Genomic DNA, 56865 nt, shown 5'->3' with positions numbered 1-56865 from the left:
CACCCCAGTTGACGGCGTACGACGGTCAGACGGCGTCGTGCTCCGTGAGCTCGGGCAGCCGTCCGGTGGCAACTGAGGCGTGAAGCAGGGGCACACACCGCGTGTGCGGGTCCGGCCCCTTTCCTTTTTCCTTCAGGAGAGTGCGCCATCGACGCGTCCACCAGCCCTCCGCCCACCGAACGCCCGGCCGCGTGTGCCGTCGAACTCGTCGGCATCACCAAGCGTTTCCCGGGCGTCGTGGCCAACCACGACATCCACCTCAGCGTCCGCAAGGGCACCGTCCACGCCCTCGTCGGCGAGAACGGCGCCGGCAAGTCGACGCTGATGAAGATCCTGTACGGCATGCAGAAGCCCGACGAGGGCACCATCGCCGTCGACGGGGAGAAGGTCTCCTTCGCCAGCCCCGCGGACGCCATCAGCCGCGGCATCGGCATGGTCCACCAGCACTTCATGCTGGCCGACCAGCTGACCGTCCTGGAGAACATCGTGCTCGGCAGCGAGAAGCTGTACGGCATCGGTTCCGGGGCCCGCCGCAAGATCGCCGAGATCTCCGACCGCTACGGCCTCGGCGTGCGCCCCGACGCCTTCGTCGAGGACCTCGGCGTCGCCGACCGCCAGCGCGTGGAGATCCTCAAGGTCCTCTACCGCGGCGCGACCACGCTGATCCTCGACGAGCCCACGGCCGTGCTCGTGCCCCAGGAGGTCGACGCGCTCTTCGACAACCTGCGCGAGCTCAAGTCCGAGGGCCTGTCCGTCATCTTCATCTCGCACAAGCTCGGCGAGGTCCTCTCCGTCGCCGACGACATCACCGTCATCCGGCGCGGTACGACGGTGGGCACGGCCGTCCCGTCCGAGACCACCCCGCGCCAGCTCGCCGAGCTGATGGTGGGCAGCGAGCTGCCGACACCGGAGACCGCGGAGTCCACGGTCACCGACCGGCCGATGATCCAGGTCGAGGGCCTGAAGCTGCTCGCCGACGGCGAGTCGGGCCGCGCCCTCCTCGACGACATCTCCTTCACCATCCACGAGGGCGAAGTGCTCGGCCTCGCGGGCGTGGAGGGCAACGGCCAGACCGAGCTCATCGACGCCCTCATCGGCCTCAAGCACGCCGACTCCGGCGTCATCCGCATGGCGGGCGAGAACATCACCGACTGGGCGACCCGCAGGCGGCGCGAGGGCGGCGTCGGCTACATCCCCGAGGACCGCCACCGCCACGGCCTGCTCCTGGACGCCCCGCTCTGGGAGAACCGCATCCTCGGCCACGTCACCGAGAAGCCCAACAGCCGCGGCTTCTGGCTGGACACCAGGGGCGCGCAGGCCGACACCCGGCGCATCGTCGAGGAGTACGACGTCCGTACGCCCGGCATCGACGTCACCGCGGCCTCGCTCTCCGGCGGCAACCAGCAGAAGCTGATCGTCGGCCGCGAGATGAGCCACAAGCCGCGCTTCCTCATCGCCGCGCACCCCACCCGCGGTGTGGACGTCGGCGCGCAGGCGCAGATCTGGGACCAGATCCGCGAGGCGCGCCGCGAGGGCCTCGCGGTGCTCCTCATCTCCGCCGACCTGGACGAGCTGATCGGCCTGTCCGACACCCTCCGCGTGATCTACCGGGGCCGTCTGGTCGCGGACGCCGACCCGGCGACGGTCACCCCGGAGGAGCTGGGCTCGGCGATGACGGGCGCGGCCTCCGGACACCTGGAGCACGCCGAGGACGACGCCGAGGACACCGCCGCGGCCGCGGACGCCGGGTCCGGCGCCGCCGACGTACAAGAAGAAGCCGCCCCGGAGGACGAGGCCCGATGAAGAAGTTCGACAAGGAGCGGGTGCTCCTCGCGGTGGCCGGTCCGGTCATCGCGCTCATCGCGGCCGTCGCCCTGACGTCGGTCGTGCTGCTCGCCTCGGGGAAGAACCCGATCGAGCCGTACAGCCTGATGTTCGAGCAGGCCGGGTTCTCCGACGTCCAGGTCCTGATCATCAACCAGGCCGGGATGTACTACCTGGCGGCCCTCGCGGTGGCCATCGGCTTCCGCATGAACCTGTTCAACATCGGTGTGGACGGCCAGTACCGGCTCGCCGCGATGGTCACGGCCGTCGTCGGCGCGCACGTCTCGCTGCCGTCCGGCCTGCAGATCCCGCTGCTCATCCTGGTCGCGATGCTGACCGGCGCGTTCTGGGCGGGCATCGCGGGCATCCTGAAGACCACCCGGGGCGTCAGCGAGGTGGTCGCCACGATCATGCTCAACGCCATCGCGACGAGCGTCATCGGCTACCTCACCCTCACCGAGAACTTCGGCGTCCCGGTGGGCAACAACCAGACCACCGGTGTCATGCACAAGTCCGGCTGGTTCCCCGGCATCTCCATGGGCGCCTCCGGCGAGATCTACGGCTTCGTGGTCATCGCGGCCCTCGGCGGCGTCCTGTACTGGCTCGTCCTCAACCGCACCCGCTTCGGCTTCGACCTGCGCGCCACCGGCGCCTCGCAGTCGGCGGCCGCCGCCTCCGGTGTGAACGCCAAGCGCATGATCCTCACCGCCATGGTGATCTCGGGCGCGGTCGCGGGCCTCGCGGGCATGCCGATCCTCCTCGGCGACGTCCACACGTACAGCCTGAGCTTCCCCACCGGCCTCGGCTTCACCGGCATCACCATCGCCCTGCTCGGCCGCAACAACCCGGTCGGCATCGCGTTCGCCGCGCTGCTCATCGCCTTCCTCGACAAGGCGTCGCCCGCTCTCGACTACGCCCAGCCGGTGGCGTACGACAAGGAGATCGCGGTGATCATGCAGGGCCTCATCGTGATCGCGGTCGTCGTCTCCTACGAGGCGGTACGCCGCTGGGGCCTGCGCCGCCAGCAGCAGCGCGTCGGTGAGGAACTGGCCGCCGCGGCCCGTGCCGCCGGTGCCGACAACGGCAACTCCGGCAACAACGACTCCGTGAAGGAGGTGGCTGCCCGATGAGCACGGCAACCGTCACCAAGGCCGCGCCCGCGACTCCCAAGCCGGGCCGCCGCCGCATCTCGCTCCCCGTCCTGCTCCTGATCATCGCGGGCGTCCTGGTCCTGACCTCGGTGGTCCGGCTCATCACCGACGCCCACGGCATCACCTCCACCGGCCAGATGTCCGGCGCCCTGCGCCTGGCCGTGCCGATCGGCCTCGCGGGCCTCGGCGGCCTGTGGGCCGAGCGCGCGGGCGTCGTCAACATCGGCCTTGAGGGCATGCTGATCCTCGGCACCTGGTTCGGCGCCTGGGCGGGCTACCAGTGGGGCCCGTGGGTCGGCATCGTCTTCGGTGTGCTCGGCGGGGCGCTCGGCGGTCTGCTGCACGCGATCGTCACGGTCACCTTCAACGTCAACCACATCGTCTCCGGTGTGGCCCTGAACATCCTCGCCCTCGGCACCACCCGCTACCTCTCCACCTTCGCCTTCGAGGGCGAGGAGGGCGGTACGTCGAAGCAGTCGCCGGGCGTGGAATCCCTCGGCAAGTTCTCGGTGCCGGGGCTCTCGGACTGGCTGCAGGACCTCAACCAGAAACACTGGTTCCTGGTGTCCGACATCGCGGGCCTGCTCGGCGGTCTGATCACCGACGTGTCGCCGCTGACCCTCATCGCCGTCGCGATGGTGCCGCTGAGCTGGTTCATCCTCTGGCGCACGGCGTTCGGCCTGCGGCTGCGCTCCTGCGGTGAGAACCCGATCGCGGCGGAGTCCCTCGGCGTCAACGTCTACAAGTACAAGTACCTGGCCGTCATCATCTCCGGCGGCCTCGCCGGCCTCGGCGGCGCGTTCCTGTCCCTGGTCGCCTCCAACATCTACCTGGAGGGCCAGACCGGCCAGCGCGGCTACATCGGCCTCGCCGCCATGATCTTCGGCAACTGGATGCCGGGCGGCCTCGCGCTCGGTGCCGGTCTGTTCGGTTACACCGACAGCCTGAAGCTGCGGGGCGGCGGCACGAATGTCCACGCCCTGCTGCTTCTGATCGCCATCCTTCTTCTCATCGGCGCGGCCTACCTGATCTGGCGCAAGCGCTACGTCCCCGCGGTGATCACCGCGGCGGCCTCGGCGCTGATGTTCCTCTGGTACGGCCTCACCGACGAGGTGCCGAACCAGGTCGTCACCGCCACGCCGTACGTCGTCACGCTGCTGGTGCTCTCGCTCTCCGCCCAGCGGCTGCGGATGCCGAAGGCGGACGGGATGCCGTACCGGAAGGGACAAGGGAAATGACGCACTCTGCCGAGGGGCGAGGACAGTGACCGCCACCGCGGACGCCGACTGGGACGCGCTCCGGGAGGCGGCGCGGGACGCCATGTCCCGTGCGTACGCTCCCTACTCGGGATTCCCCGTCGGCGCCGCGGCCCTGGCCGACGACGGCCGCACCGTCACCGGCTGCAACGTCGAGAACGCCTCGTACGGCCTCGGCCTGTGCGCCGAGTGCGGCCTGATCTCCCAGCTCCAACTGACCGGCGGCGGCCGCCTCACGCACTTCACCTGCGTGGACGGCAAGGGCGACATCCTGATGCCGTGCGGCCGGTGCCGTCAGCTCCTGTACGAGTTCGGCGGTGCGGGGCTGCTTCTGGAGACGTCGTCCGGGGTGCGGTCGCTCGGTGACATGCTGCCGGACGCGTTCGGTCCGGAACACCTGAACTGACCTCTGAACTGGGCAAGGCCCCCGCCGAGTTGGCGGGGGCCTTGCCGCATGCTGGCTCTATGCGCGTAGAGTCGGCTCGACGCACGCCGGTCACTGACGACCGTCACCGCTGGAAGGGATTTGCTGCCATGGACGTAATCTCCGTCATTCGTACGAAGCGGGACCGGGGCGAGCTGAGCGACGAGCAGATCGACTGGGTGATCGACGCGTACACGCGCGGTGCCGTCGCCGACGAGCAGATGTCGGCCCTGGCCATGGCGATCCTCCTGAACGGCATGAACCGCCGTGAGATCGCCCGCTGGACGGCGGCGATGATCGCGTCCGGCGAGCGGATGGACTTCTCCTCCCTCGCCCGCCCCACCGCCGACAAGCACTCCACGGGCGGCGTGGGCGACAAGATCACGCTCCCGCTGGCCCCGCTGGTCGCGGCCTGCGGAGCGGCCGTGCCCCAGCTCTCCGGGCGCGGCCTCGGCCACACCGGCGGCACCCTCGACAAGCTGGAGTCGATCCCCGGCTGGCGCGCCCTCCTCTCCAACGAGGAGATGCTGAACGTACTGAACGACGCGGGGTCGGTGATCTGCGCGGCGGGCGACGGCCTGGCGCCCGCCGACAAGAAGCTGTACGCGCTCCGCGACGTGACCGGCACCGTCGAGGCGATCCCGCTCATCGCCTCCTCCATCATGTCCAAGAAGATCGCCGAGGGCACGGGTTCGCTGGTCCTGGACGTGAAGGTGGGCACCGGCGCGTTCATGAAGACCCTGGACGACGCCCGCGAGCTGGCCTCCACGATGGTCGGCCTCGGCACCGACCACGGCGTCCGCACGGTCGCCCTCCTGACGGACATGTCGACGCCCCTCGGCCTGACCGCGGGCAACGCCCTCGAAGTCCGCGAGTCCGTCGAGGTCCTCGCGGGCGGCGGCCCCTCCGACGTCGTCGACCTGACCCTCGCCCTGGCCCGCGAGATGCTCGTCGCGGCCGGGCTGCCCGACGCCGACCCCGCGAAGGCCCTCGCCGACGGCTCCGCCATGGACGTCTGGCGCCGGATGATCGCGGCCCAGGGCGGCGACCCGGACGCGGCCCTCCCGGTCGCCCGCGAGACGCACGTCGTCACGGCTCCCGCGTCCGGCGTCCTGACCCGCCTCGACGCGTACGACATCGGCGTCGCGGCCTGGCGCCTGGGCGCGGGCCGGGCCCGCAAGGAGGACGTCGTCCAGGCGGGCGCGGGCGTCGAACTCCACGCCAAGCCGGGCGACTCCGTGGTGGCGGGCCAGCCCCTCCTCACCCTCCACACGGACACGCCGGAGCGCTTTGAGTACGCCCTGGAGTCCCTGGAGGGGGCGTACGACGTGGCACCGGCCGGGACGGAGTTCTCGGCGCGGCCGATCGTGCTGGAGCGGGTCTCGGCCTGACACCGGGGCTCCGCCCGGGGGGTGTCCGAGGCCGGCTGGGAGCGTCGGGTTCTTTGATCCCGCACACACGAACACGGCCCGGCAGCGTCGCTTCCGGGCCGTGTTCGTCACCTGAGTGGGTGGATGCGGGGTGTGAGGGCGTGGGGGGTGTGGTTAGCGTCGTGGGAGTGGGTCCGCCTGTGTGGGTCGGGTCACTGACTTCCTCTCTGACTTCCTCGGTGCGGTCTGTCTCTCTGGCGATCTGTGTCGGTCCTTCCCGGCCCTTGAGGGTGCGTTCTCATGGTCTTCGGTCCGGCTGGGTGGCTGCTGGGGACGGACCGCGGAGATGCGGTGATCTTGATGTTCCGGACCATTCCTGTGGGGGTTGCCCTGGCCGCGGTGGCCGTGGCGGGGGCTGTTCCCCCGGCCCTGGCGGCCGGGGGAGCGCACCGGTCCGCCGCTCATGCCGCTTCGGTGCGGGCGGTGGAGGCCGTGGCGTGTACTGATGCGCAGGAGGACAGCGCCGACGCCGACACGGCCGGGCGTGACGCCGCGTTCAAGCAGTGCCACGCGGCCCGCGCCGCCAGCGCTGCCGCCCGCGCCGCCGGCGCCGCGGGCAAGATCCGCGAGTTCGAAGGCAAGTACGGCTCGGGCGGCGTCGTCAGCACTGGCGCCCCGGACGAAGCGGCCACCAAAGCTGCCGATGCCGCGGCCCACGCTGCCGAAGCCCTCGACTCCAAGACTGCCGCGACGCGGGCCGCCACCGCCGCCGCCCTCGCCCAGAGCAACGCTGACGATCTCGCCGCCCTCACGGCCAGGGTCGCCGCCAGCAGTGCCACCGTCGCCGAGAACGCCAAGCGAGAGGCCGACGACGCCGAAGCCACGGCCGCCGACGACGCCGCCAGCCTTCGCACCAACGCCGATGCCGCTGCCGCCAGGGCCGCTGAACTCGACAAGATCGCCAAGGCGGCTGCTGTCGCCGCGGCTCCGGCCGCTCCCGCCGCGGACGCGGCCAAGGCTGTAGCGGATGCCGAGGGGCTGGACGTGGCAAAGAACAAGGCAGCTGATGCCGCCGAACGCAAGGCAGTAGAGGCCCTGAATCCCTCTCAGGCCGGGAAGGCTGTTCGGAAATAGCTCATCATGGTGTGGCCGGGGTGCTGCACGCCCGCGTACGGCAGGCCCTCCGCCGGCCGTCGTGCACGCAAGCGCTACTCCGGCAACAACCGCCCCCTCCTCCCCAGCAGGAACTTCTTGAACGCCGCCACCGGCGCCGTGTCCGGATGCCCCTCCAGCCACGCCACCCCGATCTCCCGCACGGCCCGCTGCCCGGTGACGGTCAGTTCGACGACCCCGGGGCGGGCCACGGCGGGCGGTGGGAGCAGGGCCACGCCGAGCCCCGCCGCGACCAGGCCCCGCAGTGTCTCCGCCTCCTCGCCCTCGAAGGCGATGCGGGGGCGGAAGCCGGCCTCGGCGCACAGGTCGTCGGTGATGCGGCGCAGGCCGTAGCCGGGTTCGAGGGTCACGAAGGCCTCGTCGGAGGCCTCGGCGAGGCGGACGCGTTTGCGGGTGGCGAGGCGGTGGTCGTCGGGGACGACGAGGCGGAGGCGCTGTTCGTCGAGGCGGCGGGCGACGAGGCCGGGGGCGTCGGGGACGGGGGACGTCAGGCACAGGTCGAGTTCCCCGGCGCGCAGGCGGTCCAGCATGGCCTCGCCGTAGTTCTGGACGAGGGAGAAGCGGATGCGGGGGTGGTCCGCGCGGAAGGCGCGGATCAGGCCGGGGACGGTCTCGGAGCCCATGGTGTGGAGGAAGCCGAACGCCACCTTGCCGGAGGCGGGGTCGGCGTCCGCGCGGACCGATTCGACGGCCTTGCCCACCTCCGCGAGCGCCCGCTCGGCGGAGGCCAGGAACGTACGGCCCGCGGGCGTCAGCGACACCGTACGACCGTGCCGGGCGAACAACTCGACGCCCAGGTCCTGTTCGAGTCGCACCAGGGCGCGCGAGAGCGTCGACTGGGGCACCTCCAGCTCCCGCGCGGCCCGCGTGACGTGCTCGGTCCGGGCGACCCCGGCGAAGTACGCGAGCCGCGGAGCGAGCAGCCGCACGATGTGAGCTGTGTCCTCTGTGTCACTGTTCTGCGACAGGCGGACGCCTGACCTCTGCTGATGCTGCATGGGAACGATTATGGCGATTCCATGCATTGGACGCATGAGAATCGTGGTCGTACGTTCGTGGCATGCCTCCTGCCAGTAGCGGGGCGTCCGTCCTCCACGCGGTCGCCCTCACCCCGTCGTCCCCCGCTTCCCCTTCCCCCGCCGCCACGTCGACCAAGCCGATCGAATCGGCCGGGCCGACCGAATCCACGAACGACCACGACACGCGCATGGCACCGGGAGGCCCGGGCTTTCGCCGCATGAGCTTCGCCCTTTTCCTGGCGGGCGTCGCCACCTTCGCGCTCCTGTACTCCACCCAGGCCCTGCTCCCGCTGATCTCCGCCGACCTCGGCGTGAGCGCGTCCACGGCGAGTTGGACGGTCTCGGCGGCGACCGGCGCGCTCGCCCTGTTCGTGCTTCCGCTGAGCGCCCTGTCGGAGCGGTTCGGACGGCGCACGCTGATGACGGTCTCGCTGACGGTGGCCGTCGCCGTGGGCCTGCTGGTCCCGTTCGCGCCGAACATCGGCGTACTGATCGCGCTGCGCGCCGTGCAGGGCGCCGCGCTCGCCGGACTCCCGGCGTCCGCGATGGCGTACCTCGCCGAAGAGGTCCGCCCCAAGGCTCTCGTCGCCGCGATCGGCATGTTCGTCGCGGGCAACTCCATCGGCGGCATGAGCGGCCGCATCGTCACGGGCTGGGCCGCGCAGGCCTGGGGCTGGCGCTGGGCGCTCGCCGTGGTCGGCCTGCTCGCGGTGGCCGGCGCGCTCGCCTTCCGCGCCCTGCTGCCCGCCCCGCGCCACTTCACGCCGGGCACACTCAGCCCCAAGTCGCTGGCCCGCACGGTCCGTTCGCACCTGTCGAACCCGCTCCTGTGCCGCCTGTACGCGATCGGCGCGCTGTTCATGACCGTCTTCGGCGCGGTCTACACGGTGATCGGCTACCGCCTCACCGAGGGCCCGTTCTCGCTCCCGCAGGGCGTCATCGGCTCGATCTTCCTCGTCTACCTCGTCGGTACGGCGTCGTCGGCGGCGGCCGGGAAGCTGGTGGCGCGGCTCGGCAGGCGCGGCGCCCTGTACCTGGCCGTGAGCACCACCGCGGGCGGCCTGCTCCTGTCCCTGTCGACCTCGCTCGTCCTCGTCCTGCTCGGCCTGGTCCTGATCACGGCGGGCTTCTTCGCGGGCCACGCGGTCGCGTCCTCGTCGGTGAGCCGCACGGCCACCACGGGCCGCGCACAGGCCTCCGCGCTGTACCAGTCCGCGTACTACGTGGGCTCCAGCGCGGGCGGCACCCTCGGCGCCATGGCCTTCCACGCGGGCGGCTGGGGCGGCACGGTCAGCCTCGGCATCCTCGCCGTGCTCGGCGTCGTGTCGATCACGCTGTACGGGAGCCGGGTGGCGCGCGTGGAGCGGGTGACGGCGGCCCGCACCGCCTGACCTCCGGCTTCGGCACCCGGGTCAAAGGCGCACCACCGGTCCACCGGTGGTGCGCCTTTACCGTGGACGACCCCTTTGAGCTGCCGGTTTCGCCGCTCCGGAGGCCATTGTCAGTGGGCTGCGGTAGCTTCCGAGGTGCTGGGACCTCAGCGGAGCTGGGACTTCAGCGCCGACGAGCAGTCGCAGGCAGTGCAGGCAGCAGCAGGCAGAGGCACAGGGGTGGGTGGGATGAGCAACAGCACCGGGGCGACCACGGAACTGGACGCCGGACTGGAGAAGCACCGCGTCGAGCTGACGGGGTACTGCTATCGCATGCTGGGCTCGGCCTTCGAGGCCGAGGACGCCGTGCAGGACACGATGGTCCGCGCCTGGCGCAGCTTCGACAAGTTCGAGGGCCGCTCCAGCCTCCGCTCCTGGCTGTACCGCATCGCGACGAACGTCTGCCTGGACATGCTGAACGCGGGCAACCGCCGTGCCCGCCCCGTGGACCTCACCGCCTCCACACCCCTGGCCCAGGCGGCCCTGACCCCCCGCGCGGACAACGTCTGGCTCGAGCCGATACCGGACGGCCGGGTCCTGCCCACCATCGGCGACCCCGCCGAGGCCGCCGTCGCCAAGGAGTCGGTGCGCCTCGCCTTCATCGCCGCCCTGCAGCAACTGCCCGCCAAGCAGCGGGCGGTGCTGATCCTGCGCGAGGTCCTGGCGTGGAAGGCCAGCGAGGTCGCCGAGCTGCTCGGCACGACGGTCGCGTCCGTCAACAGCGCCCTCCAGCGCGCCCGCGCCACCCTCGCCGACCGCCCGGCCGACGACACGGCGACGTCCGACCCGCTGGACGACGAGCAGCAGAAGCTCCTCGACCGCTACGTCACGGCCTTCGAGGGGTACGACATGGCGGCGCTCACCGCCCTCCTCGCCGAGGACGCGGTCATGACGATGCCCCCGTTCGACCTGTGGCTGCGCGGCCCGCAGGACATCACGGGCTTCATGGCGACCATGGGCGCCCAGTGCGAGGGCTCCCGGCTGCTGCCCGTCGCGGTCAACGGCACCCCCGGCTTCGCGCAGTACAAGCCGGACCCCGACAAGGGCGGGTACATGCCCTGGGCGATCCAGGTCATCGAGATCTCAGCGGGCCGCGTCGCCGGATTCCACTGCTTCCTCGACACCCAGCGGTGGTTCCCGCTCTTCGGGGTCCCCCTCCACCTCGACGCATAGCTCCGTGAGGCCGACGAGCCGGAGCAGCGCCCACAGGGCCGGGGTGGGGCCGCGCAGTCGCAGCCCCGTCCCCGCCCTGCGGGCGGCCAGTCTGAGCCGCGCCACCGCCTCCACGGTCACGAGGTCGGCGGTGGTCACGGCGCCGACGTCGCAGATCACCTCGACGGCACCGGACGCGAGCACGACGGCGCGCAGGTCGGCGACCAGCCGCGGTATGTCGTCCTGACGGACGGGCCCGCTCATGACCAGCAGGTTCGGCGAATGTGCTTGAGTGACTGCCACGTTAGGGGGACCGCCCGCGCCCTCGGAACTCATCGGCAGTCCCCGGACTCTTCCCGCGCCCGCCGATCCTCGGCCCCGCCCCAGCCGCACCGCGGCCCCGAGCGTACGAGGCGACCGCCCAGTCATCCGCCACCAGAAAGCATCTGCGATGTCCTCGAACCGCGGATCCCCACGAAGGCCGACCTGCTGAGGGGAATGGGGCGCCCCGCATGCTGAAGCGCGAGCCCATGCGCGCGGCCTCAAAGCCCCGAACACCCCCGCAAGGGGTGACGAAGCCGCCTGGGCCACATGTCAGCCCGTCCGGCGTTCGAGGACGAGGCGCGAACGTTCGAGGACGAGGCGCGAAGCGCCGACTCTGCGGCGCCCCGTCCCGCCCGAAGGGAACACCCGCCCCCGGGGTCCAGGGGCGAAGCCCATGGTTTCGGGAAGGGGCGGGATCGGGGACAGCTCAGCGCAGCGTCTTCCCGAACCCCGAAGCCAACGGCATCCGTAACCCCAAAGGCGGCGGCGCAGCCAACGCGTCCTCGACCGGCCGGGCGTACCGATGCCCGAACAGCGCCCCCTGCACGAAATTCGAGGCCAGCGCCCGCACCTCGGCGTGATGCTGACTGAGCCGATGCCCGTCCGAGTGCACCTCGAACCGGCACACGTCCCGGTTCGCCTTCTTGGCCCGCTCGGCGAGCCGGAACGACAACTCGGGGTCGGTCCGCTCGTCATTCGTGCCGTGCACGATCATCACGTGCCGCCCGACGAGCTGCTTCACCGGCTCAGGCGGCGCGGCCACATCGTCCTCGGGCAGCCAAGGAGCCAGCGCCAGAACGGAGTTGACGGCGGAGTGCGCGGCGGCCCGCAGCGCCGCCCGGCCGCCCATGTCGACGCCGACGAGACACACGGGCACATCGCCGTAGCGGCGTACGACCTCGTCGGCCGCCCAGTCGGCGTCCCGCGCGAGCTGCGCCTCCGCGCCGTTCCAGCCGGCGACCCGATAGTGCACGACGTGCGCGGCGAGCCCGTCGGCCTGCCCGGCCCGGGCGAGGTGCCGCCCGAGGGAACGTATCGCCGCGGCGGCGAAAGGGGAGGGCTTGCGGGTGGACGTCTCGTGGCCACCCGGCAGCAGCAGCGCCACCGCGCTCACCGTCGAGGGGCGCGCGGCGACCGCACGCCCGAGTCTGGCCGTGCGCACGGGACGGGACGTCGCTTGCTGTGCCATGGCAGAACAGTGTCAGAAGTCATGGTGTATGCCACCTGTCCGCAGGGTCACTGTTACATATCGACCCGGTGAGTTCTACGCGCGTAGGAGTTAGAGTGCGGAAATGACGAGCCAGACCAGCAAGATCAGCGCAGCCGGCGGCCGACCGGGCCGTGCGGGCCACTCCGGCACCCCCGACTCGGAGCAGATCCGCCGCGCCCCGAAGGTCCTCCTCCACGACCACCTCGACGGCGGCCTGCGCCCCGGCACCATCGTCGAGCTGGCCCGCGAGAACGGGTACGAGGGCCTGCCCGAGACCGACCCCGACAAGCTCGGCGTCTGGTTCCGCGAGGCGGCCGACTCCGGCTCCCTGGAGCGGTACTTGGAGACGTTCGCGCACACCTGTGCCGTCATGCAGACCCGCGACGCGCTGTTCCGCGTCGCCGCCGAGTGCGCCGAGGACCTGGCCGAGGACGGCGTCGTCTACGCCGAGATCCGCTACGCCCCCGAGCAGCACCTGGAAGCGGGCCTGACCCTCGAAGAGGTCGTCGAGGCCGTGAACGAGGGCTTCCGCGAGGGCGAGCGCCGGGCGAAGGCCAACGGCCACCGCATCCGCGTCGGCGCGCTCCTCACCGCGATGCGGCACGCCGCCCGCGCCCTGGAGATCGCCGAACTCGCCAACCGCTACCGCGACCTCGGCGTCGTCGGCTTCGACATCGCGGGCGCCGAGGCGGGCTTCCCTCCCACCCGCCACCTGGACGCCTTCGAATACCTGAAGCGGGAGAACAACCACTTCACCATCCACGCCGGCGAGGCCTTCGGCCTGCCGTCGATCTGGCAGGCCCTGCAGTGGTGCGGCGCCGACCGGCTCGGCCACGGCGTGCGCATCATCGACGACATCAAGGTCGCCGACGACGGCACGGTCCAGCTCGGCCGCCTCGCCTCCTACGTCCGCGACAAGCGCATCCCGCTGGAGCTGTGCCCGAGCTCGAACCTGCAGACCGGCGCCGCGACCTCGTACGCCGAGCACCCCATCGGCCTGCTCCGCAAGCTGCACTTCCGGGCGACCGTCAACACCGACAACCGCCTGATGTCCGGCACCAGCATGAGCCGCGAGTTCGAGCACCTGGTCGGCACCTTCGGGTACACGCTCGACGACATGCAGTGGTTCACCGTCAATGCGATGAAGTCGGCGTTCATTCCTTTCGATGAACGGCTCGCCATGATCAATGACGTCATCAAGCCCGGCTACGCCGAGCTGAAGTCCGAGTGGCTCTTCCGCCAGACGGTCTCGACCAGCGGGTCCGTCGACAGCTAAACGGATCTTGTACGTCAACACGGCGGCCGGGAGCAGTAACTCCCGGCCGCTTTCGACTGTTTGCGGGCTGTACCAGCGGGTGCTTACCGTCGAGCCCCGCTCAACGCCCCCGTCATCAAGGACGCATTCAACATGAAGCAGTCTGCCGTCAAGACCCTCGGTGTCGCCGCCCTCGGTGCCGCCTTCGCCGCCACGGGCGCCGGTGCCGCGAGCGCCGCGGCCGGGCCGGACGCCGTGGGCGCCCTGAGCACGGTCGCCTCGACGCTGCCCCTGGAGGAGACCGCCCAGAGCCTGCCCGACGGGGCCCCCGAGGCCCTGGCCGCCGGCCACAGCGCGCTCCAGAGCGGCCTGAAGTCCGCCAAGCCCACCACCGACAAGCTCCTCCCGCTCGGCGGCGACGACCAGGGCGAGGACGGCGCCGCCGACCGGGCCATGAGCACCAAGCCCGCGCCGAAGCCCGCCGACCCGGTCAAGGGCCTGCTCGGCGGTGTCCCCGTCGCCCAGGGCCTGGGCACCAACGCCCTTCCCACCGACGCGGTGACCGGCGCGCTGCCGACCGGCGCCCTGCCCACCAACGCGCTGCCCCTGGGCGCGCTGCCCACCCAGGGCCTCCCGGTCCAGGGCCTGCCGCTCGGCTGACCCGAGCCGCCCGGCACACGCACGACGGGGCGTACCCTTGTGGGGGTGCGCCCCGTCGTCGTACCCGGACTGATCCGTCGGCGTACCGGACCGGAGCCGTCGTCACCAGGCCGTCTTCGCCTTGTTCTCAGTCGGGAGAACGATCCACATGGCGATGTAGAGCAGGAACTGCGGGCCGGGCAGCAGGCAGGAGAGCACGAACGCGACGCGCACGGTCGTGGCGGACCAGCCGAAGCGGCGGGCGATGGCAGCGCACACGCCGCCGATCATGCGGCCGTCGGTGGGGCGGGCAAGGGCGGACATGGGGGCTCCTCGTGGACCGTGGTCGGGTCTGGGACGGGAGGCTTCGGCTTGTCGTCGCCTCGGTATACCCAAGGTAGGTCCGCGAAACGGGCAAAGCGTCAGGCTACGGAGCGATCCCGACCCTGGGAATCTTCGGGGTCGCCCCCTGCGGGGCCTCCTCCCTGAGGCGGGCCGTACGGGGCCGCGCGGAGGAGCGGCGACGGCGAAGCCGGGCCCGCCCCGCGGGAACCACGGCGACATGGGCGAGCGCCACGCCCAGCGTGTTCAAAAGCAGCGAGTCGACGTCGACGACCTGACCGGGCACCCCGGTCTGCAGCAGCTCGATGCCCAGGGACAGCAGCGCCCCCGCCGCGACCGTGCGGGCGAGGGACGCCAGACGCGAGACGTCGAGCCGCCCCCCGACCAGTGGAAGCAGCACCCCGAGCGGCGCCAGAAGAAGCAGCGCCCCGCCGATCTGCCGGGCCGCCTGCTCCGGGCCGCGCTCCAGGTCCGCCTTGATGCCGGCCAGCGGCTCCAGGTTCGCCGCACTCACCCAGGGCACGTCCAGTGGGCGCAGCGTGATCCACGCGACGACCAGGAGATGCGCGGCGAGGAGAACCCCTCCCGCCGCGCGAAAGCGAATGGCGGCACCGCGCCCGCCCGAGCCTTGACGCACGCACCCCAAGACGCCGGTGGCGGCGGGATCGGTTCCGCTGCCGCTCGGACTCCTGCGTGCGAGGCCGGGAAGGCCCCGGCCCCCGGGCCCTCAGGAATCCAGCGACTGCGACGGCGGCGACACCGTGCCGGGGCGGGCCCGCACGGCCTGTGTGCACTCGTAGCGCTCCAGGCCGGTCCCGGCGGGTCCGCCCAGGACGACGGAGCCGTCGCCGTCCGACGCCGCGCTGTCCGCGTACGTGCACACGATCTGTGCGAGCGCGTGCGACGACAGGCTCTGCGGGCGGGTGCTCAGCCGCAGCGCCTCCTCCGGGTCGTCCCGCTGGGGGCCGGTGACGGTCATGCCGCGGCGCACGTCCGTGGCGTACCCGGCCTGCTTGGCGGCCTGGGACGGCGGCACCGACAACTCGTCGAGGAGCGCCTGCGCGATCCGCACCCGGTCCGTGGACGCCTTCTCCGTGGGGATCCGCACCGTCCGGTCGACGATCACCAGCTGCGACGCGCACACCAGGAAGATCTGCACGGGCACACCGGTGGACTCGGCGCGCGAGGAGATGTCCGGGCCCGACGCCACGCACGGCACCCGCGAGGGCGCCGCCCCGAAGTCGGTCGGCACCTCCGTGGAGCGGATGCCGCAGCCGGCCAGTGCGGCGGTGAGCACGGCGGCGGCGAGGGCGGCGCTCAGCCGTCGCCTGGTCATGTCGCTTCCTTGCCTTCCTCGGGGCGCTCCTCGCCCCGTTCCCCGTCGGCGTCCGCCCCGGTCTCCTGGTCGGGACCGGGCTCCGCCGTCAGCGGCGAGGCGTCCCGGGGCAGCCGCAGCGTGAACACCGCGCCCCCGGCGGGCGAGTTGGCCGCGGTGATCTCGCCGCCGTGGATGTGCGCGTTCTCCAGGGCGATGGAGAGCCCGAGCCCGCTGCCCTCCGACCGCGGCCGGGACGCGCTTGCCTTGTAGAACCGGTCGAAGACGTGCGGCAGCACGTCCTCGGGGATGCCCGGACCCCCGTCGCGCACGGAGATCACGAGGCTGTCGCCGTCCAGGCGCACCGACACCTTCACCGGGGAGCCGCCGTGCTTGAGGGCGTTGCCGATGAGGTTGGCGAGGATCACGTCGAGGCGGCGCGGGTCCAGGCGGGCGTGGATGCCGCGCTCGGCGTCCAGGTCGACGGCGTCGAGCCAGGCGCGGGCGTCGATGCACGCGGTGATCTGGTCGGCGAGGTCGACGTCGTCGAGGACGAGGCGGGCGGTGCCCGCGTCGAAGCGGGTGACCTCCATCAGGTTCTCGACCAGGTCGTTCAGGCGCCGGGTCTCGCTGACGACGAGGCGGACGGCGGGCTCGATCATGGGGTCGACGGAGCCGGTCTCGGCGTCCAGTTCCTCCTCCAGGACCTCCGTGACGGCGGTGATCGCGGTCAGCGGGGTGCGCAGCTCGTGCGACATGTCCGCCACGAAGCGGCGGCTCGCCTCGTCGCGGGCGCTCATGTCCGCGACCTTCTTCTCCAGGTTCTCCGCGGTGCGGTTGAACGTACGCGACAGATCCGCCAGCTCGTCCGTGCCCGACACCCGCAGACGCGTGTCCAGCTTGCCCTCGCCGAGCCTGCGCGCGGCCACGCCCAGGCGGTGCACGGGTTTCAGGACGGTCGTCGCGGCGGCCTGCGCGAGCAGCGCCGAGCCGACCAGGGCGAGGGCCGTGGCGATGGCCAGGGACCAGCCGAGCGAGCTGAGGTCCTTGGCCTCCGGCTCGAGCGACTTGAGCATGTAGCCCGTCGGCCCGCCGCCGATCACCTTGGCCCCGCCCACCAGGTACGGCGTGCCGTGGTCCACGGTCCGCTGCCAGTACAGGTGGTACGGGCTCTTGTTGCCGGAGGAGACCGACTGCTCCTTCTTGACCGCGTCCCGCAGCGCCTTCGGCACCTTGGCGAGCGTGAAGGCGTCCAGGTCGGAGTAGCCGTACACCTGGTCGCCGCTGGCGTTCTCGCTGATCAGCAGCACGCTGTAGCGCTGGCTGCTGTTCGCCATCTGCCCGGCGGCGGCCTGCAGCTCGTCCTGCGTGGGGTTCAGCGGCAGCGCGCCCGCGCGGGTCTGCAACTGCTGCCGGAAGTCCTTCAGGGCCGCGTCCTGCGCACGCGTCAGGACGGCCTCGCGGTTCAGCCAGTACGCGATGCCGGACGCGGACACGGCGGCGGTCAGCGCCACCAGCGCGAACACCACGACCAGGCGCAGCCGCAGACTGGTGAAGCGCAGGCCGGACAGGATCTTCTTGCGGGCCGCGGGCAGCCCGCGGAGCTTGTCGTGCGGTTTGGTCACTGAGGCGTGTCCAGCCGGTATCCCACGCCGCGCACCGTACGGATCAGCGTCGGCGAGGACGGCACGTCCTCCACCTTCGCGCGCAGCCGCTGCACACAGGCGTCGACGAGCCGCGAGTCGCCGAGGTAGTCGTGCTCCCACACCAGGCGGAGCAGTTGCTGGCGCGACAGCGCCTGCCCGGGCCTGCGGCTCAGCTCCAGGAGCAGCCGCAGCTCCGTCGGCGTCAGCTGCAGGTCCTCGCCGTTCTTCGTCACCGTCATCGCCGCGCGGTCGATCACGAGCGAACCGAACGTCGCCGCGTCGTTGGCCTCGCGCTCGCCGCGCCGGAGCACCGCGCGGATACGAGCGTCGAGCACCCGCCCCTGCACGGGTTTGACCACATAGTCGTCGGCCCCGGACTCCAGGCCCACGACCACGTCGATGTCGTCGTTGCGCGCGGTCAGCAGGATGATCGGCAGCTGGTCGGTGCGCCGGATGCGACGGCACACCTCGAAGCCGTCGATGCCCGGCAGCATCACATCCAGCACGATCAGGTCCGGACGCTGCTCGCTGAGCAGCTTCAGACCGTCCTCGCCGGTGGCAGCGGTGGCCACCCGGTGGCCCTGGCGCGTCAGCGAAAGCTCCAGGGCCGTCCGGATGGCGTCGTCGTCCTCGATCAGCAACAGGGAAGGCACAAACGTCATTCTGTCCCATGGTGCGGGCCCAGTTCGACTGTTGGCGGGGGTCTCACACCGCACCCACACGAGTGAGCCGCGCCCTTTCGGTGCCACGAGGCCTGTTGCAGGCCTGTGACAGTCGGGGGACACCGCCATGAAGTGGGCCGGGCAGAGTTTTGGTCACACGGAAATCCCAGACTCCACGACGGGGGGCGCGAGATGAACACGCTGCACAGCACCAGCTCAAGCGCAGTTGTCACGCGTCTGCACGACGTCCACCGGAGTTCTGAGAAGCACGAGAAGTCCGGTGCCGTGAGCGGGCGGGGGTGCGCTCGCGGCACCGGGCGTCAGCACACCACGTACATGACGGTGGTTGACGCACTCAAGGGCGGCGGTGACGGGGGAGCTCACGGGGGAGCCGCGTACAGGGAGGTCTCGGGGGAGCGGACGCAGTCCCGGACGGGCAGCGAGGACGCCGAAGCGGCGTTCACCGCCTACGTCCAGGAGCGCCGCGCCTCCCTGTACGCAACCGCCTACCACCTGACCGGTGACCGGTTCGAGGCCGAGGATCTGCTGCAGAGCGCCCTCTTCTCCACGTACCGCGCCTGGGACAGGATCAGCGACAAGGCCGCCGTCGGTGGCTATCTGCGGCGCACCATGACGAACCTGCACATCAGCGCCTGGCGTCGCCGCAAGCTCAACGAGTACCCGACCGAGGAACTGCCGGAGACGGTGGGCGACACGGACGCGATGCGCGGCACCGAGCTGCGCGCCGTGCTGTGGCAGGCCCTGGCCCGGCTGCCCGAACTCCAGCGCACCATGCTGGTCCTTCGTTACTACGAGGGCCGTACGGACCCGGAGATCGCGGACATCCTCGACATCAGCGTGGGCACGGTGAAGTCCAGCATCTGGCGGTCGCTCCGCCGGCTGCGCGAGGACGAGGTCCTCAGCTTCGGCCGTGACCAGGAGGAGTCCTTCGGCGAACTGGTCGCCTGAGGACGGGGGGACACGGGGGAAGAAGGAACGGGGGCCGTCGCTTCGGGGGAAGCGGCGGAAGCGGTGAAGGGGGACCCACCCGGGGGAACTGGGGGGTGGTGGGAACCCATGGGGGAAACGGGGGTCCACGGGGGACACGGGGACCAACGGGGGAAACAGACAGCGGGACCGGAAGGCCGGGGGGTCTTTCCGGGCCCGCTGTCTGGCGTTCGCCTCAGGCCGTTCGGGCGTGGGCCGCAAGCTCCTCGGCGTCGGCCTCAGGCCGCCGCGCGGGCCTTGACACAGCGGCCCGCCGCCGCGGCCGCGAGGCGACCGAGGGCCTCCTCCTTGCCGCAGGCGTGCGCGCCGAGCGCCGTCTGGCGGGCCACGATGGAGCGCTCCGCGCGCATCAGGCGCCAGCCGCGGCGCAGCAGGAACGGCACGGACTTGCGGCCCTCGCGCAGATCGCGCAGGAGGCGGCGCCGGAACGTCGTCGAGGGGCGGCCGCGCAGACAGATCGCGTCCGCGAGGACCCCCAGCTCACGGCAGCGGTCCACGATGTCGGCGGCGAAGATGCCCTCCGCGATGAACAGCGGCGTGCGCTCGATGTCGAGCGCCTCCTCGCCGACCCGCGAGCTGGTCGAGATGTCGTAGACCGGGACCCGGGTGCGGCCGGTCCGGCACAGCTCGCCGATCGCGGCGAGGGCGACGTCGGCGTCCCAGGACAGCGGGGAGTCCCAGTCGATGTCCGAAGTGCCGGCGACCTGAGGCAGCGACGGGTCGGTGCCTTCCTTGTAGAAGTCGTCGAGGCACAGCACGGGCAGTCCCGTGCGGGACGCGAACGACGACTTGCCCGAGCCGGAGGGGCCGGCGAGCAGCACGACTCGGGTGGGTATCGGGGGATGGGAACCCAATGCTGTGAACCTTCTCACCAGTGGTCTTGCCGACGGGGCGGCTGTGGCTGCCCCTTTCGGCCCTGCTGACCCCCGTGGTCCCGGGCGTCCCCGCTCCGGTCTCGGGTGCGCGCGCACCCGTGGGTACGCGCGCCTGAGGCCGGGTCGGTGCCGGGGGCTCGGGGTCCGGCGGGCCGTTGCTGCGGGCACGGCTCGTCGGCGGTGGTCCGGGCCATTATCAACCGGTGTGCGCCGGGTGCCCAGACCCGGGGCGGCGGCAATGCGCGGGCGCCCCGGACCGGCTTGCGGAAACGCTGTTTCTGTGTGCCGGGGCGGGCCAGGTGATGAAAGGCGACCTCGGGGGCGGCGGCGCTCGGGCCGTTCAGGATCGGCTGCGGACGGCCGCGCAGGTGCTGGTCGAAGAACGCGCCTACATAAGCGCCGGTGATCGCCGCCGCGCGGTGGCCGGGCAGGCCGTCCGGGTCGTCCTCGCCCAACTGTCCGGCCAGCGGCGCCAGGTCGGTGAAGGCGAAGTGGTCCGCCCCCGCCACCCGCAGCCAGCGCTTCCAGCCGCTGAGCCGGTCCCAGGCGGCCTCCCACGTCCTGTCCCGGCCGCTGTGGTCCTCAGCCGTCCCCACAAGCAGCATCGGGCGGCCGGACAGGTCCGACGCGGGGCCGACGTCGACGGCGGGCCCGTCCATGTTCGCCGCGGCCCGCACCCGGGCGTCGCCCGCCGTGGCCGCCGCCGCGCCCGCGCCGCCGAGCGAGTGCCCGGCCATGCCGACGCGCTTCTTGTCGATCAGGTCCGCGTGCCGCCACACCGGCCGGGCGCCGGTCAGCCGGTCCAGGACGAAGCGCAGGTCCTTGGCGCGGCCTCGCGCCGCGGGCCCGACGGCGTTCTCGTCGACCCGGCCGCAGGCCGCGCACGGCAGGATGCCCCGGCCGGGGAACTCCACGCCCACGGCCTCGTAGGCGTGGTCGACGACCGCGACGACGTACCCCCGGCTCGTCAGTTCCTCGGCCAGGCCCGTGAGGGTGGTGCCGGGCACGGAGAAGCCCGGTGACAGGACCACGAGCGGGTACGGGCCGGGTGCGGGGCGCGCGCCGACGCGGGTGTGGGTGCGGGTGCCGCTCAGGACCTCGGGCGGGACGCCCTCGATGCCCCGGTCCTCCAGGAAGAGCCGGGCGCCCTTGACGCTCATGTACGGCGCCGGGGTGCCGGTGCCCTTCCGCGCGGGGTAGTACAGCGACACCATCAGCTCCCGGTCGCCGGACCTCGGCACCCACGGGTCGCGGCGGCTGTGGTCCGTCAGGTGCAGGGAGGCGCGGCCGACGGCGCGGGGGCCGGTCGGCTCCGGCAGGCGCAGTCGGGGGCTCGGGGCCTCGGGCCGGGTGGACGCGGGCCCGGCGTTCGCGGTGCTGTCCCGGGCGGCCGCGGACGCGGGGGCCGCTTCGGCACCGGTGGCGAGGGCCGTGGCCCCGCCGGTGAGGGCGCAGGTGAGCAGGGCGGCGACGGCCTTGTGGCGGCGCGACTTCATGGGTGTGGGCTCCTCGGTCTCACGGCCGCACCCGTTCGCTGCGGGCGGCCTCGGCGACTTCAAGCTAGGAGCGGGGGGTGGTGCGGCGAGTCCCGCTGGGGAGCCGACTCCGGGGGTGGCTCCGGGGAGCCAGTCCGTCCGAGGAGTCAGTCGGCCCGGGGCGGCCGCCCGTCCTGGCCCTGGCTGCCGCCCGGCACGACGAGGCCGCTCTCGTACGCGAAGACCGCGGCCTGGGTGCGGTCGCGCAACTGGAGTTTGTGCAGGATGCGGCCCACATGGGTCTTGACCGTCTCCTCGGCGACGGTGAGCGCCGCGGCGATCTCCGTGTTGGACAGGCCTTGCGCGATCCGGGCGAGCACCTCCGTCTCCCGGCCGGTCAGCCCCTCGACCCGGGTGCCGGAGGCCCGCACCGGACCGGTGCCGAGGCGGGCGAACTCCGCGATGAGGCGCCGGGTGAGGTCCGGCGAGAGCAACGCGTCGCCGCCCGCCACCACGCGGACGGCCTCGGCGAGTTCGACGCCCGACGCGTCCTTGAGCAGAAAGCCCGCGGCGCCCGCGCGCAGCGCCTCGTACACGTACTCGTCGAGGTTGAAGGTGGTCAGGACCAGGACCTTCGGGTGGGTGTCGGGGTGCGCGGTGATGCGGCGCGTCGCGTCGATGCCGTCGACGCCGGGCATGCGGATGTCCATCACGATCACGTCCGGCCGCAGGTCCGCCGCGAGTCGTACGGCCTCCGCCCCGTCCCGTGCCGTCCCGGCGACCTCGATGTCCGGCTGGGCTCCGAGCAGGACCGAGAACGCGTCCCGGACCATCGCCTGATCGTCGGCGATCACCACGCGGATCGTCATGCGGGGGAGTCCTTGTCGGTGCGGGGGGAGGTGGTGGGGGCAAAGGTCGTGGCGGGTGGCGGGGTGGTGTGGGTCGGGAGGGTCGCGGTCACTTCGTACCCGCCCTCCGGCGCGGGGCCCGCGGCGAAGTCGCCGCCGAGCATCGCGACGCGCTCCCGCATGCCCGTGAGGCCGTGCCCCGCGCCCGGCGAGGGCGGGGCGGTCCCGGCGGCCGGGCCGTTGGTGACGCGCAGGGTCAACGTGCGGAGACCGTAGCCGAGTTCCACGGTCGTGGGGGCGCCGGGGGCGTGGCGCAGGGTGTTGCTGAGCGCCTCCTGGACGATGCGGTACGCCGACAGCTCCACGCCCGGCGGGAGCGCGCGGCGGGTTCCCGTCACGCTTGCCGACACCGGCAGGCCGGTGGCCCGCACCTGGGACAGGAGGGCGTCGAGCTGGTCGAGGGAGGGCTGCGGGGTGATGTCGGCCGGGGTGCCGTCGGCGGACTCGGCGCGCAGCAGGCCGAGCAGCCGGCGCAGTTCGGCCAGGCCCTCCAGGGCGTTGGCGCGGATCGACGCCAGCTCCGTGACCAGTTCGCGCGGCGGGTCCGGGACGCGGTAGGGGGCGGCGTCGGCCTGGATGGAGATCAGCGACATGTGGTGGGCCACCACGTCGTGCAGCTCACGGGCGATGCGGGCGCGCTCCTCGAGGACCGTGCGGCGCGCCCGCTCCGCCGCCGTCGCCTCGATCTGTTCGGCGAGGCGGGCGCGGTCCTCGCGGCGGCCCCGGCGGATCGCTCCCGCGAGCAGGGCGGTCGCGTACAGCGCGGTGCCGGTCGCGACCGTCGGCCAGGAGCCGACGCCCGCGCCCAGCGGCTTCAGGGCCGCTCCCAGGGCCGCGCTCAGGGCTGTCGCCGTCGCCGCCGGGAGCAGGGGGACGCGCAGGGCGAGCAGGAACAGGGTGCCGGCGTGGACCACCCAGGCCCACAACTCGTTGTCGTGCGTGGGCGGGTGGCCGAGGGAGATCGCCGCGAAGCAGGTGAGGGACAGCCAGTACGCCAGGGTCGGCCTGCGCAGGGCCAGCAGCAGGGTGGCCGCGTGGGCTGCCGCCAGGAGGCGGGCCGGCAGGTCGGCGCCCGTCGCGGCGAGCGCTGTGGCCGCGAGGGCGGTCAGGGTGTGGGGGAGGAAGCGGAGGGGGCGGGGCCAGGTGAGTGGGGGGAGGGGGGCCGGGGTGGGGGTGAGGAGGGGCTTGAGGGGGGCGAGAGGGGTGAGGGGGGTGGTGGTGAGGTCGCTCGTGGGAGGGGTGGCGGGCACGGTGAGGGTCCTTCGGGCGGGCGTGGTGGGTGCCGGTGGGCCCGGTGGTGGTGACGCTATGCGACCGCGGGGGTGGTGTGCGTCCCGCTCAGGGGCGGTTCCGGGGGGTAGCTCTCCAGGGGGATGAGGGCGGCGGGGCGGGCTGTCGGCGGGGGTTCGGGGCTTTGTGGGGTGGGGGCGGTCTTTGATATGCGGGGGGCGGTTCAACTACTCTTCGTGCACGCTCGATTACTTACGTATGTTCCGTAGAGGTGGTCCTCATGGCTCGAAACCCTGCACGTGACTCGGCGCGGCACTCGGCGTCGAAGACTTCTCCCGCCGCCCGGGCGCTGCTGCGCGCGGGGCTCGGCGTCTCCGTGGCGGGGGCGGCGTTGGGGCTCGGGGGTGGCGTCGCCAGTGCGGCGCCCGCGGTGGTGCCTGCGGCGGGGCTGGCCACGCCGGTGGGGGACGTCGACCCCGACAAGGCTGGGAACGCGCTCGCCGACGGGTTGCATCGGGCTACCGCTGGGGGGTTGGGGGCCGCGAAGAACCTTCGGCTCAATCCGTTGGCCGGGACGGGGGTTGATCCGCTCGACAACGCGGTGGGGACTCAGGTGGCCGACTTCAAGCCGGTGTCCACGGCTATGGCTACGAGGCCGTTGACCGAGGGCGGGTCGTTGGCGGAGATGCCGGTTGTGGGGGCGGTCGCTGGCGTGTTGCCTGGCTAGGGCCCTGCGGGGCTTTCCCCAGCCCCGCCCCTTCCCGAAACCGGGGCTGCGCCCCTGGGCCCCGGGGGTGGGTGTCCCGTTGCCGTGGGACGGGGGCGCCGTCGATCGGCCTGCGGCCTCGTCCTCAAGCGCCGGACGGGCTGGGATGGCCTGGGCGTCCCGTGCGGGTGGGACAGACCCCCGCCGAATCGGCGCTTCGCGCCTCGTCCTCAAGCGCCGGACGGGCTGAGAACTTCGCCGAGGCGGGCTGGAAGAGGCGGGCTGAAAGATGCCGCGGTGCGCTGCCCGAAACGCCCTCAGCCCGCCCTGGACGGCGGGCGGGCTGAGGGGTGATTCGGGGGTGGGTCAGTACGCCGAGCCCGAGGCGCCCAGGGAACCCGTGGGGTGCCAGACCGTTTTGGTTTCCAGGAACGTGGTCAGGCGGTGGGTGCCGGGGGTGGTGGTGAAGTCGGCGTCGGTTTCCACAGCCTGTGGGCGCAGTACGCGCTTCAGGTTGTCCGCCGCCGCGATCTCCAGGTCCTTCGCCAGGTCGGCGTCCGCGCCGGCCAGGTCCAGGCCGTTCACGTCCTGGTGGGCGGCGAGGGGGAGGGCCAGCTCCGCCGTCTTGCCGCTGAGGATGTTGACGACGCCGCCCGGCAGGTCCGACGTGGCCAGGACCTCGCCGAGGGAGAGGGCGGGGAGCGGGGACTTCGCGGAGGCGATGACGACCGCCGTGTTGCCCGCCGCGATCACGGGGGCCAGCACCGACACCAGGCCCAGGAACGAGGACTCCTGGGGGGCGACGACGGTGACCACGCCGGTCGGCTCGGGCGTGGAGAGGTTGAAGAAGGGGCCCGCGACCGGGTTCGCCCCGCCCACGACCTGCGCGATCTTGTCCGTCCAGCCCGCGTACCAGACCCAGCGGTCGATGGTCGCGTCCACGACGGCGGCGGCCTTGGACTTGGACAGGCCCTCCGCCTCGGCGACCTCGCGCACGAACTGCTCGCGGCGGCCCTCCAGCATCTCGGCCACGCGGTAGAGGATCTGGCCGCGGTTGTACGCGGTCGCGCCCGACCAGCCGCCGAACGCCTTGCGCGCGGCCACGACCGCGTCACGGGCGTCCTTGCGGGAGGACTGCGGGGCGTTGGCCAGCCACTTGCCCTTTGAGTCCGTCACCTCGTACACCCGGCCGCTCTCGGAACGCGGGAACTTGCCGCCCACGTACAGCTTGTAGGTCTTGAAGACAGTCAAGCGCTCGGACTTGTCAGACATCGAGGTACGCCTCCAGGCCGTGGCGACCGCCCTCGCGGCCGAAGCCCGACTCCTTGTAGCCGCCGAAGGGCGAGGTCGGGTCGAACTTGTTGAACGTGTTGGCCCAGACGACCCCGGCGCGGAGCCTGTTCGCGACCGCGAGGATGCGCGAGCCCTTCTCCGTCCAGATGCCCGCCGACAGGCCGTACTGCGTGTTGTTGGCCTTGGCCACGGCCTCTTCCGGGGTGCGGAAGGAGAGGACGGACAGGACCGGGCCGAAGATCTCGTCGCGGGCGACCGTGTGCGCCTGGGTGACGTTCGTGAAGAGCGTCGGGGCGAACCAGTAGCCCGACGTGGGGAGTTCGCACGGCGCCGACCAGCGCTCGGCGCCCTCCGCCTCGCCCGTCTCGGCGAGCGCCGTGATGCGGGCCAGTTGCTCGGCGGAGTTGATCGCGCCGATGTCGGTGTTCTTGTCGAGCGGGTCGCCCAGGCGGAGGGTCGACAGGCGGCGCTTGAGGGAGTCGAGGAGTTCGTCCTGGACCGACTCCTGGACCAGGAGGCGGCTGCCCGCGCAGCAGACCTGGCCCTGGTTGAAGAAGATGCCCGTGACGATGCCCTCGACGGCCTGGTCGATCGGCGCGTCGTCGAAGACGATGTTGGCGCCCTTGCCGCCCAGCTCAAGGGTGAGCTTCTTGTCCGTGCCCGCCACCGACCGCGCGATCTGCTTGCCGACGGCCGTGGAGCCCGTGAACGCCACCTTGTTCACGTCCGGGTGCGCGGTCAGGGCCGCGCCCGCGTCGCCGTATCCGGGGAGGATGTTGACGACGCCCTTCGGGAGGCCCGCCTGGCGGCAGATGTCCGCGAAGAACAGGGCCGAGAGGGGGGTCGTCTCGGCGGGCTTGAGGACGACCGTGTTGCCCGTCGCGAGCGCCGGGGCGATCTTCCACGCCAGCATCAGGAGCGGGAAGTTCCAGGGGATGACCTGGCCCGCGACGCCCAGCGGGCGCGGGTTCGCGCCGTACCCGGCGTGGTCGAGCTTGTCGGCCCAGCCCGCGTAGTAGAAGAAGTGCGCGGCGACCAGGGGGAGGTCCGCGTCGCGGGTCTCCTTGATCGGCTTGCCGTTGTCCAGGGTCTCCAGGACGGCCAGCTCGCGGCTGCGCTCCTGGATGACGCGGGCGATGCGGAAGAGGTACTTCGCGCGCTCGGCACCCGGAAGCGCGGACCACTTCTCGAAGGCCTTGCGGGCCGCCTTCACGGCACGGTCGACATCGGCCTCGCCCGCCTGCGCGACCTCGGAGAGGACCTCCTCGGTCGACGGGGAGACGGACTTGAAGACCTTGCCGTCGGCCGCCTCGGTGAACTCACCGTCGATGAACAGGCCGTACGACGGGGCGATGTCGACGACCGAGCGGGACTCGGGGGCCGGCGCGTACTCGAAGATCGATTTCGGATTTGCCATGGGTCTCAGTCCACCGTCACGTAGTCAGGGCCGGAGTAGCGTCCGGTGGCCAGCTTCTGGCGCTGCATCAGCAGGTCGTTGAGCAGACTCGACGCGCCGAAGCGGAACCAGTGGTTGTCCAGCCAGTCCGCGCCCGCGGTCTCGTTGACCAGGACCAGGAACTTGATGGCGTCCTTGGACGTCCGGATGCCACCGGCGGGCTTCACGCCCACCTGGACGCCGGTCTGCGCGCGGAAGTCGCGCACGGCCTCCAGCATGAGGAGGGTGTTCGCGGGGGTCGCGTTCACCCCGACCTTGCCGGTCGACGTCTTGATGAAGTCCGCTCCCGCGAGCATGCCGATCCAGCTCGCGCGGCGGATGTTGTCGTACGTCGAGAGTTCGCCGGTCTCGAAGATCACCTTCAGGCGGGCCCGCGCGGAGGCCTCCTTCACGGCGACGATCTCCTCGTACACCTTCATGTAGTCGCCGGAGAGGAACGCGCCCCGGTCGATGACCATGTCGATCTCGTCGGCGCCCGCGGCCACCGCGTCGCGGACGTCCGCCAGCTTCACGTCCAGGGCCGCGCGGCCCGCCGGGAACGCCGTCGCCACCGAGGCGACCTTCACGTCCGTGCCCGCGACGGCCTGCTTCGCCGTGGCGACCATGTCCGGGTACACACAGACCGCGGCCGTGCGCGGCGTCGTGCGGTCCGTCGGGTCCGGGTGGACGGCCTTCGCGCCGAGCGCGCGGACCTTGCCCGCGGTGTCGGCGCCCTCCAGGGTCGTCAGGTCGATCATGGAGATGGCCAGGTCGATGGCGTACGCCTTCGCCGAGGTCTTGATCGAACGCGTCCCGAGAGCGGCGGCGCGGGCCTCCAGGCCGACCGCGTCCACGCCCGGGAGGCCGTGCAGGAAGCGGCGGAGGGTGGCCGCCGACGCCGTGACGTCGGCGAAGGGGGTGCCGGTGGGTGTGGCTGCCCCTGGGGGTGGTGTCGTCGTCGGCATAGTCACGAGGGGAGCATATCTACGCGCGTAGCGGCGTGTACAGGGGGCGGTGCGGGTGGGTGGGCCCTCGCGGGGGCGCCCCAGGCCCGCCCCTTCACCGTAACCAGGGGCTGCCGCCCCCTGGACCCCTGCTGTCGGCGCTTCGCGCCTCGTCCTTGAACTCCCCCAAGCTCTCAAGGAGCAGGGGGTACCCCCATGACGGGCTGAAATGTGCCGGACGGGCTGAAAGCAGCCCGTCCGGCTGGCGAAGGTCACCTGGTGAAGGTCACCGCAAGCCGTTGTCCAGTGCTGTCATGAGTGTGCCTGTGGGGGTGTCGCCCGACATCTCCCAGACCATCCCGCCCAGCAGGCCCTTCGATCTGATCCACTCGGTTTTCTTGCCGATGGACCAGGGGTCGTCGAAGCTCCACCACTGGCCGTTGTTGCCGGTGTAGCCGTAGGTGGATATGGACTGTTCGTCGTGGTGGACGGTGAGGTTCGGGACGGTGGTGAGGAGGTTGTGGTAGCCCTTGGTGCCCGCCTCCTCCGGGAACTGGCCGGGTGCCGCGCCGTTCGCCGACTGCCACTCGCCCTTGGCGCCGCCGTCGGCGACCTCCTTCCAGCCGCGGCCGTAGAACGGGAAGCCGATGGTGAGCTTGCGCGGGTTGACCCCGGCGTCCAGGTAGGTCTGGACCGCCTTCTCGACGCTGAAGTCGAAGGGGTAGGGGTCCTGGGCGTCACGGCGGAGATTGGCCTGGTGGCCGGTGCGCTTGGGCTCCCAGGAGTTGTCGCTGCCGGCGCCGTGGAAGTCGTAGCCCTGGACGTTGGCGAAGTCCAGGTACTCGAAGATCTTCTTGATGTCCCAGCCCGCCTCGATCTTCACCGGGTCGGCCGGGGTGAACGCGGTCAGGAGCTTGTGGCTGCCGCCGGTGGCGTCGAGCTGCTTGCGGAACTCGGCGAGCAGTGCCGTCAGGTTGTCCTTGTCGGCAGGGCCGTAGCGGTTGCCGGGGTGGCCCTCGGAGCCCGGCCACTCCCAGTCGATGTCGATGCCGTCGAAGACGCCCGCGCCGGTGCCGGGGCCGCCCGCGCCGTTGTAGGCGGGCAGGTCGCCCTTGATCCAGGTGTCCACGCAGGACTTCACGAACTTCGCGCGGGAGGCCGGGGTCGCCGCCGCGTCCGCGAAGAACTTCGAGAACGTCCAGCCGCCCAGCGAGACCACGACCTTCAGGTGCGGGTGCTTGGCCTTGAGCTTCTTCAGCTGGTTGAAGTTGCCGCGCAGCTTGCCCCAGCCGTCGTCCGCGACCCCGTCCACCGACTGCGCGGCGGAGAAGGCGCGGCCGTAGTCCGCCTCGGCGTCGCCCGCGCCCGTGCCCTCGTCCGGGTCCTGCGGGTTGCCGGAGACGCCCTTCACCACTCCGGCCAGGCAGGTGTGGTTGACCGGGTCGACGTTCTCGAAGGCGTAGTTGATGACGTCGAGCTTCGCGGCCGCCCCGGACGTGTCCAGGTTCTTCACGAAGTGCTGGCGGCCGTAGATGCCCCACTGCGCGAAGTAGCCGACCTTGAGGTGGTTGCCGGGGCCTGCCGCGTCCTCCGTGGTGACACTCACGGCGTTCGAGGCGGGCGAGGCGTTGTCGGCCGTGTCCCGCGCCTTCACGGTGAACGTGTAGGCGGTCGCGGGGGTAAGGCCCTCGACGGTCGCGGTGGTCGCCGAGGCCGGGACCGTCTTCGCCAGCGTGCCGCCGCGGTAGATGTCGTACGCGGCCACCGCCACGTTGTCCGTCGACTTCTCCCAGGCCAGGGCCGCCGACACCTGTGTCTTGCCGGTGGCGCGCAGATTGCCCGGCGCGGTCGGCGGGGTCGGGTCGGTCGCCGGGTCGACGGTCGTCGCGGTGACCGGGGGGCTCTCGGGGCTGGTGTTGTCGCGCCGGTCCTTGGCGCGGACGGTGAAGGTGTAGCGGGTGGCCGGGGTCAGCTCGGTGACCGTCGCGCCGTTCGTCGCCGAGGTCGCCACCACACTGTTGCCGCTCAGGACCTCGTACTTGGTCACGGGGTAGTCGCCCGCCCCGGCCGGGGGCCAGGTCAGGGAGATCGTGCGGGACGTGGCGGTCGTGACCGTCGGGGTGCCGGGCGCCGTCGGGGGCTTGTCCGGCGTGCCGTCGCACTTGTCGCCGTTGATGGTGCAGCCCGTCGGCGTCCCGACCGGTCCCCGGCCCGTGAACGTGTAGCTGTACGGCTCGGTCGAGCCGCCCGCCGGGACCCGGCCGTTGTAGTACGCGTTCTTCACGGTGACGTGGCTGCCCGAGACGGTCGCCTCGCCGTGGGTGTGGCCGCTGACGGTGACGCCCGGCGGCAGGTCGAACTCCAGCGTCCAGGCCGTGGACGGGGCGGAGCCGCTGTTGCGGACGACGTACTTGCCCTGCCAGGACGAGCCGCTGCCCTCCGTCGTGAAGGTCGCGGTGAGCGTGCCCGCCGCGTGTGCGGGGGTCGCCGTCAGGGCGGTGAGCAGGGACAGGGGGAGCAGCAGGGCGACGAGCAGGGCGGCGGTGCGGCCGCGCGTGGCCTCGGTCGCTCTTCGTAAGACTCCTGGCGTTCTCCTGGATCCTCTTTCCGTGGGGGTCATGGCTCTCCTCGGGGGTGTGGCGTGCGGGTGGCTCCTTGGGGTTCGGGTGGCGCAGGTGCGTCGGGTCGCCGTCTGATTGTCGGCGTACATGACAACCCTCGACCGTACTAGGTCTGGACCAATCCCCATACCCCCGCCGCACGTGGCCGACTTCATCGCGTCAGGCAGAATCAGGCCCATGACGAGCGACCCGCAGCCCACTCCGGCGGAGCAGGACCCGGCGGCCCCGGCGAGCCCGGCCGAACCGAAGACGTCGGCCACCCCGGGCAAGTCGGCCGAACCGGAGACTTCGGCCACCCCGGGCAAGTCGGCCGCCCCGGCGAAGTCCGCCGCCTCGGACAAGCCCGCCGCCCCGGCGAAGCCCGCCGCCTCGGAGAAGTCCGCTGCCCCGGCGAAGCCCGCCACCCCGGCGAACTCGGCAGCCCGGGCGAAGTCCACCGCCGCGGCCACCCCGACCACCCCGACCGCCCCGACCGCCCCGACCGGCAAGGCCGACCGGAGCGACCAGACCGACCCGGCCTACAAGGACCGCGTCTACCGGTCCCACGGAGCCATCGCCGGAGGCGTCCTGCTGCTCGCGATCGGCATCTGGCTCGGCGTCGACGCGCTGATCCGGGGCGAGGGGCGCACCCCGTGGGTGGCCCTCGCCGGACTGCTGTTCGCCGTGCCCCTCGTCATCGCCTACACGCTGCGGCCCGCCGTCTACGCCAACGAGGACCGGCTGCGCGTCCGCAACCCGTTCCGCACGATCACGCTGCCCTGGGGCGCGATCTCGGGTCTGCGCTCCGGGTACTCGAACGAGGTCTTCACGCAGGACGGCACCAAGTTCCAGCTGTGGGCCATCCCCGTCTCGCTGCGCGGCCGCAAGAAGGCCGCACGGCGGCACGCCCAGCAGGTCGCGGCGGACGACCCGGTCGCGAGCCGGGTCCGGCCCGGCGCCCGGGGCGCGACGCAGCCCCACGCCCGCGACGCCGGCGACCAGTCCATGGACGACCTGCGGGAGATCGCCGAGCGGCGCGAGGGCGCCGAGGCCGCGCAGGGCGAGCCGGTCGCGCACTGGGCGTACGAGATCCTGGCGCCGAGCGCCGCCGGTGCGGTGCTGCTCGCCGTGCTGCTCGCCCTGGGCTGACTGGTCCGGGGCCGCCGGAGCCGTCAGCCCCCGCGTCCCGGCCGGAACCCCCGCCAGCGCACCCCGTCCGTCGATATGCGGAACCAGTTCCCACCGAAGCTGTCCCGCCACAGCCGGCCCACCGGTGTGCCGACCACCGAGCCCGACGACGCCCTGGCCGTGGTCCGGTCGAACGTCCGCGCCCCGTCCGTGCTGCGCCACCCCCCGTCCTCGCCGTACACCGTCAGGCCGGCGTCGTCGGCCACCAGCAGGTCGCCGATGAGCGTGCGCGGTTCGACGCCCTCGCGGTGCCGCCACATCCGCGTCCACGTCAGGCCCTCGTCCTTGCTGACGTGGAACGTGACCAGGCCGTTCTTCGCGGGCGGCGACACCGGTCCGTGCTGGGTCGCGTACAACCCGCTCCCGGCCCGCGACCACCCGGAACACCGCGCCCTCGGTACCGACGCCCGTCAGGTGCGGCCGCTGCCGTGTGCGACCCCGGTCCGTGCTCCTGGCAAGGGCGGACCGGCCCGCGCGTGGGTCCCTGCCGGACACGAACAGGCCGCCCCGCGCAGGTCACCGGCCTGACGCAACGGGCCCTTCAGCGGCGGCTCGTGGGCCAGGACCTGGTGCCCACCCGTCCTAGGCGACACGGCGAGCAGCCGCTCCCGCGCGCAGTCGTCCGGGTCGGACCGGTCGCGCTCCACGCACTCCGGAACGAGCACGCCGCCCCGCGCCACCGCCACCGCCGCGCCCACCGCCCGCGTCGTCCCGCGCCGCCACGTCCGGCCGCCGTCACCCGTGAACCACGTGCGCCCCGGCGTGTCCGCGCGCTCCGCGCCCTCGCCTATCAGCGCCCGCCCCGGCCCCAGCACCGTCACGTCCGCCGAGACGCCCCGGTCACCCGTCACGTCCCGCAGCGGCGAACTGCCGAGGCGCCACGCCTTCGCACCCCGGTCGAGCACCGCCACGCGCTGGCTGCACCGGCGCTCCGAGCACTCGGCGAGCAGCGCGAAGCCGGAGCCGTCCGCCGCGAAACCGATGCCGAACGGCGAGCCGGGCAGGTCCGGCGCCGACGGGACCCGCGGCGCCGGGGCCCGGCCCTCCGCCGCCCTCTGCGCCGCCTTCCCCGCTTCCTGGCCGCCGCCCACGGGCCCCGCGCCCCCCGCCACCCTCTCCACCCCCGCACGCCACCAGCACCCAGACCGCCACCAGGGCCACCACTCCCCGAAGCCCACGCCCCTTCATGCGACGCCCCCCACTCCGCGACGAACCAGCAACTACTCCTGATACACCGCCCACTGCCCCGAGGTTCCCAACCCCCGACCCTCATTTCCCCGACCCCTGACCCTCATTTCCCGGACCCCCCCGACCCTCATTTCCCGGACCCCCGATCCCCAATTTCCTTCAACCGCCCGCGCCTTGCGGAGCCCATGTCCCGCAGGCCACACGGGTCACGGCGGCCCCAGCCACACCAGCAGCATGTGCCCGCCGAACGCCGCCGACGTCAGCGCCGCCGCCGAGACCACCGCGAGCGTCACCCGCGTCCGGGCCCGCGCGAGCGCGAGGGCCACCGGCAGCAGCAGCGGGAAGCCGGGCAGCAGGAAGCGGGCGCGCGGGAAGTAGACGCCGCTGGAGCCGAGCACGATCGCGACCAGCAGACCCGTGAACACCAGGAGCGGCAGCGGCTGTTCGCGCCCGGTCACCGAGAGGGCGTACAGCACGAGTGCGCCGAGCAGGACGAGCGTCACCATCACCAGGAACAGTTGCGGGCGCTCCACCAGGAACAACTGCTTCATCCAGCGCAGGGTGCCGATGCCGCCGTCCCACTCGTTGTGCCACAGCTTCTGCACGGCGAAGTAGCCGTCCCAGCGGCCGAGACGCGCGCCCACCCAGCCGACGTACGCGAGCCAGCCGAGCGGCGCGAGCAGCGCGCCGGTCAGGGCGCGGGCGTCGAAGCGGCGGCGCAGCGCGAGCAGCGCGGTGACGGACACGGCGGCGGCGACGGCGACGCCGGTCGGCCGCGTCAGGCCCGCGAGCGCGGCGAGGGCCCCCGCCCACACCCAGCGGCCGGTGAGCACCGCGTACAACGACCAGGCCGCGAGCGCCGTGAACAGCGACTCCGTGTAGCCCATCCACTGCACGAGCGCGACCGGCAGACAGGCCCACAGCGTCACCAGGAGCACGCCCGCGCGCCGCCCGTGCAGCCGGTCGCCGATCTTGAAGATCCCGCAGGCCGCGAGGAAGGAGCAGCCGACGGCGAGCGCGAGCCCGACGGCGCCGCGCGGCGCCGGGAGCAGTGCGTCGCCCGCCCGGATCAGGAGCGGGAACAGCGGGAAGAACGCCAGGTTGTTGGTGTCGAAGGCGTGCCCGAGCGTGTCCGCGTAACCGTGCGCCGCGATCCTCAAGTACCAGTCGCAGTCCCAGGACTCGGCGAGGAGGTGCCACAGCTCACGGTGCTCGCGGCGGGCCCAGACGGCGAGGACGAGCAGGCCCACGAGGCGGACGGCGGCGTACGCGAGGAGCGCGGGCGCCGCGTACCGCAGCGCGCGGGCCGCACGCCGGTGCGTGGCGGCGCGCGGGGCCGTGGCGCGGGGGCGGCGGGAGGCGGGTACGCGGGACGGCGCGGTGGTCGAGAGGTCGGAAGGGGGTCCGTACGGCACTGCGGCTCCCGGTACGAGAAGGTGCGCTACCGGTCGACCCTTCCCGAGGGACCGGTGGCGCACCGGGGAGCCGCGTCAGGCGCCGTACGGGAACCACCCCTTCGGGTGGCAGGGCGTGCGCCCACCCGTACGGGTGGCGGGAGCGGCTCGGAGCTGACGTCACCCACACGGTCGTACGCGCGCGCACGACCTGCCCCACACGAGCGCCCGGCCCGTCGTGCGTCAGCGCCAGCAGCCGTCAGCGCCCGCAGCCGTACGCGCCCGCGCCTCAGATCCCCGCGGCCTCCGCCAGATCCCGCTTCAGCGCCGCGAGCAGTTCCGCCGCCTTCTCGTGGGCCGCGGGCAGCGCGGCGCGGTCCGCCACCGGCACCACGACCTCCAGGTAGCACTTGAGCTTCGGCTCGGTGCCGCTGGGGCGCACGATGACGCGGGCGCCGTCGAGGGTGTACCGCAGTCCGTCCGTGGGCGGCAGCGTCTCCGTGCCCTTGGTCAGGTCCTCCGCGCGGGTCACCGCGAGCCCGGCGAGGCGCTCCGGCTGCCCCTCGCGCAGCCGGCGCATCGCGGCCGCGATCAGCGACAGGTCCTCCACCCGCACCGACAGCTGGTCGGTGGCGTGCAGGCCGTGCTCCACCGCCAGGTCGTCGAGCAGGTCCAGGAGGGTGCGCCCCTCCTCCTTCAGCTCGGAGGCCAGCTCCGTGACCAGCAGCGCCGCCGTGATGCCGTCCTTGTCGCGTACGCCATCGGGGTCGACGCAGTAGCCGAGCGCCTCTTCGTAGCCGTACCGCAGGCCGTCGACGCGGGCGATCCACTTGAAGCCCGTCAGCGTCTCCTCGTAGCCGAGGCCCGCCTTCTCGGCGATGCGGCCGAGCAGCGACGACGACACGATCGACTCCGCGAACACGCGCCCGCCGTCCGCCGCCACGCCCCGGCGCACCAGGTGCGCGCCGAGGAGCGCGCCGACCTCGTCGCCGCGCAGCATCCGCCAGTCGCCGTCGCCCACCGGGACGGCCACCGCGCAGCGGTCCGCGTCCGGGTCGTTGGCGATCACCAGGTCGGGGCGGGCCTCGCGGGCCGTGGCGAACGCCAGGTCCATCGCGCCCGGCTCCTCCGGGTTCGGGAAGGCGACCGTCGGGAAGTCCGGGTCGGGCTCCGCCTGCTCGGCGACGAGCACCGGCGCGGGGAAGCCGGCCCGCGCGAACGCCGCCAGGAGCGTGTCCTTGCCGACGCCGTGCATGGCCGTGTAGACGGTCCTGGCGGTCCGCGGGGAGCCCTGGGCCAGGACGGCGTCCGTACGCGCCAGATAGGCCTCCAGGACGTCCTCGCCGAGGGTCTGCCAGCCGCTCTCCGGACGCGGTACGTCGTGCAGGCTGCGCACGGCCGCGATCTCGGCGGCGATCTCGCCGTCGGCGGGCGGCACGATCTGCGAGCCGTCGCCCAGATAGACCTTGTAGCCGTTGTCGCGCGGCGGGTTGTGGCTGGCGGTGACCTCCACGCCCGCGACCGCGCCCAGGTGCCGTATGGCGAAGGCGAGGACCGGGGTCGGCAGGGGGCGCGGCAGGACGGCGGCGCGCAGGCCCGCGCCGGTCATCACGGCGGCCGTGTCCCGCGCGAAGTCCGCCGACTTGTAGCGGGCGTCGTAGCCGATCACCACGAGGCCGTCGGTGTGGCCCTTCCCCTTCAGGTACGCCGCCAGGCCCGCGGCGGCGCGGATCACCACGGAGCGGTTCATCCGCAGGGGGCCCGCGCCCAGTTCGCCGCGCAGACCGGCGGTGCCGAACTGCAGCGTGCCCGCGAACCGCGCGGCCAGCTCGTCCAGGACGGCCGGGGCGCCCGGCGCCGCGTCGACGAGCTTCGCCAGCTCCTCGCGGGTCTCCGGGTCCGGGTCCTCGGCCAGCCAGGCCTGGGCGCGGGCGATGAGTTCTCCGTGGTCCTGCACGTCTGGTCGGCCTCTCCGTGACGGGGGGTCTTGCTCTTCCGGCTTTCCCGCCCGCCGCGCGTCGGTACCCGCCGCGCGGCCGGACGGGGGCAGATGGATCAGATGGGACAGCTGGGTCAGATGCGGCCCAGGACCTGCCCGAGCAGCTCGCCCATCCGCGTCGCGGAGTCGCGGCCCGCCTGCAGGACCTCTTCGTGGTTCAGCGGCTCGCCCGTCATGCCCGCGGCGAGGTTCGTCACCAGGGAGATGCCGAGCACCTCGGCGCCCGCCTCGCGCGCGGCGATGGCCTCGAGCACCGTCGACATGCCGACCAGGTCCGCGCCGATCGTGCGGGCCATCCGGATCTCGGCCGGGGTCTCGTAGTGCGGGCCGGGGAACTGGGCGTACACGCCCTCTTCCAGGCTCGGGTCGATCTCCTTGCACAGCGCGCGCAGCCGCGGCGAGTACAGGTCCGTCAGGTCCACGAAGTTCGCGCCGATGATCGGGGACGTCGCCGTCAGGTTCAGGTGGTCGCTGATCAGCACGGGCTGCCCCGGGCGCATGCCCTCGCGCAGGCCGCCGCAGCCGTTCGTCAGCACGATCGTCTTGCAGCCCGCGGCCACGGCGGTCCGTACGCCGTGCGCGACGGCGGCGACGCCGCGGCCCTCGTAGTAGTGCGTGCGGCCCAGGAAGACCAGGGCGCGCTTCTCGCCGATCTTGAAGGAGCGGATCCGGCCGCCGTGGCCCGCGACGGCCGGCGGCGGGAAGCCCGGCAGCTCGGTGACCGGGAACTCGGCCTCGGGGGCGCCGAGCGCCTCGACGGCGGGTGCCCAGCCGGAGCCCATCACGAGGGCTACGTCGTGGGTCTCGGCGCCTGTCAGCTCGCGCAGGCGGGCGGCGGCGGCGTCGGCGGCGGCGTAGGGGTCGCCCTGGATGTCGTCCGGAATAACTGAAGCGTTCACGCCGACGAGGGTAGCCGGTTACGCCCTACGCGCGTAGATGACGATGCCCACGGGATCCGGATCGTTGCCTTGTCGTTTCCGACGAAGTCGGCTGGCGCCTGGCCTTCGCGGGGCGCCCCGGTCCCGCCCCTTCTCCGAAACCGGGGCGCTGCGCCCCCTGGACCCCGGCCGCTCGCCCGCCGTGTCGTGCGGGTGGGACCCGCCTCCGCCGGATCGGCGCTGCGCGCCTCGTCCTCAAACTCCCCCAAGCTCTTAAGGAGCAGGGGGTACCCCCATGACGGGCTGAGATCTTGCCGTGGTCGGCCTGGAGGTGCCGGAGGTGGGCGGTAGCCCTGGGCGAGCGGGCCGACGGGTGGGTGGGGGAGGGCGGAGCCGCCGGGGCCCGTCCTAGCAGGGGTGTTTGCGGAGGTTCATGACGTAGTCGTGGGGGGCGCCCGCCGACTCCGCGGCGTCCGCGAGCTCGCCGAGGTAGCGGGCGGAGGGCAGCCCGCCCTCGTACCCGTTGAGGACGTACACCCAGGCGGCCTCCTCGCCCTCGAGGGTGTGCACCCGGACCCGCATGCGGCGGTAGATGTCGAGCCCGACGCCCTCCCACCGGTCCATGGAGTCCTCGTCCATCGGGGCGATGTCGTACAGCGCGACGAACACCTGTGAGCGCGGCGCCTCGACGATCGTCGCGAGCGCGCCCTCCCAGCCCATGTGCTCGCCGCCGAACGTCAGCCGCCAGTCGTTGAGCCAGCCGGTCGCGCGCAGCGGCGAGTGCGGGGCGCGGCGCGTCATCAGCCGCGCGTCGAGATTGCCGGCGTACGCGGCGTAGAGCGACATGGGACCGAGGGTACGGCTTTCTGGCGTGGGCGCCCTACGCGGTCCGGCTGTGGTGCGCGGTATGGGGGCTGCGCCCCCTTTCCCCCGCTTATTGGCGCTTCGCGCCTCGTCCGCAGGCGCCGGACGGGCTCTGGTGCGCCCCCTGACCCCCGTTCGCTGGGGGCCTCGGCCATGCGGGACAATGGGGCACGTGACTCGGATCGTGATCATTGGCGGCGGACCCGGCGGATATGAGGCGGCCCTGGTGGCCGCCCAGCTCGGCGCGGAGGTGACCGTCGTCGACTGCGACGGTCTGGGCGGGGCGTCGGTGCTCACCGACTGCGTACCGTCGAAGACCCTGATCGCGACGGCCGAGGTGATGACGACCTTCGACTCCTCGTACGAGGAGCTGGGCATCATCGTCGAGGACGACACACCGCACATCGACCAGGCGGCACGGGTCGTGGGCGTGGACCTCGGCAAGGTCAACCGGCGTGTGAAGCGGCTCGCGCTCGCGCAGTCGCACGACATCACGGCGTCCGTGACGCGTGCGGGCGCCCGGGTCATGCGCGGCCGCGGCCGTCTCGAGGGCCAGCAGGCCATGGACGGCTCCCGCAAGGTCGTCGTGCGCGCCGCCGACGGCTCCGAGGAGACCCTGACCGCCGACGCCGTGCTCATCGCCACCGGCGGCCACCCGCGCGAGCTGCCGGACGCGCAGCCGGACGGCGAGCGGATCCTGAACTGGACGCAGGTGTACGACCTCGACGAGCTGCCCGAGGAGCTCATCGTGGTCGGGTCGGGCGTGACGGGCGCCGAGTTCGCCGGCGCCTACCAGGCGCTCGGCTCCCGGGTCACGCTGGTGTCGTCGCGCGACCGGGTGCTGCCCGGCGAGGACCCGGACGCCGCCGCCGTCCTGGAGGACGTCTTCCGCCGCCGCGGCATGAACGTCATGGGCCGCACCCGCGCCGCCTCCGCCAAGCGCGTCGGCGACCGCGTCGAGGTCACGCTGGCCGACGGCCGCGTCATCTCCGGCTCGCACTGCCTGATGGCCGTCGGCGCCATCCCGAACAGCGACGGGATGGGTCTGGAGGAGGCCGGGGTCAAGGTCAAGGAGTCCGGGCACATCTGGACCGACCGGGTGTCCAGGACCTCCGCCCCCGGTGTGTACGCCGCCGGTGACGTCACCGGCATCTTCGCCCTCGCGTCGGTCGCCGCCATGCAGGGCCGCATCGCGATGTACCACTTCCTGGGCGACGCGGTCACCCCGCTGAACCTGAAGACCGTCTCGTCGAACGTCTTCACCGACCCGGAGATCGCGACCGTCGGCTACAGCCAGGCCGACGTCGACGCCGGAAAGATCGACGCCCGCGTCGTCAAGCTCCCGCTCCTTCGCAACCCGCGCGCGAAGATGCAGGGCATCCGCGACGGCTTCGTAAAGATCTTCTGCCGTCCGGGTACGGGAATCGTGGTCGGCGGAGTCGTCGTCTCGCCCCGCGCCTCGGAACTGATCCACCCCATCTCGATCGCGGTCGACAACAATCTGACGGTGGAGCAGATCGCTAACGCCTTCACCGTGTACCCATCACTTTCGGGCTCGATCGCCGAAGTCGCCCGTCAGTTGCACACGCGTAAGGTCGCCGGGGAGGCCTGATCCCGACCGTTCGGTCAGCGGGCGCCGACCGGCTGATGTGATCGTCCGGTCGGCCGGAATCAACTCTCCGCAGGTCACAGCCTGTTGCGGCGCATTCGCTCGGCATAGTCGGGGGGAGTACCCCCTATACCACTTCCACCCCTACTGTGCGAACAACTTCTGTAATTCGGCGCAAACTGCTGAAAGCAGACGGTCGTTGGGGTTACTGTCAGTTTCGTGTTCGCTGCAGAACGTCGCCAATTGATCCTCGAAATGGTGCGGGCCAACGGAGCGGTGTCGCTCCGTGAGCTCGCCCGCGTCGTCCAGACCTCCGAAGTGACCGTACGGCGGGACGTGCGCGCGCTGGAGGCAGAAGGACTCCTCGACCGCCGACATGGCGGTGCGGTATTGCCGGGCGGATTCACGCGGGAGTCCGGCTTTCCGCAGAAATCACATCTCGCGTCCGCCGAGAAGACGGCCATCGCCGATCTCGCGGCGGGTCTCGTCGAAGAGGGCGAAGCCATCGTCGTCGGGGCGGGTACGACCACGCAGGAGCTGGCCCGCCGGCTCGCGCGGGTGCCCGGCCTGACCGTCGTCACCAACTCCCTGTTGGTGGCACAGGCCCTCGCCCACGCCAACCGGGTCGAAGTCGTCATGACCGGCGGCACCCTGCGCGGCTCGAACTACGCGCTGGTGGGCAGCGGCGCCGAGCAGTCCCTCCAGGGGCTCAGGGTGTCGCGGGCGTTCCTGTCGGGCAGCGGCCTGACAGCCGAACGCGGCCTGTCCACGTCCAACATGCTGTCGGCGAGCGTGGACCGCGCGCTCGTGCAGGCCGCCGCGGAGGTGGTGGTCCTCGCCGACCACACCAAGCTCGGCACCGACACCATGTTCCAGACGGTGCCGACGGACGTCATCACACGTCTGGTCACGGACGAGCCGCCCGCGCACGACGACCGCGCGGCGACCGAGTTGCAGGCCCTGGCCGACCAGGGCGTGCAGATCGCGGTCGCCGGAGCGTCGGCGGGCCCCGGCCAGGCCCCCGGAGTTGACTCCGTCCCAGCAGGCCGGCAGCCACGCAGGGACGTGCCGTTGCCCGGTCAGCGGCGGGGGCACGGGGGCCATGGCGCGGGGCCCGGCGCCGGGCCGCAGTTGCGCAGCGCGTCCGTGCTCGGCGAGCAGCCGGCCGGGGAGCGGGCGGCGCGGGTCGCCGACTTGCGCCGGCGGTAGGGCGGGGAGGGTCGGCCCTGCCCGGCCGACCCCCAGCTGTCCGGGGGCGATTCGGGGTGCCCTCAGGCGCCGGGCCCGGCTGTGGTGTGGATGCCGGGCTCCGCCTTGAGGCCGCGCAGCGTCAACATCAGGAGGCGGTCCGCCAGTTGTGGGTCGTCCGGGGATTCCTCCGCCGCCAGCGCGATCGCGTTCGTCAGCTGGAGCAGGTCGTCGATCGACACGCCCTCGCGTACCGCGCCCGCCGCCTGGGCCCGTTCCAGGAGCCGGGTGCCCGCCTCCCGCATCGGGCGGCTGCACCGCGCCAGCGCGGAACTGTCGTCCCGTGAGGCCGACATGAGGGCACGGGCGAGGCCGCGGTACTCACCCGCGTGCGTGATGATCGCCCGTAGCCACTCCACCAGGGCGGTGCAGGGCTGCGGGGCGTCCAGGAGGGCGCGGGAGCGCGTCAGGAGGTCGCTGACCGCGTCCTCGAAGACGGCGCTCAGCAGGGCGTGGCGAGTGGGGAAGTGGCGGTACAGGGTGCCGATGCCCACGCCCGCTCGGCGGGCCACGTCCTCCAGGGAGGTGTCCGTGCCGTGTTCCGCGAACGCGGTGCGGGCCTCGCTGAGGAGCCGGTGGTGGTTTCGGCGGGCGTCGGCGCGCATGGGGTCTCCTCGCGGGGGCGCCCCAGTCCCGCCCCTTCTCCGAAACTGGGGCTCCGCCCCAGACCCCGCTCCTCAATCGCCGGACGGGCTGGATTTTCCCAGCCCGTCCGGCGATTGAGGACGAGGCGCGGAGCGCCGATCAGCGGGGGTCCGGGGGCGGCAGCCCCCGGGTTCGGGAAGGGGCGGGGTTGGGGAAGGTTCAGTCCTTGATCTCGCAGATCGCGGCGCCCGACGTCAGCGACGCCCCGACCTCCGCCTGCAGGCCCTTGACCGTACCGGAACGGTGGGCGTTGAGGGGCTGTTCCATCTTCATGGCCTCGAGGACCACGATGAGGTCGCCCTCCTTGACCTCCTGGCCCTCCTCGACGGCGACCTTGACGATCGTGCCCTGCATGGGCGAGGCGAGGGTGTCGCCGGACGCCGCGGGCCCGGACTTCTTGGTCGCGCGGCGCTTCGGCTTGGCGCCCGCCGAGAGCCCCGTACGCGCGAGGGACATGCCCATACCGGCGGGCAGGGAGACCTCGAGGCGCTTGCCGCCGACCTCGACGACGATCGTCTCGCGGTCGCCGTCCTCCTCGTCGGCGTCGCCGCCCACGGGGGCGAACGGCGGGATGTCGTTGACGAACTCGGTCTCGATCCACCGGGTGAAGACCGTGAACGGCTCGTCGGAGCCGGTCAGTTCGGGCGCGAACGCCGGGTCGGCGACCACCTTGCGGTGGAACGGGATGGCGGTGGCCATGCCCTCGACCTCGAACTCGGCGAGGGCGCGCGCGGCCCGCTCCAGGGCCTCCTTGCGCGTACGCCCCGTGACGATCAGCTTGGCCAGCAGCGAGTCCCAGGCCGGGCCGATGACCGAGCCGGACTCGACACCCGCGTCGAGGCGGACACCGGGACCGGACGGGCCCGCGAACTTGGTGACCGTGCCGGGCGCGGGCAGGAAGCCCCGGCCCGGGTCCTCGCCGTTGATGCGGAACTCGAAGGAGTGACCGCGCAGCGCCGGGTCGTCGTAGCCCAGTTCCTCGCCGTCGGCGATGCGGAACATCTCGCGGACCAGGTCGATCCCGGCGACCTCCTCGGTGACCGGGTGCTCCACCTGGAGGCGGGTGTTGACCTCGAGGAAGGAGATCGTGCCGTCGGCGCCGACGAGGAACTCGACGGTGCCCGCGCCGACGTAGCCGGCTTCCTTCAGGATCGCCTTCGAGGCGCTGTACAGCTCCTCGACCTGGGCGTCGGAGAGGAACGGCGCCGGGGCCTCCTCCACCAGCTTCTGGTGGCGGCGCTGGAGCGAGCAGTCACGGGTGGAGACCACGACCACGTTGCCGTGCCGGTCGGCCAGGCACTGGGTCTCCACGTGCCGCGGCTTGTCCAGGTAGCGCTCCACGAAGCATTCGCCGCGGCCGAAGGCCGCGACGGCCTCGCGGACCGCGGAGTCGTACAGCTCCGGCACCTCTTCGAGGGTGCGGGCCACCTTCAGGCCGCGGCCGCCGCCGCCGAACGCCGCCTTGATGGCGATCGGCAGGCCGTGCTCCTCGGCGAAGGCGACGACCTCGTCGGAGCCCGAGACCGGGTCCGGCGTGCCCGCGACCAGCGGGGCACCCGCGCGCTGCGCGATGTGCCGGGCGGCGACCTTGTCGCCCAGGTCCCGGATCGCCTGCGGCGGCGGGCCGATCCAGGTCAGACCGGCGTCCAGGACCGCCTGGGCGAACTCCGCGTTCTCGGAGAGGAAGCCGTAGCCCGGGTGGACCGCGTCCGCCCCGGAGTCCTTGGCCGCGGCGAGCACCTTCGCCATGTCCAGGTAGCTGGTGGCCGGAGTGTCACCGCCAAGAGCGAACGCCTCGTCAGCGGCCCGCACATGCAGTGCGTCCCGGTCGGGGTCCGCATAAACGGCAACGCTCGCGATCCCGGCATCCCGGCACGCCCGGGCGACCCGGACAGCGATTTCGCCACGGTTGGCGATGAGCACCTTGCGCACGATGGCTCCCTCCTTGAAACAAGCCGAGTTTAGGGACTGCCGACACGGCCTTACGACCCGTCCCCAATGGTGAGCTTGCCCACACGGAGCGTGATCCGAGGCCCTGTCGATCCCCGAAATCCCTTGTCGCACCGTGGTACGCAGGGTCCTTTCCCGGCAGCGTAGCCCTCCGGTGTGGTCAAGGTCTCTGTGAGGCAGTGCTGCGGCGCGCGGCCATTCTTTGTGGAGTCCCTACGAATGGCCCAAGGATTCTTTGCCTGCGGTACGGCCCTTGTCCTTGGGTTTACCCTCGCCCGAGCTCTTGAGGAGCAGGGGGAGCCCCCATGTAGCGTGCCGATGTCTCACACGTACCAGCGGTAACAGCAGTCGGCAGAGAGTGGGTGGGCGCCGTGGCGCGCAGACCAGTGGCGTGGGTGGGCGCGATCGCGCTCTGGGCCGAGGCGGTCGGGATCGTCCTCCTCAACTGGTTCCTCGGGCTCGTCGTCGACAAGCAGGACATGTCCATGGGCGGGCTCGACCCGCACGCGATGAGCGTGGGCGCCTGGGTCGCGGGCGGCCTCTTCGGGCTCTACCTCGCGCTGTGCGGCCTCGTCCTCGCCCGCACCGCCGCCACCGACCGCGCGCCCGGCCGCTTCGGCAAGATCCTGCTGATCAGCGCCGCCGTGACGCACGGCCTGCTCGGCGCGTTCGCGATCGGCCTGGTGGGCTGGCTCGCGTTCGTCCTGATGATGGCGGTGCTCGGCCTCATCGTGCTGCCGCTGGTGGCGTACGACAGGAGGGACGCCGTGGGTGTGGACGGTGCCCCGCAGGCTGCCTGAGCGGCCCCGTGGACCCGGCCCTCGTACGTGCCCTCGCGTGCCCCTGGTCCGCTGGCCCCCTAGTCCGCCCACAACTCCGTGATCCCGACGCCCAGTTCCCCGAGCAGGCGCCGCAGCATCGGCAGGGACAGGCCGATGACGTTGCCGTGGTCGCCGTCGATGCCGTCGATGAACGGCGCCGAGCGGCCGTCGAGCGTGAACGCGCCCGCCACGTGCAGCGGTTCGCCGCTGGCGACGTACGCGGCGATCTCCGCGTCGGACGGCTTGCCGAAGCGGACCACCGTCGACGCGGTCGCCGCCACGTGCTCGCCGGAGAGCGTGTCGTACACGCAGTGTCCGGTCTGCAGGACGCCCGCGCGGCCCCGCATGTCCTGCCAGCGCGCGGTGGCCTCCGCGACGTCCGCGGGCTTGCCGAGCGCCCGGCCGTCCAGCTCGAGGACGGAGTCGCAGCCGACGACCAGGGCGCCCTTGGCCTCCGGGCGGGCCGCGACCACCGACGCCTTCGCCTCGGCGAGGGCCTTGGCCAGCTCGGCGGGGGTGGGCGCGGTCACCGCGTCCTCGTCGACGCCGCTGACGATGACCTCGGGCGCGAGGCCCGCCTGGCGCAGCAGGCCGAGCCGGGCCGGGGACTGGGAGGCTAGGACGAGACGGCGGGGTTGATCACTCATGCGGTCAGCCTAGCGAGGGTCGCCGGGCGGTTCAGATCACGCCCAGGACGAGCATCGCCACCACCATCGCGAGGGCGAGCAGGACACCGGCACGGCGCATCTTCGCTTGCATCTCCCGCATGTCCTTGGGCGGGTCGTTCTCCGGGTCGGACCACAGCATGGCTCCGATGCTGCGACCGCGCCGCGCCCCGCGCCTGAGTACGCGTACTCAACTTCCCGCGCTTCCCGCCCTGAGTCCGTTCACCCGTACAACCCCCGGGCGCCGCCCAGCGTCAACCAGCCGAGGGTTTCCAGGGAATGGAGCGAACCGATATGCGCAAGATGCGCAGAAGTGTCCTGACCGCGGTGGCGACGGCCGTGACGGCCACCGCGGGCCTGCTGGTCCCGCTGTCCGGCACGGCCGCGGCGGCCCCCGCCGCACCCGCCGCCCCCGAGGCCGCCGACTTCAACGGCGACGGCTACGGAGACGTGGTGCTCGCCACCCCCAAGGCCACCGTGAACGGCGTCAAGAAGGCCGGGCACGTCGCCGTCCTGTACGGCACCGCGCGGGGCGTCGAGGGCGGCCGCAAGGCGCTGATCAGCCAGGCCTCCGCGAAGGTGCCGGGCACCCCGGAGGCCGGGGACCGGTTCGGCGGGGCGTACGACACCGGGGACCTCGACGGCGACGGGTACACCGACCTGGTCGTCGGCGTCCCGGGCGAGAACGGCAACGCCGGGCTCATGACCGTCCTGTGGGGCGGCCGGGGCGGCCTGGACAACGGCGGCCTGAGCACGGTCACGCCGCACCCCGACCTCGACCTGTACTACGGCGAGTCCGTGGTCGTCGGCGACTTCGACGGCGACGGCAAGCAGCAGCTCGCCACGCACTCGTACTACGGCGCCGTCAGCCTCTCCGGCGACGGCTTCACGCGCACCAGGGCGCCCGAGCAGCGGCGGCTGGACATGGGCAGCGGTGACGGCTACCGGCTCGTCGAGCGCCTGGACGCCGGTGACTACGACGGCGACGGCGACGACGACCTGCTCGCCTCCGGCATCGAGAACGCGGAGGGCGACGAGCTGAACGGCTGGTTCGGCCACTGGGCCGGAGGCCGCGACGGCATGAAGTTCACCGATCAGCCCGCCGCGCTGCCCCCGACCCGCACCGGCCTGAAGGGCTCCGGCGACATCGACAAGGACGGCTACGCCGACGTCGTCGTCACCGACTTCAACGTCGGCAAGGGCGGCGGCGTGGGCGTCTACTACGGCGGCCCCGCGGGCCCCGGCACCGGCGGCAAGACCGTCCTCGACCAGGACAGCCCGGGCGTGCCGGGCGTGGACGAGGGCGCCGACGAGTTCGGCGCGAGTGCCGCGGTCGGCGACGTCGACGGCGACGGCTACGCGGACGTCGCGGTCGGCGCGCCCGCCGAGGACGTGGGCGGCCGGATCGCGACCGGCGCCGTCACCCTCCTCAAGGGCTCCGCGTCCGGCCTCACCGGCGCCGGCGCGCAGGCCCTGAACCAGAGCACCGCGGGCGTGCCCGGAGCCGCCGAGGACGACGACCGCTTCGGCTCCGCCGTCCGCCTGGAAGACACCGACGGCGACGGCCGGGCCGAGCTCGTCGTCGCGGCGACCGGCGAGGACGTGTTCCCCGGGGCGCGCTGGGACGACGGCTCGGACTGGGTGCTGCGCGGGTCGGCCGCCGGGGTCACGGTGACCGGGGCGTACACGCTCAGCGAGAAGGCGTTCGGCCTCACCTACCAGAACAAGAGCTTCGGGTCGGTGCTCGGGAGCTGATCCGGAGGCCGGGCCGTGGGGCGCGCACGGGTCGCGCGCGCCCCACGGACACCTCGGGTCACCCCGGCCAGTACGTGCGGCTCCACGCCGCCGCGCCCGGTGCGGGCATCCGCTCCCGGGCCACCCGCGCCGGGTCCGCCCAGGCGGCCGGGACCGGGGGCGCGCCGGACGGCGCCTGCGCGGCCGCCGCGGCGCGCGCCTGGACCACCGCCAGGGCGGCGGCCAGCTCCTCAGGGGTGGGATTGCCCCGTACGACCTTGATCACAGTGGCTCCCTTCGGGGACGGCGGGGACTACAGCGGGATGTTGCCGTGCTTCTTCGGAGGCAGGGATTCCCGCTTCGTGCGCAGCTGACGCAGTCCGCGTACGAGGTGCGAGCGGGTCTCGGACGGCAGGATCACGGCGTCGACGTAGCCGCGGTCGGCCGCCGTGTACGGGTTCAGGAGCGCGTCCTCGTACTCCTGGATGAGGCGGGCCCGGGTGGCCTCCTGGTCCTCGGGCTCCGCCGCCGCGATCGTGCGGCGGTGCAGGATGTTCACCGCGCCCTGCGCGCCCATCACCGCGATCTGCGCCGTCGGCCAGGCGAGGTTCAGGTCGGCGCCCAGGTGCTTGGAGCCCATCACGTCGTACGCCCCGCCGAACGCCTTGCGGGTGATGACGGTGATGAGGGGGACGGTGGCCTCGGCGTAGGCGTAGATCAGCTTCGCGCCGCGGCGGATGATGCCCGTGTGCTCCTGGTCGACGCCCGGCAGGAAGCCCGGCACGTCCACGAAGGTGATCACGGGCACGTTGAACGCGTCGCAGGTGCGCACGAACCGCGCCGCCTTCTCGGACGCGTCGATGTCCAGGCAGCCCGCGAACTGCATCGGCTGGTTGGCGACGAGACCCACCGGGTGGCCCTCGACGCGGCCGAAGCCCGTGATGATGTTCGGCGCGAACAGCGGCTGCGTCTCGAAGAACTCGGCGTCGTCCAGGACGTGCTCGAGCACCGTGTGCATGTCGTACGGCTGGTTCGCGCTGTCCGGCACGAGCGTGTCGAGCTCGCGGTCCTCGTCGGACGGTTCGAGGTCCGCCTCCTCCGGGAAGGCCGGGGGCTCGGTCAGGTTGTTCGACGGCAGGTACGAGAGCAGCGACTTCACGTACTCGATGGCGTCCTTCTCGTCGCCCGCCATGTGGTGCGCCACGCCGGAGGTCGCGTTGTGCGTGCGGGCGCCGCCCAGCTCCTCGAAGCCGACGTCCTCGCCGGTGACCGTCTTGATGACGTCCGGGCCCGTGATGAACATGTGCGACGTCTGGTCGACCATGACCGTGAAGTCCGTGATCGCGGGGGAGTACACCGCGCCGCCCGCGCACGGGCCGACCACGAGGCTGATCTGCGGGATCACACCGGACGCGTGGGTGTTCCTGCGGAAGATCTCCCCGTACATCCCGAGCGCCATCACGCCCTCCTGGATGCGGGCGCCGCCCGAGTCGTTGATGCCGACCACCGGACAGCCCGTCTTCAGGGCGAAGTCCATCACCTTCACGATCTTCTGGCCGAAGACCTCGCCGAGCGCGCCGCCGAACACGGTGAAGTCCTGCGAGAACACCGCCACCGGACGGCCGTCCACCGTGCCGTACCCGGTCACCACCCCGTCGCCGTACGGCCGGTTGGCCTCCAGGCCGAAGTTCGTGGAGCGATGCCTGGCGAACTCGTCGAGCTCGACGAACGAGCCCTCGTCCAGAAGCAGTTCGACCCGCTCGCGCGCCGTCAGCTTCCCCTTCGCGTGCTGCTTCTCGACCGCCCGCGCGGAACCCGCGTGCTTCGCCTCGTCGATGCGGCGCCGCAGATCGGCGAGCTTGCCGGCCGTCGTGTGGATGTCGATCTCAGTGTCGGGCGTGTCGGCCCGGTTGGGCTCTTGCGGCTCGGACATCGGGTCGCGGCTCCCTGCCTGCTCAATGGGGACTGGGGCGGGTGACGGCGTGCGCTGGTGGCACGCGGTGCCAGCTGGCTACTGCCCCGTAGCGTATCGGCGCGCATTCGCCTGTGCAGTGCGGCGTTTACCACACCTAGGGTGGCTTGCATGACGCCGCGGAATGACTCAAACGACCCCCCGAACCGCTGGTCCGACCTGGACCGGCCGCCCCTCGCCGCCGCCTCGCTGCGCCGCGCCCTCGTCCGCGAGGGCGGCCTGTGGACCTCCCTCGACGTCGTCGCCGCCACCGGCTCCACCAACGCCGACCTCGCCGCCCGCGCCGACGAACTGCCCGAGGGCGCCGTCCTCGTCGCCGAGGAGCAGAGCGCGGGGCGCGGGCGCCTCGACCGGCGCTGGAGCGCGCCCCCGCGCTCCGGCCTCTTCTTCTCCGTCCTGCTCAAGCCGGACGACGTACCGGTGGAGCGGTGGGGGTGGCTGCCGCTGCTCACCGGCGTCGCGGTCGCCGCGGGCATCGCCCGCGCCGCCGGCGTCGACACCGCCCTGAAGTGGCCCAACGACCTCCTCGTCACGGTCCCCAAGGACTCCGACAAGCTCCGTCCAGGGGAGGCCCCAACCGGCGAGGAGCGCAAGGCCGGCGGCATCCTCGTGGAGCGCGCCGGGTCCGTCGGCGGCGGCGGGATCGTCGTCGGCATCGGCGTCAACGTCTCCCTGCGCGCCGACGAACTGCCCGTGCCCGGGGCCGGGTCCCTCGCGCTCGCCGGGGCGGCCGCTACCGACCGCGACCCGGTGCTGCGGGCCGTGCTGCGCGAGCTGGAGCGCTGGTACGGGGAGTGGCGGGCGGCGGGCGGCGACCCGGCGCTCACCCGGCTCCAGGAGGCGTACGCGGCCGGGTGCGCCACGCTCGGCCGCCAGGTCCGGGCCGAACTGCCCGGCGGGCGGGACGTCACGGGCGAGGCCGTCGCCGTGGACGGCGACGGGCGTCTGGTCCTCGCCACGGAGGACGGGGTGCGGGAGCCGGTGGGCGCCGGGGACGTGGTGCATCTGCGGCCCGCGGGGGAGGGCTGAGCGGGGCCGTGCGCCCGCGGTCGAGGTCCCGCGCGGGCGCGCCGCGGACATCGGTCGCACCGGCACGCCGGAGTCGGGAGTGAGCTGCGGCACACCTGCCGTAAAGTTGGCGCCGGTCGATATCTGACCACGGCAGATCGGAAGGGCAGCAGGCGTGACCGTCGACGACACCGGCTCCGGCCAGGGCACACCCCCCGGCCCCGACGGTGACCCCCGCCCGGCGGAATCGGCGTACCCGGAAGGTGACGGGAGCGGGGCGGACGAGAAGCCGGACGAACCGGACCTCTCCGGGGGCGGACCCGGAGCCGACAGCGGCGCGCACGGCCTGGACGGGGCGCACGGCCTGGACGGCACGGCCGGACTTGACGGCGCGGACGGCCTGGACAGTGCGGACGGCGCCGGCAAGAACCCGCTCGCGCTCCGCCTCGAACAGCTCATCCTCGGCGCCGACCGCCGCTACACCCCGTTCCAGGCGGCCCGCAGCGCCGGTGTCTCCATGGAGCTGGCCTCGCGCTTCTGGCGGGCCATGGGCTTCCCGGACATCGGCCAGGCCAAGGCCCTGACCGAGGCCGACGTGCTCGCGCTGCGGCGGCTCGCGGGTCTGGTGGAGGCGGGGCTGCTCAGCGAGGCCATGGCCGTGCAGGTGGCGCGCTCCACCGGGCAGACCACCGCCCGCCTGGCCGAATGGCAGATCGACTCGTTCCTGGAGGGCCTGACCGAGCCGCCGGAGCCGGGCATGACCCGCACCGAGGTCACGTACCCCCTGGTGGAACTGCTCCTGCCGGAGCTGGAGGAGTTCCTGGTGTACGTGTGGCGCCGCCAGCTCGCCGCCGCCACCGGGCGGGTCGTGCAGGCCGCCGACGACGAGGAGATGGTCGACCGGCGGCTCGCCGTCGGGTTCGCCGACCTCGTCGGGTTCACGCGGCTCACCCGGCGCATGGAGGAAGAGGAACTGGGCGAGCTGGTCGAGGCGTTCGAGACCACCGCCGCCGACCTGGTCGCCGCGCACGGCGGGCGGCTCATCAAGACCCTCGGCGACGAGGTCCTGTACGCCGCCGACGACGCGGGCACCGCCGCGGAGATCGCGCTGCGCCTCATCGAGACCATGGCCAACGACGAGACCATGCCCGAACTGCGCGTCGGCATCGCCTTCGGCACCGTCACCACGCGCATGGGCGACGTCTTCGGCACCACCGTGAACCTCGCGTCCCGGCTCACCTCCATAGCGCCACGGGACGCCGTGCTCGTCGACGGCGCGCTCGCCGAGGAACTGGTGCGCACCGGCGACGCGCCCGCCTCCGAGACGGAGGCCGCCGCCCTGGCGGAGAAGGCCGAGAAGGAGGGCGAGGAGCCGCCCGGCTACCGCTTCGCCCTGCAGCCCATGTGGCAGCGGCCGGTCCGCGGGCTCGGCATCGTCGAGCCCTGGCTGCTCGCGCGCCGGGGCTGACCGGCTGCGGCTGGCTCGCCGGGGCTGGCTCGCCGGGGCTGACCGGCTGCGGCTGCCCCGCTGCGGCTGGCCGCTGCCGCCGACCTGCTGTGGCTGACCCGTGCGCCGGGCCGGGTATCCAACGGGCGCGGTGGCTGACATGATCGCCGGGTAACGGTCGTTAACCGGAGGTGGAGGGGTCATGGGCGAGCGTCGGTTCGGGGAGTTCGTGGAGGTCCGGCGGCACGGGTACGTGGCCGAGCTCGCGCTGGACCGGCCGAAGGCCATGAACGCCGTGTCCAGTGCCATGGCCCGGTCGATCGGCGAGGCCTGCGCGGCGCTCGCCGCGGACCCGGACGCGCGCGTCGTGGTGCTCACCTCCACCCATGAGCGCGCCTTCTGCGTCGGCGCCGACCTCAAGGAGCGGAACTCCTTCTCCGACGCCGAGTTGGTGCGGCAGCGGCCCGTCGCCCGCGCCGCCTACACCGGCGTCCTCGACCTGCCGATGCCGACCGTCGCGGCCGTCCACGGCTTCGCGCTCGGCGGCGGCTTCGAGCTCGCCCTGTCCTGCGACATCATCGTCGCCGACCCCAGCGCCGTCGTCGGCCTGCCCGAGGTGTCCGTCGGCGTGATTCCCGGGGGCGGCGGTACGCAGCTGCTGCCCCGGCGCGTGGGGGCGGCACGGGCCGCCGAGCTGATCTTCTCCGCGCGGCGCGTGGAGGCCGCCGAGGCCAAGGAGTTGGGGCTCGTCGACCTCGTCGCCGGGGCCGGTGAGGACCGCGACGAGGCGCTCGCCCTCGCGGCCCGCATCGCCGCCAACTCCCCCGTCGGCCTGCGCGCCGCCAAGCGCGCCCTCCGCCTCGGCCACGGTCTCGACCTCCGGGCCGGACTCGAGGTCGAGGACGCGGCCTGGCGCTCGGTGGCGTTCTCCGGGGACCGGGCGGAGGGCGTGGCCGCGTTCAACGAGAAGCGGAAGCCGGAGTGGCCCGGGGAATAGCCTGGCGGGGGCGCCTTTGGGGGTGCGGGCTGCTGCAGCCGTCCCGCCGCTGCCGCGGCGGGTTTGCTCCCACCCGCCCGCCCGTGACTCTCGGACCAGTCGCACCGTCCCGTGTGCGCCGTCCCGGCGGGGTGGGTCGCGGGCTGCCGGGTCGCTGCAGCCGTCCCGCCGCTGACGCGGCGGGTTTCCCACCCGCCCGCCCGTGACTGTGGGGCCAGCCGCACCGGGCTGCGCCAGCCGCGCCGCGCTGTCGCCATGCCGCTGTCACGCTGCTGTCACGCCGCCATGTCCCTGTCGCGCTGCCGCGCTGCTGTCACGCCGCCGCGCTGCGCCGGGCCGCATCATCGCCGTGTGGCGCCTGAGGCGCGAGACGGACGATGGCGGTGGCAGCCCTGGCGGGTGTGGCCGGAGGGCTCCGGTGCGGGTTGGGGTGTGGGAATTCATCCGCCAGATCTCTCTATGGGTGAAATGTCCGTAACCTGGAGCAATGGGTGAGGACGTTCGGCTGCGTGCCGTCGTGGCCCTGGCACAGGGCATGGCCGCCGCGCACACTCCGCGTGAGTCGTGGCGGGCCGCCGCCCAGGGCGCGCTGCTGGCCCTGGGCGGCAGCTTCGCCGCGCTGTCCGTCTGGGAGCGGGAGCGCGGGCGGCTGCGGGTGCTCGCCAATGTCGGTGAACGCGCCCCGGGGGAGGAGGAGTTCCCCGACGGCGAGGCCTACCCCGTGCATCAGTTCCCGGAGATCACCGAGTTCCTGCACGAGCGGTGGGCCGGGGGCGGGGAGCCGCACGCGTGGGTGGAGACGGCGGGTGGGCCCGGGGACCGGGAGCGTGCCGGTTACTGCCACCAGCGGGTGGCCGCGCTGCGCAGGCGCGGGCGCGGGTGTTGCGTGGTCGCGCCGGTCGTGCTGCACGGGCGGGCCTGGGGCGAGCTGTATGTGGCACGGCCCGTGGGAGAGCCCGTGTTCGGGCGGGGCGACGCGGACTTCGCCTCCGTGCTCGCGGCCGTGGTCGCCGCAGGGATCGCCCAGACCGAGCGGCTGGAGGAAGCGCGGCGGCTGGCCTTCACGGACGCCCTGACCGGACTCGCCAACCGGCGCGCGGTCGACCTGCGGCTCGACGAGGCGGTGGAGCGGCACCGGGTCGAGGGGGCGGTGGTGAGCCTCGTCGTGTGCGACCTGAACGGGCTCAAGCGGGTCAACGACAGCCTGGGGCACGCGGTGGGGGACCGGCTGCTCGAACGGTTCGGGTCGGTGTTGTCGCTGTGCGGGGCGATGCTGCCGGGGGCGCTCGCGGCGCGGCTCGGCGGGGACGAGTTCTGTCTGCTCTCGGTGGGGCCTTCGGCCGACGAGGTGGTGCGGGTCGCCGACGAACTCTGCGTGCGGGCGGACGAGTTGGAGCTCGGGGACGGGGTCGCCTGCGGCGTTGCGTCGACCGGCGACCCGATCGGCGCGGTGCGGTCGGCCCGACGCCTGTTCCGGCTCGCGGACGCGGCCCAGTACCGCGCGAAGGCCGCGGGCGCGGTCAAGCCGGTGGTGGCGGGACGGGAGGGCCCTGCGGGCGGCGAGGACCCGGTGATCCGCCTCGCCGATTCGACACGGCCTGCGGGGGCGGGCGAACGGAGACGCTTCCGCGGGAGGTAGGCACCTCTCCCCGCTTCCGGGCGGCCCAGCTGCCCACGGCCGGGGGCGGGCGGCGCGTGACTGCCGAAGGCCGCCCCCGACTCAGACGGCCCGCAGCCGCCGAACAACGGGCCGTGGCGCAGGCGGCCAGGAGCCTGAGGTGGGCTGGAAACGGGCGGGCGAGTGGGAAGTCGCCGACGGGAAGCGGCGGCCGGCCGGGAGCAGACGGACTCGTGACACGAGGCGATTCAGTGCGTAGGCTCCCTGAATATGGATATGCAGACCGTGGTGCTGGGAACCACCGGCACAACCGCAGAGGACGTCGTAGCCGTCGCACGCCACAACGCACGCGTCGAACTCGGCGAGGACGCCGTCACCGCCCTCGCCGCGGCCCGCGAGATCGTGGACGCGCTCGCGGCCAAGCCGGACCCCGTCTACGGCGTCAGCACCGGCTTCGGCGCCCTCGCCACCCGGCACATCGGCCCGGACCTCCGCGCCCAGCTGCAGCGCAACATCGTCCGCTCGCACGCGGCCGGCATGGGCCCGCGGGTGGAGCGCGAGGTCGTGCGCGCGCTGATGTTCCTGCGCCTGAAGACGGTCTGCTCGGGCCACACCGGCGTACGCCCCGAGGTCGCGCAGACCATGGCGGACATCCTGAACGCCGGTATCACCCCGGTCGTCCACGAGTACGGCTCCCTCGGCTGCTCCGGTGACCTCGCCCCGCTCAGCCACTGCGCGCTGACGCTGATGGGCGAGGGCGAGGCCGAGGGCCCGGACGGGGAGCTGAAGCCCGTGGGCGAGCTGCTCGCCGCGCACGGCATCGCCCCCGTCGAACTGCGCGAGAAGGAAGGCCTCGCTCTCCTCAACGGCACCGACGGCATGCTCGGCATGCTGGTCATGGCCCTCGCCGACCTCGACACGCTGTACAAGTCCGCCGACGTCACCGCCGCCCTCAGCCTGGAGGCGCTGCTCGGCACCGACAAGGTCCTCGCCCCCGAGCTGCACGCCATCCGCCCGCACCCGGGCCAGTCCGCGTCGGCCGCCAACATGCTGGCGGTGCTCGCCGGTTCGGGCCTGACGGGCCATCACCAGGACGACGCGCCCCGCGTGCAGGACGCGTACTCGGTGCGCTGCGCCCCGCAGGTCGCGGGCGCGGGCCGGGACACCCTCGCGCACGCCCGTACGGTCGCCGAGCGCGAGCTGGCGTCCGCCGTCGACAACCCCGTGGTCCTGCCCGACGGCCGCGTCGAGTCCAACGGCAACTTCCACGGCGCCCCCGTGGCGTACGTCCTGGACTTCCTCGCCATCGCCGCCGCCGACCTCGGCTCGATCTCCGAGCGCCGCACCGACCGGCTGCTCGACAAGAACCGCAGCCACGGCCTGCCGCCGTTCCTCGCGGACGACGCGGGCGTCGACTCGGGCCTGATGATCGCCCAGTACACGCAGGCGGCCCTGGTGAGCGAGATGAAGCGGCTCGCCGTCCCGGCCTCCGCCGACTCCATCCCGTCGTCGGCGATGCAGGAGGACCACGTCTCCATGGGCTGGTCGGCCGCGCGCAAGCTGCGGACGGCCGTCGCCAATCTGGCGCGGATCATCGCCGTGGAGCTGTACGCGGCCACGCGCGCCGTCGAGCTGCGCACGGGCCTGACCCCGGCGCCCGCGAGCCGCGCCGTCATCGAGGCCGTCCGCAAGGCGGGCGTCGAGGGCCCCGGACCCGACCGCTACCTGGCGCCGGACCTCGCGGCGGCCGACGAGTTCGTACGGCGGGGCGGGGTCGTCGCGGCGGCGGAGACGGTCACGGGCCCGCTGGCCTGAACCGAGGGGCTTTCTTAGGGCTTCGGCAGCGGCTCCGGCTCGTCCGGAGCCGGGCCGTCGCCCACCGCCCCGGCGGCCTCCGCCTCTGCCTCCGCCTCCGTGCGGAACTCCTCCCTGATCTCCTTCGGCCCGAACGGCCACACCTTCTCGAACCGCGCCCACACCACGAACGCCACGCACCCGAGCGTGACCCACGCCAGGGACCACTCGATGGGGTGGCGGCCCGGTGAGTTCTCGTCGGCGTACCCGTAGATGACGAGCCAGCCCGCGAGGGCGACGAAGCTCGGCAGCGGGTAGAGCCACATGCGGTAGGGGCGGCGGAGGTGGGGCCTGCGGCGGCGCAGGACGGTCAGGGCGAGGATCTGCGCCAGCGCCTGGACCAGGACCATCACCGCCGTCAGCAACTGGATCAGGGTCGCCAGGTCCGTGTGCCGGCCGAGCAGGAAGCCCGCCGACGTCACCACGCCCATCGTCGCGAGGCCCAGCGTCGGGAAGCGGTGGCGGGGGTGGAGCCGGGCGTAGGGGCGGAAGAAGACGCGGTCGCGCGCCGCGTCGTAGGGCACCCGGGAGCCGCCGAGCAGGCCCGCGAAGACCGACGCGAACGCCGTGACCAGGATCAGTACGGTGATCACGTCGGCGGGGCCCTTGCCCCAGGTCTCCTCAAGTACCGCTGAGGCCACGGACGTCGAGGCGATGTCGCCGGGGTCCGTCATGCGGTGCCAGTCGATGACGCCCAGCGTGCCGATCTGGAGCAGCAGGTAGATCGTCATGATGCCGAGGATCGAGAAGACGATCGCGCGGGGCAGGGTGCGCCCCGGGTCCTTGATCTCGGCGCCGAGGTAGGCGGCCGTGTTGTAGCCGAGGTAGTCGTAGATGCCGATGGTCAGGCCGCCCGCGAAGCCGACCCAGAAGCTGTTGCTCGTCAGCTCGAACGCGTCGGACGGGTACGTGAACGCCATGTCGGCGTCGAAGCGCGTGAGCGACGCGAGGATGACGCAGCCGACGGACACGAGCATCACGACCCACATCACGGCCGTGATCCGCGCGATGTGCTCGATGCCCCGCCACAGCAGCGCGATGACGAGGGCGATGACGCCGAGCCCGATCAGGTCGCCCGTGGTCTGCCCCATGTCGGGGGCCAGATAGCCCAGGTACTGCA

The 56865-nt window shown here is 72.7% G+C and carries 50 protein-coding genes (1 of these 50 only partly in view); 21 read left to right on the top strand and 29 right to left on the bottom strand.

Translation table 11 applies throughout. From position 1 onward, the window contains the following. Window positions 1-147: 147 nt before the first annotated feature. From ACZ6BG_RS11505 to ACZ6BG_RS11480, 6 genes are all read left to right on the top strand, one after another. Window positions 148-1803 carry an ABC transporter ATP-binding protein gene (locus ACZ6BG_RS11505; protein WP_469000226.1) on the top strand — a complete coding sequence of 552 codons (1656 nt, stop codon included), beginning with the start codon at window positions 148-150 and terminating at the stop codon, window positions 1801-1803. Further along, window positions 1800-2954 (top strand): ABC transporter permease, encoded by a 1155-nt coding sequence (locus tag ACZ6BG_RS11500; RefSeq protein ID WP_468999689.1) that lies wholly within the window; start codon window positions 1800-1802, stop codon window positions 2952-2954. The genes ACZ6BG_RS11505 and ACZ6BG_RS11500 overlap by 4 nt, the downstream gene beginning before the upstream one ends. Next, entirely contained in the window at window positions 2951-4213 is a 1263-nt protein-coding gene (locus ACZ6BG_RS11495) for an ABC transporter permease (protein ID WP_468451066.1), read from the top strand. Before ACZ6BG_RS11500 ends, ACZ6BG_RS11495 begins: the two co-directional genes overlap by 4 nt. A gap of 82 nt (window positions 4214-4295) precedes the next feature. After that, window positions 4296-4637, top strand: coding sequence for a cytidine deaminase (locus ACZ6BG_RS11490; protein WP_469000224.1), 342 nt, complete (start codon window positions 4296-4298; stop codon window positions 4635-4637). Window positions 4638-4765: 128 nt separating this feature from the next. Beyond that, window positions 4766-6046: a thymidine phosphorylase gene (locus ACZ6BG_RS11485; protein WP_468999688.1), complete on the top strand. Its 1281-nt coding sequence runs from the start codon at window positions 4766-4768 to the stop codon at window positions 6044-6046. A 330-nt stretch (window positions 6047-6376) separates the two neighbouring features. Further along, window positions 6377-7159, top strand: a complete 783-nt coding sequence (locus ACZ6BG_RS11480; RefSeq protein WP_468999687.1) for a hypothetical protein — start codon at window positions 6377-6379, stop codon at window positions 7157-7159. Between the two features lie 74 nt (window positions 7160-7233). Here the strand turns inward: ACZ6BG_RS11480 and ACZ6BG_RS11475 are convergent, their stop codons facing one another. Then, window positions 7234-8196, bottom strand: coding sequence for a LysR family transcriptional regulator (locus ACZ6BG_RS11475; RefSeq protein ID WP_468451074.1), 963 nt, complete (start codon window positions 8194-8196; stop codon window positions 7234-7236). A gap of 62 nt (window positions 8197-8258) precedes the next feature. Here ACZ6BG_RS11475 and ACZ6BG_RS11470 point away from each other — a divergent pair, with 62 nt between their 5' ends. Both ACZ6BG_RS11470 and ACZ6BG_RS11465 read left to right on the top strand, forming a co-directional pair. After that, entirely contained in the window at window positions 8259-9608 is a 1350-nt protein-coding gene (locus ACZ6BG_RS11470; protein WP_468999686.1) for an MFS transporter, read from the top strand. 228 nt (window positions 9609-9836) lie between these two features. Further along, window positions 9837-10820 (top strand): sigma-70 family RNA polymerase sigma factor, encoded by a 984-nt coding sequence (locus tag ACZ6BG_RS11465; RefSeq protein WP_468999685.1) that lies wholly within the window; start codon window positions 9837-9839, stop codon window positions 10818-10820. Here ACZ6BG_RS11465 and ACZ6BG_RS11460 read toward each other — a convergent pair. After that, entirely contained in the window at window positions 10731-11063 is a 333-nt protein-coding gene (locus ACZ6BG_RS11460; protein ID WP_468999684.1) for an STAS domain-containing protein, read from the bottom strand. The genes ACZ6BG_RS11465 and ACZ6BG_RS11460 overlap by 90 nt on opposite strands. 487 nt (window positions 11064-11550) lie before the next feature. Then, on the bottom strand, window positions 11551-12312 hold the full coding sequence (locus tag ACZ6BG_RS11455; RefSeq protein ID WP_468999683.1) for an alpha/beta hydrolase: 762 nt from the start codon (window positions 12310-12312) through the stop codon (window positions 11551-11553). Between the two features lie 103 nt (window positions 12313-12415). On the opposite strand from ACZ6BG_RS11455, the gene ACZ6BG_RS11450 reads away from it, so the two are divergent. Both ACZ6BG_RS11450 and ACZ6BG_RS11445 read left to right on the top strand, forming a co-directional pair. Further along, a complete protein-coding gene (locus ACZ6BG_RS11450) occupies window positions 12416-13609 on the top strand; it encodes an adenosine deaminase (RefSeq protein ID WP_468999682.1) in 1194 nt (397 codons plus the stop codon). 132 nt (window positions 13610-13741) lie between these two features. After that, window positions 13742-14248, top strand: coding sequence for an ATP-binding protein (locus ACZ6BG_RS11445; protein ID WP_468999681.1), 507 nt, complete (start codon window positions 13742-13744; stop codon window positions 14246-14248). A gap of 102 nt (window positions 14249-14350) precedes the next feature. On the opposite strand, the gene ACZ6BG_RS11440 is transcribed toward ACZ6BG_RS11445, so the two are convergent. The 5 genes from ACZ6BG_RS11440 to afsQ1 form a co-directional block, all read right to left on the bottom strand. Further along, window positions 14351-14551 carry a PspC domain-containing protein gene (locus tag ACZ6BG_RS11440; protein WP_468999680.1) on the bottom strand — a complete coding sequence of 67 codons (201 nt, stop codon included), beginning with the start codon at window positions 14549-14551 and terminating at the stop codon, window positions 14351-14353. A gap of 103 nt (window positions 14552-14654) precedes the next feature. Beyond that, window positions 14655-15206: a VanZ family protein gene (locus tag ACZ6BG_RS11435; RefSeq protein ID WP_468999679.1), complete on the bottom strand. Its 552-nt coding sequence runs from the start codon at window positions 15204-15206 to the stop codon at window positions 14655-14657. Between the two features lie 90 nt (window positions 15207-15296). Further along, a complete protein-coding gene (locus ACZ6BG_RS11430) occupies window positions 15297-15905 on the bottom strand; it encodes a hypothetical protein (protein WP_468999678.1) in 609 nt (202 codons plus the stop codon). After that, complete coding sequence (locus ACZ6BG_RS11425; RefSeq protein ID WP_468999677.1) at window positions 15902-17509, bottom strand: ATP-binding protein; 1608 nt, start codon at window positions 17507-17509, stop codon at window positions 15902-15904. The genes ACZ6BG_RS11430 and ACZ6BG_RS11425 overlap by 4 nt, the downstream gene beginning before the upstream one ends. Next, on the bottom strand, window positions 17506-18183 hold the full coding sequence (gene afsQ1, locus ACZ6BG_RS11420; RefSeq protein ID WP_037659607.1) for a two-component system response regulator AfsQ1: 678 nt from the start codon (window positions 18181-18183) through the stop codon (window positions 17506-17508). The genes ACZ6BG_RS11425 and afsQ1 overlap by 4 nt, the downstream gene beginning before the upstream one ends. 201 nt (window positions 18184-18384) lie before the next feature. Between afsQ1 and ACZ6BG_RS11415 the strand changes: the two genes are divergently transcribed. Further along, the gene (locus ACZ6BG_RS11415) at window positions 18385-19161 is read left to right on the top strand and encodes a SigE family RNA polymerase sigma factor (RefSeq protein ID WP_190114670.1); all 777 of its coding nucleotides are present in this window, start codon (window positions 18385-18387) and stop codon (window positions 19159-19161) included. A 257-nt stretch (window positions 19162-19418) separates the two neighbouring features. On the opposite strand, the gene ACZ6BG_RS11410 is transcribed toward ACZ6BG_RS11415, so the two are convergent. From ACZ6BG_RS11410 to ACZ6BG_RS11375, 8 genes are all read right to left on the bottom strand, one after another. Further along, complete coding sequence (locus ACZ6BG_RS11410; protein WP_468999676.1) at window positions 19419-20054, bottom strand: uridine kinase family protein; 636 nt, start codon at window positions 20052-20054, stop codon at window positions 19419-19421. 14 nt (window positions 20055-20068) lie between these two features. After that, window positions 20069-21571 (bottom strand): alpha/beta hydrolase family protein, encoded by a 1503-nt coding sequence (locus ACZ6BG_RS11405; protein ID WP_468999675.1) that lies wholly within the window; start codon window positions 21569-21571, stop codon window positions 20069-20071. Window positions 21572-21717: 146 nt separating this feature from the next. Continuing rightward, window positions 21718-22419, bottom strand: a complete 702-nt coding sequence (locus ACZ6BG_RS11400; protein WP_468999674.1) for a response regulator — start codon at window positions 22417-22419, stop codon at window positions 21718-21720. Further along, window positions 22416-23708, bottom strand: coding sequence for a sensor histidine kinase (locus ACZ6BG_RS11395; RefSeq protein WP_468999673.1), 1293 nt, complete (start codon window positions 23706-23708; stop codon window positions 22416-22418). The genes ACZ6BG_RS11400 and ACZ6BG_RS11395 overlap by 4 nt, the downstream gene beginning before the upstream one ends. 1052 nt (window positions 23709-24760) lie before the next feature. Next, window positions 24761-25666: an aldehyde dehydrogenase family protein gene (locus tag ACZ6BG_RS11390; protein WP_468999672.1), complete on the bottom strand. Its 906-nt coding sequence runs from the start codon at window positions 25664-25666 to the stop codon at window positions 24761-24763. Next, complete coding sequence (locus tag ACZ6BG_RS11385; RefSeq protein ID WP_468999671.1) at window positions 25659-27104, bottom strand: aldehyde dehydrogenase family protein; 1446 nt, start codon at window positions 27102-27104, stop codon at window positions 25659-25661. Before ACZ6BG_RS11385 ends, ACZ6BG_RS11390 begins: the two co-directional genes overlap by 8 nt. A gap of 5 nt (window positions 27105-27109) precedes the next feature. Continuing rightward, entirely contained in the window at window positions 27110-28093 is a 984-nt protein-coding gene (gene deoC / locus ACZ6BG_RS11380) for a deoxyribose-phosphate aldolase (RefSeq protein WP_468999670.1), read from the bottom strand. Between the two features lie 259 nt (window positions 28094-28352). After that, window positions 28353-30686, bottom strand: a complete 2334-nt coding sequence (locus ACZ6BG_RS11375; RefSeq protein WP_468999669.1) for a glycosyl hydrolase family 18 protein — start codon at window positions 30684-30686, stop codon at window positions 28353-28355. A 553-nt stretch (window positions 30687-31239) separates the two neighbouring features. Between ACZ6BG_RS11375 and ACZ6BG_RS11370 the strand changes: the two genes are divergently transcribed. Next, the gene (locus ACZ6BG_RS11370; protein ID WP_469000219.1) at window positions 31240-31815 is read left to right on the top strand and encodes a PH domain-containing protein; all 576 of its coding nucleotides are present in this window, start codon (window positions 31240-31242) and stop codon (window positions 31813-31815) included. A 23-nt stretch (window positions 31816-31838) separates the two neighbouring features. Here ACZ6BG_RS11370 and ACZ6BG_RS11365 read toward each other — a convergent pair whose 3' ends face one another. The 6 genes from ACZ6BG_RS11365 to ACZ6BG_RS11340 all read right to left on the bottom strand — a co-directional run bounded on the left by ACZ6BG_RS11365 (window position 31839) and on the right by ACZ6BG_RS11340 (window position 38159). After that, window positions 31839-32210, bottom strand: a complete 372-nt coding sequence (locus ACZ6BG_RS11365) for a hypothetical protein (protein WP_468999668.1) — start codon at window positions 32208-32210, stop codon at window positions 31839-31841. A gap of 54 nt (window positions 32211-32264) precedes the next feature. Further along, a complete protein-coding gene (locus ACZ6BG_RS11360) occupies window positions 32265-32975 on the bottom strand; it encodes a hypothetical protein (RefSeq protein ID WP_468999667.1) in 711 nt (236 codons plus the stop codon). 273 nt (window positions 32976-33248) lie between these two features. Then, a complete protein-coding gene (locus ACZ6BG_RS11355; RefSeq protein ID WP_468999666.1) occupies window positions 33249-34457 on the bottom strand; it encodes a hypothetical protein in 1209 nt (402 codons plus the stop codon). 268 nt (window positions 34458-34725) lie between these two features. Next, window positions 34726-36393 (bottom strand): phospho-sugar mutase, encoded by a 1668-nt coding sequence (locus tag ACZ6BG_RS11350; RefSeq protein WP_468999665.1) that lies wholly within the window; start codon window positions 36391-36393, stop codon window positions 34726-34728. 116 nt (window positions 36394-36509) lie between these two features. Further along, entirely contained in the window at window positions 36510-37334 is an 825-nt protein-coding gene (locus ACZ6BG_RS11345; protein ID WP_468999664.1) for a purine-nucleoside phosphorylase, read from the bottom strand. Between the two features lie 387 nt (window positions 37335-37721). Further along, a complete protein-coding gene (locus ACZ6BG_RS11340) occupies window positions 37722-38159 on the bottom strand; it encodes a gamma-glutamylcyclotransferase family protein (protein WP_385714210.1) in 438 nt (145 codons plus the stop codon). Between the two features lie 181 nt (window positions 38160-38340). Between ACZ6BG_RS11340 and ACZ6BG_RS11335 the strand changes: the two genes are divergently transcribed. Together ACZ6BG_RS11335 and ACZ6BG_RS11330 are read left to right on the top strand one after the other, a co-directional pair. Then, window positions 38341-39789 (top strand): NAD(P)H-quinone dehydrogenase, encoded by a 1449-nt coding sequence (locus ACZ6BG_RS11335; protein ID WP_468999663.1) that lies wholly within the window; start codon window positions 38341-38343, stop codon window positions 39787-39789. A 216-nt stretch (window positions 39790-40005) separates the two neighbouring features. Then, the gene (locus tag ACZ6BG_RS11330) at window positions 40006-40995 is read left to right on the top strand and encodes a DeoR/GlpR family DNA-binding transcription regulator (protein WP_189728425.1); all 990 of its coding nucleotides are present in this window, start codon (window positions 40006-40008) and stop codon (window positions 40993-40995) included. A gap of 62 nt (window positions 40996-41057) precedes the next feature. Here the strand turns inward: ACZ6BG_RS11330 and ACZ6BG_RS11325 are convergent, their stop codons facing one another. Further along, on the bottom strand, window positions 41058-41639 hold the full coding sequence (locus tag ACZ6BG_RS11325; protein WP_468999662.1) for a TetR/AcrR family transcriptional regulator: 582 nt from the start codon (window positions 41637-41639) through the stop codon (window positions 41058-41060). Between the two features lie 199 nt (window positions 41640-41838). Continuing rightward, on the bottom strand, window positions 41839-43611 hold the full coding sequence (locus tag ACZ6BG_RS11320) for an acetyl/propionyl/methylcrotonyl-CoA carboxylase subunit alpha (protein ID WP_468999661.1): 1773 nt from the start codon (window positions 43609-43611) through the stop codon (window positions 41839-41841). A gap of 389 nt (window positions 43612-44000) precedes the next feature. Between ACZ6BG_RS11320 and ACZ6BG_RS11315 the strand changes: the two genes are divergently transcribed. Next, window positions 44001-44429, top strand: coding sequence for a hypothetical protein (locus ACZ6BG_RS11315; protein WP_468480471.1), 429 nt, complete (start codon window positions 44001-44003; stop codon window positions 44427-44429). Between the two features lie 59 nt (window positions 44430-44488). Here ACZ6BG_RS11315 and ACZ6BG_RS11310 read toward each other — a convergent pair whose 3' ends face one another. After that, on the bottom strand, window positions 44489-45097 hold the full coding sequence (locus tag ACZ6BG_RS11310) for a Maf family protein (RefSeq protein ID WP_468999660.1): 609 nt from the start codon (window positions 45095-45097) through the stop codon (window positions 44489-44491). Between the two features lie 31 nt (window positions 45098-45128). After that, window positions 45129-45257, bottom strand: coding sequence for a morphogenic membrane protein MmpB (gene mmpB / locus ACZ6BG_RS11305; protein WP_468451140.1), 129 nt, complete (start codon window positions 45255-45257; stop codon window positions 45129-45131). Window positions 45258-45394: 137 nt separating this feature from the next. Between mmpB and ACZ6BG_RS11300 the strand changes: the two genes are divergently transcribed. Further along, a complete protein-coding gene (locus ACZ6BG_RS11300) occupies window positions 45395-46870 on the top strand; it encodes an FG-GAP-like repeat-containing protein (RefSeq protein ID WP_468999659.1) in 1476 nt (491 codons plus the stop codon). A 58-nt stretch (window positions 46871-46928) separates the two neighbouring features. Here ACZ6BG_RS11300 and ACZ6BG_RS11295 read toward each other — a convergent pair whose 3' ends face one another. Then, window positions 46929-47135, bottom strand: a complete 207-nt coding sequence (locus ACZ6BG_RS11295) for an acyl-CoA carboxylase epsilon subunit (RefSeq protein WP_030363570.1) — start codon at window positions 47133-47135, stop codon at window positions 46929-46931. A 27-nt stretch (window positions 47136-47162) separates the two neighbouring features. Next, entirely contained in the window at window positions 47163-48782 is a 1620-nt protein-coding gene (locus ACZ6BG_RS11290) for an acyl-CoA carboxylase subunit beta (RefSeq protein WP_468999658.1), read from the bottom strand. 150 nt (window positions 48783-48932) lie between these two features. Here ACZ6BG_RS11290 and ACZ6BG_RS11285 point away from each other — a divergent pair, with 150 nt between their 5' ends. The 5 genes from ACZ6BG_RS11285 (at window position 48933) to hutH (ending at window position 55706) form a co-directional block, all read left to right on the top strand. Then, window positions 48933-49850 (top strand): biotin--[acetyl-CoA-carboxylase] ligase, encoded by a 918-nt coding sequence (locus tag ACZ6BG_RS11285; protein WP_468999657.1) that lies wholly within the window; start codon window positions 48933-48935, stop codon window positions 49848-49850. Between the two features lie 154 nt (window positions 49851-50004). Then, a complete protein-coding gene (locus ACZ6BG_RS11280) occupies window positions 50005-51297 on the top strand; it encodes an adenylate/guanylate cyclase domain-containing protein (protein WP_468999656.1) in 1293 nt (430 codons plus the stop codon). A 181-nt stretch (window positions 51298-51478) separates the two neighbouring features. After that, window positions 51479-52273, top strand: a complete 795-nt coding sequence (locus tag ACZ6BG_RS11275) for an enoyl-CoA hydratase/isomerase family protein (RefSeq protein ID WP_468999655.1) — start codon at window positions 51479-51481, stop codon at window positions 52271-52273. A 487-nt stretch (window positions 52274-52760) separates the two neighbouring features. Continuing rightward, complete coding sequence (locus tag ACZ6BG_RS11270) at window positions 52761-53912, top strand: GGDEF domain-containing protein (protein WP_468999654.1); 1152 nt, start codon at window positions 52761-52763, stop codon at window positions 53910-53912. A gap of 255 nt (window positions 53913-54167) precedes the next feature. Next, entirely contained in the window at window positions 54168-55706 is a 1539-nt protein-coding gene (gene hutH / locus ACZ6BG_RS11265) for a histidine ammonia-lyase (RefSeq protein ID WP_469000217.1), read from the top strand. A gap of 14 nt (window positions 55707-55720) precedes the next feature. On the opposite strand, the gene ACZ6BG_RS11260 is transcribed toward hutH, so the two are convergent. Continuing rightward, window positions 55721-56865, bottom strand: the 3' portion of a protein-coding gene (locus tag ACZ6BG_RS11260; RefSeq protein WP_468999653.1) for an APC family permease. It continues 355 nt past the right edge of the window; the window shows 1145 of its 1500 coding nt (coding positions 356-1500); its start codon lies off the right edge, out of view; its stop codon occupies window positions 55721-55723.

Source organism: Streptomyces sp. NPDC041205 (assembly GCF_055591765.1).
The sequence above is the reverse complement of the archived record's forward strand: the minus strand, read 5'-3'. Positions and strand labels throughout refer to the sequence as shown.

Excerpts from the sequence above, each read along its gene's own strand:
- ACZ6BG_RS11500 (WP_468999689.1), top strand. The coding sequence starts at position 1,800 with ATGAAGAAGTTCGACAAGGAGCGGGTGCTCCTCGCGGTGGCCGGTCCG.
- ACZ6BG_RS11495 (WP_468451066.1), top strand. The coding sequence starts at position 2,951 with ATGAGCACGGCAACCGTCACCAAGGCCGCGCCCGCGACTCCCAAGCCG.
- ACZ6BG_RS11490 (WP_469000224.1), top strand. The coding sequence starts at position 4,296 with ATGTCCCGTGCGTACGCTCCCTACTCGGGATTCCCCGTCGGCGCCGCG.
- ACZ6BG_RS11485 (WP_468999688.1), top strand. The coding sequence starts at position 4,766 with ATGGACGTAATCTCCGTCATTCGTACGAAGCGGGACCGGGGCGAGCTG.
- ACZ6BG_RS11475 (WP_468451074.1), bottom strand. The coding sequence starts at position 8,196 with ATGCAGCATCAGCAGAGGTCAGGCGTCCGCCTGTCGCAGAACAGTGAC.
- ACZ6BG_RS11470 (WP_468999686.1), top strand. The coding sequence starts at position 8,259 with ATGCCTCCTGCCAGTAGCGGGGCGTCCGTCCTCCACGCGGTCGCCCTC.
- ACZ6BG_RS11465 (WP_468999685.1), top strand. The coding sequence starts at position 9,837 with ATGAGCAACAGCACCGGGGCGACCACGGAACTGGACGCCGGACTGGAG.
- ACZ6BG_RS11460 (WP_468999684.1), bottom strand. The coding sequence starts at position 11,063 with ATGAGCGGGCCCGTCCGTCAGGACGACATACCGCGGCTGGTCGCCGAC.
- ACZ6BG_RS11455 (WP_468999683.1), bottom strand. The coding sequence starts at position 12,312 with ATGGCACAGCAAGCGACGTCCCGTCCCGTGCGCACGGCCAGACTCGGG.
- ACZ6BG_RS11450 (WP_468999682.1), top strand. The coding sequence starts at position 12,416 with ATGACGAGCCAGACCAGCAAGATCAGCGCAGCCGGCGGCCGACCGGGC.
- ACZ6BG_RS11445 (WP_468999681.1), top strand. The coding sequence starts at position 13,742 with ATGAAGCAGTCTGCCGTCAAGACCCTCGGTGTCGCCGCCCTCGGTGCC.
- ACZ6BG_RS11440 (WP_468999680.1), bottom strand. The coding sequence starts at position 14,551 with ATGTCCGCCCTTGCCCGCCCCACCGACGGCCGCATGATCGGCGGCGTG.
- ACZ6BG_RS11430 (WP_468999678.1), bottom strand. The coding sequence starts at position 15,905 with ATGACCAGGCGACGGCTGAGCGCCGCCCTCGCCGCCGCCGTGCTCACC.
- ACZ6BG_RS11415 (WP_190114670.1), top strand. The coding sequence starts at position 18,385 with ATGAACACGCTGCACAGCACCAGCTCAAGCGCAGTTGTCACGCGTCTG.
- ACZ6BG_RS11405 (WP_468999675.1), bottom strand. The coding sequence starts at position 21,571 with ATGAAGTCGCGCCGCCACAAGGCCGTCGCCGCCCTGCTCACCTGCGCC.
- ACZ6BG_RS11400 (WP_468999674.1), bottom strand. The coding sequence starts at position 22,419 with ATGACGATCCGCGTGGTGATCGCCGACGATCAGGCGATGGTCCGGGAC.
- ACZ6BG_RS11390 (WP_468999672.1), bottom strand. The coding sequence starts at position 25,666 with ATGTCTGACAAGTCCGAGCGCTTGACTGTCTTCAAGACCTACAAGCTG.
- ACZ6BG_RS11385 (WP_468999671.1), bottom strand. The coding sequence starts at position 27,104 with ATGGCAAATCCGAAATCGATCTTCGAGTACGCGCCGGCCCCCGAGTCC.
- ACZ6BG_RS11375 (WP_468999669.1), bottom strand. The coding sequence starts at position 30,686 with ATGACCCCCACGGAAAGAGGATCCAGGAGAACGCCAGGAGTCTTACGA.
- ACZ6BG_RS11340 (WP_385714210.1), bottom strand. The coding sequence starts at position 38,159 with ATGTCGCTCTACGCCGCGTACGCCGGCAATCTCGACGCGCGGCTGATG.
- ACZ6BG_RS11335 (WP_468999663.1), top strand. The coding sequence starts at position 38,341 with ATGGGGCACGTGACTCGGATCGTGATCATTGGCGGCGGACCCGGCGGA.
- ACZ6BG_RS11325 (WP_468999662.1), bottom strand. The coding sequence starts at position 41,639 with ATGCGCGCCGACGCCCGCCGAAACCACCACCGGCTCCTCAGCGAGGCC.
- ACZ6BG_RS11310 (WP_468999660.1), bottom strand. The coding sequence starts at position 45,097 with ATGAGTGATCAACCCCGCCGTCTCGTCCTAGCCTCCCAGTCCCCGGCC.
- mmpB (WP_468451140.1), bottom strand. The coding sequence starts at position 45,257 with ATGCTGTGGTCCGACCCGGAGAACGACCCGCCCAAGGACATGCGGGAG.
- ACZ6BG_RS11300 (WP_468999659.1), top strand. The coding sequence starts at position 45,395 with ATGGAGCGAACCGATATGCGCAAGATGCGCAGAAGTGTCCTGACCGCG.
- ACZ6BG_RS11290 (WP_468999658.1), bottom strand. The coding sequence starts at position 48,782 with ATGTCCGAGCCGCAAGAGCCCAACCGGGCCGACACGCCCGACACTGAG.
- ACZ6BG_RS11285 (WP_468999657.1), top strand. The coding sequence starts at position 48,933 with ATGACGCCGCGGAATGACTCAAACGACCCCCCGAACCGCTGGTCCGAC.
- ACZ6BG_RS11275 (WP_468999655.1), top strand. The coding sequence starts at position 51,479 with ATGGGCGAGCGTCGGTTCGGGGAGTTCGTGGAGGTCCGGCGGCACGGG.
- ACZ6BG_RS11270 (WP_468999654.1), top strand. The coding sequence starts at position 52,761 with ATGGGTGAGGACGTTCGGCTGCGTGCCGTCGTGGCCCTGGCACAGGGC.
- hutH (WP_469000217.1), top strand. The coding sequence starts at position 54,168 with ATGCAGACCGTGGTGCTGGGAACCACCGGCACAACCGCAGAGGACGTC.